The following is a 57,671-nucleotide window of genomic DNA, read 5'->3' as shown; positions in this document are numbered from 1 at the left end:
ACATTCCTTGCAAACGGTCCAATTAGTCGGCTTCTTTTCCAGACTTTCATCTTCTTCATTATATAACCTCATCTTAAAGGAACGTCATAAGAAATGAGAAATCCAGACGATAAGTCCTGGATATGATAAAGAAAGAGTATGTGTTTTTTGGCATAACTGGGTATGGAGTGCGAGCGCTTTTAAATTTTGCGCAAAGATAATCATGTGTCTTTAACCGATCGCCTTTTTTTTAGTGATTATCCGAAAACATGTGTGATAAAATTTAGAAAACACCAAGTAGTTAACGTTTTTCAGACCTCATTTCCTTTGCCAAAATTTGAGAAACAACCTGTTTGTATTTTATAGGATTGGTAGCTTTTTTTATGACTTTCAATGTTTCTCAAGGATTTGATGTGGATTGAGAAAAGTTTTCCCATAAACCTAACAATTTTAATTTCATAGAAGTTGGTCCAGATAAGTAAGCGTTGTATTACTGATATATGGTGTTATGAAATTCTGAGAAAGCAGACCAACTGTTTTTGGTATATTCTGTGGTGTTGTTTTGATCATATTAGGCAGAAAAACTGAGCCAACCTTAAATGCTAATCGTTACCTGTTAGATTTATAATTGCCTTAGTATTAATCATATATTGGGTTTTAATAAACTACCTTTGAATAGGTGTTATTTAACTGTAGCTATTAATTCTCTTGGCACTACTTCATCGAATTGTTAAGGCTTTCTTCGTTAAGCTCTTATGTTTCTTATCAAGAGACCATGACATAGCAAATTAGTAAAAAATAGATCCACCTTTTATCCTAAAGCACAACCAGAACATGATTACAGATATAAAAATAAACAAGCCAGAACCTATCGTTTCTATAAAAGATGTAGCGGTATTTGATGGTCATACAGATATTAGACTTGCCATTAAAACATTAGAAGCTGATAAAGCGGTGTTGATAACAGAATTTTACAGCGACGGTTTGTTACTGCTTAAGGAACTGAAAATGCATCTTAAAAGAAGGCTTCCCAATAAGACTTTTAAGGAGCAACGCAAGTATCGGTCGGTATATCAAAAACTGTCAAACCTTGTTTTAATAGAAGTTGTAGCGCATAGATTGATAGTTAAAAAAGCACCTGTAATTGGCTGGTTAAAAAAACTATATCCAGATACTTCCGATTTCTTTTTATCCTTTCCTCAAATACAAGGACTCAATAGTGCTTGGCAGTGGTATAAAAACGGGATTTCCGTTCCTGTATTGCGAAATAAAGTACATCCCTATTACGGCACTTATTTCCCAACACGCTTTGATCATTTAGAACTTTTTGAAAACTGGTTAAAACGTTATACCGGCCCTAAAAAAACAGCAATAGACGTTGGAGTGGGCAGCGGCATACTATCCTTCCAAATGGTCAAACATGGGTTTCAAAAAGTTTTTGCTACAGATATAAATCCGAATGTAATTTTGGGATTGACCGAGTTTATGGGTAACACTAAGTTGTCGCGAAAGATAGAACTAGACTTAGGAAACCTATTTGGGAGGTTTGATAAACCAACCGAACTCATTGTCTTCAATCCGCCGTGGTTGCCGGCATCCCATAACATAGCCAACATTGACCAAGCTATTTATTACAACAAAAGCCTATTCCCAGATTTTTTTGCCGCAGCAAAGGAACTGCTTTTACCAGAAGGAAAACTAGTGCTTCTTTTTTCCAATCTGGCACAAATAACAGATGTGACCAAAGAGCACCCCATAGAAAAGGAACTCGCCGAAGGTGGAAGGTTTCAATTGGAAAGATGTTTTAAGAAAACAGTAAAAGCGGCTTCCAATAAAACAAAGCGCGATCAACATTGGCGAGCCTTAGAAGAAATTGAGCTTTGGGTATTGACAAACTAGGGTTATTTTCTATTGTTTATTATTATTCTTTATTTAAAAAGAGCTTCCAGTTCTCATTTCCTTATCTAAAATTTGGGCAACCGCCTGTTTGTATTTCATAGGATTTGTAGCTTTTTTTATGGCTTTGTATGTTTTCTGGGGATTTGAGGTGGATTGGGAAAAGAACTCCCAAAAGCCTAACATTTTAAGTTTTATAGGGGTTGGTCCAGATAAGTAGGCATCGTATTGCTGGTATATGGTGTCGTGAAATTCTGAGAAGATAGCCCATCTGTTTTCGGGATATTCTGTCGTGTTATTTTTGATCATGCTGGGTAAAAAAGGATCAGCAATCAACCCACGCCCAATCATAAAATGATCCAGACTTGGAAAGCGGTTTTCTATGGCTTTAAAAGCAGAAACGCTGGTAATATCGCCGTTATAATACAACTTGTGTTTCGTACTGCCGATGCATTTTTCAAAAGCATCCAAATCTACAGGACCTTTGTAGAGTTGCTTTCCTATCCTGGCGTGAATGGCAATGTTTTTAACTGGATACTGATCTAAAATAGGAAAAACATCCAGAATTTCTTCAGCGTTGTCGTAGCCCATTCTCATCTTCATGGATACCAAAATATCCGTTTCGTTGTGTGCTCTATGTAAAATCTCATTAATTTTTGGCACATTGCAAATCAATCCAGAACCCATCCCCGATTTGGCAACCATGGGATACGGGCAGCCTAAATTCCAGTTCAATTCTTTATAGCCCAAACTTTGCACGTATTTGGCAACATAGATAAACTCGTCGGCATCGTTGGTAATGATTTGCGGAATCACCTCCAGGCTGGTGTTGTTCTCTGGCAGGATATCGTTTTCATAGGATTGCTTGATCTTCAGTTTTCCATTAAGCCTAATATATGGGGAATAGAAGGTATCAATCCCTCCGAAGTAATGATTAAAGGCATTGCGAAATCGGAAATCTGTAAAACCCTGTAATGGGGATGAAAGGAGAGTGAGAGCCATCTTTTTGTTTAGTGGGGCAAAGATAGAACAATTGGAGACAGTTTTTCCTGCTACGAACCTTCCTTTTCGGTCGGCAGGTGCACGAATTGTTTTTATAGTCAAGGTAATGATGAAAGACCTCACGGGTTTTTACTTGTCCGCCGAAGGAGGAAAACCTGTGAGGTCTGATGCTACTTTTGACTAAGTGTATTCATTTAACCCTGCTTTAATGCGTATTTTTGCATATTATTTTATTTATAAAGACCTATGCAACATTATAAAGACACAACAAAAGACAAGAATAAATCGCAGCCAAAAGTGACGATGGTTGAGGCTTTCAAAACGATCATTTGGCCACGGAGGAACTTAGTCTTCATCGGTTTAATCTTGATTGTTATCAGAAGTTTGTCTGGGTTGGTTTTACCTTGGCAGAGCAAGGTATTGCTTGACGATGTCGTTCCAAATAAAGACATGTCCCAACTCTATACCCTAATCGCCATAGTTATTGCGGCCATCACCGTACAGGCATTAACCTCATTTTTATTGACCAGAATATTAAGTGTGCAAGCGCAATATTTGATCAGTGAATTACGATCGAAAGTACAGAAAAAAGTCCTTTCCTTACCGATCAGTTTTTTTGACAATACCAAATCCGGAGCCTTGGTTTCAAGAATCATGACGGATGTTGAAGGTGTCAGAAACCTTATAGGTACAGGCTTGGTGCAACTGGTTGGTGGTTCGTTTACGGCCATAGTATCCTTAATCATATTAATAAAACTAAATGCCTGGATGACACTTTTTGTGTTTGTGCCACTGTCCATCTTTGGTTTTATAGCCTTAAAGGCCTTTAAATATATTCGTCCAATTTTTAGAACCCGCGGTAAAATTAATGCCGAAGTTACTGGTCGATTAACAGAAACACTTGCAGGCGTTCGGGTTATTAAAGCGTTTAATGCCGAAGCGCAAGAAAACATTGTTTTCGAAAAAGGGGTCGAACGACTCTATGAAAACGTTAAAAAGAGTTTAACCGCAACCGCATTAATGACCAGCTCTTCAACGTTTTTAATAGGAGTGGCCACCACGGGCATTATGGGAATGGGTGGTTATTATATGATGATTGGTGAAATGACTACTGGAGACTTTCTGTTCTTCACCCTCATCCTTGGATTTATGATCGCTCCCATTGTTCAAATGAGCAATATCGGGAGTCAATTGACCGAGGCTTTGGCTGGTTTGGATAGAACTGAGGAACTCATGAATATGACGGCTGAAGAAGACAACCAAAACAGAACCATTGAATTGGATACCCTAAAAGGCGATATCGAATTCACTGATGTGTCGTTCTCTTATGAAGAAGGCAAACAAATTTTACACAACATTAATTTTAAAGCGCCAGCGGGATCGGTCACTGCATTGGTGGGCAGTTCAGGATCTGGTAAATCGACTATTGCTGGACTATCCGCTACATTTTTAACCCCGCAATTAGGGAAGGTCACTATTGACAATCAAGATTTATCACAAGTAAAATTAAGCAGCTACCGCCAATATTTAGGGGTGGTCTTGCAAGATGAATTTTTATTTGAAGGGACTATTCGTGAAAACATCATGTTCCCAAGGCCAAATGCTACGGAAGCAGAATTACAAAACGCGGTAAAGGCCGCCTATGTCAACGAATTTACGGATCGGTTTGATAAAGGATTAGATACTTTAATTGGCGAACGGGGCGTCAAATTATCTGGTGGACAACGCCAACGTTTAGCGATTGCCCGTGCTATTTTAGCCAATCCAAAAGTCATCATTTTGGACGAAGCTACATCAAGTTTGGACACCCAAAGTGAGGCGTTAATTCAGAAAAGTTTGGCAGAATTGATTAAAGACAGAACAACCATTGTTATTGCCCACCGTTTAAGTACGATTAGAAAAGCAGACCAGATTTTAGTTATTGAAGCTGGGCATATTGTTGAACGCGGGACCCATGATCAATTGATTGCCAAAGAAGGCAGGTATTATGAATTGTATACCTATCAAGCGAAGATTTAAGTATAAATAACACGGAGAGAATAATTAAAGAAAATTAATCCATATGAAACCCATGATCCTTTGGTAGACCTAATTTATTGATAAAGGTATTCCAACGCGGATCGCCCCAAAGGTTTTTCATGGATGGATAATTAAGGATTTCCAAAAGGGAAGCATCTCTGTTGTCAAACGCCAACTCCAGCCATTTAAATGCCTCATCCTTTTCACCTCTAAAAGCAAAGAAAACTGCAATATTGGGCCATGCCACATCTCCCCAATCGGCAATCAATTTCTTTAAGAGCTTATCAGCCTCTTGTTTATTTCCAATGGCATAAACTGCTTTAGTTTTTCCATACAATTGCCAAAATGGTTCCGTAACTTTTTCAAAATACTCCAGTGCTTTTTCAGGATGTCCCAAACTTATTTGGACTTCTCCCATCATGTGATTGGCACTACGATCATTAGGATGTAAGAACACATAAGAATTCATACTTTCTTCCGCCCGATCAAATTACCCTTTCATCCAATAATAATATCCCATATACCAATTTATTTCGAACAAAGGATTAATATCTTTCATCTTCAAAGTCAATGCGATTGCCGAATCAACTTTTCCAATGGATAATGCTACATCAGATTGGGCATATATCACACTGATATTATTCGGCTCTAATTTTTTTGCCTTTTCTATTAATAGACTTGCACTTTTAGAATCCCATGATGCCATTTCAAATCTCGAAAGATTAAGATAACCTTCAACATAGTTGGGGTCGAGATCAATCGCTTTTTGTGCAGCTAATTTGCCATTTCTCATTGCTTCGTCCATTGACATAGTTACAAGATAGAATCCAGATGTATAAAACAGACTACTCAATTCAGCCCAACTAGGAGCGTACGTACTATCTATCGCAATAGATTCCTCGACCAATTTCATAGCGTTCTTATAACTTTCCGATGAGTTTTGGTCAGATAATTTTCTCGCTTTCAATAACAAATTGTAGGCTTCAGTATCCACTTTTTTAGAAGTCAGTGAGGTGCCTATAATAGATACTTTTAATTGCTCTGTCACTTTTGTAGCAATCTCGTCCTGTATCTTAAAAATGTCTTCCATTTGGCGGTCGTAGGTTTCTGACCAAATATGTGCTCCTGTAGTGACGTCAATTAATTGTGCCGTGATGCGAAAAGTATTACCAGATTTTCGGATGCTGCCCTCCAGCACATGATTTACATGGAGCTCCTCACCAATTTTTTTAATTTTCACATCCTTTCCTTTATAAGAAAAGGAGGAGGTGCGACTGATCACTTTTAAATTTGGAATTTTTACTAACAAATTTAGAATCTCTTCACTAATACCGTCACTAAAATACTCTTGGTCTTTCTCCGGGCTCATATCGGCGAATGCTAAAACCGCTATGGATTTGTCCACTTCAACTTCAATGGCTGCAGCTTTCGGTTCGTTTTCTGCACTCGCACTGGGCACCAAATTGCTTTTAATCAACAAGCCAATCACAATAACCAATCCTGCTATGATGACGTAATTTAGACGATTACTCGTTTGAGGTGCTATGGAAACTTCAGGGTCGACATCAACAGTTTTCTTTATGCCGTCTGGCGTAATTTCATAAACCCAAGAAAATATGAGCCATAAAGGGAAGCCTATCGACAACACAACTATTGCTGTTTTTAATAGTGCTGTATGCAAATCAAAGGCAGGAATAATTATGGCCATGACCTGCGTGATCAACCACGCAAAAACCAAATAAGCCAATGCTGATTTTATGACATTCCGACGCTGTAACTCTTGGATTAATTTCTTCAAGTTGATTGATTATTAGTGTTTTGTACTTATAAATTTAAGTATTATAATTGAAATTTCAATCAAGAAATGATATGTGAAATTTATAACTCACTTGTCATGATTCGAATTGCATGAATTTTAACGAAGTGGTGCAATTATACATCCACAAACTCACTTTCATGTCATTATTTTTAGAATCCTAAGTTTTTATACATAGACTATCACATTAATCCATATGAAATCCGTGATCCTTTGGTAGACCTAATTTATTGATAAAGGTATTCCAACGTGAATCACCCCAAAGGTTTTTCATGGATGGATAATTAAGGATTTCCAAAAGGGAAGCATCTCTGTTGTCAAACGCCAATTCCAGCCATTTAAAGGCCTCGTCCTTTTCACCTCTTAAGGCATAGACATCTGCAATATTAGGCCATGCGACATCCCCCCAATCCGCAATTAATTTTTTTAAGAGGGCATCAGCCTCCTGTGTGTTTCCCATGGCGTAAACTGCTTTGGATTTTTGATATAATTGCCAAAATGGTTCCGTAACTTTTTCAAAATACTCCAGTGCTTTTTCAGGATGTCCCAAACTTATTTGGACTTCTCCCATCATGTGATTGGCATTGATATCATTAGGATATAAGAACACATAAGGAATCATACTTTCTTCCGCCTGACCAAATTTTCCTTTCATCCAATAATATAATCCTATATCATAAGTTACATCTACCAAAGGATCAATATCTTTCATCTTCAAAGTCAATGCGATTGCCGAATCAACTTTCCCAATAGTCTTTGCGAAATCAGATTGGGCATAGATCACATAAATATTATTCGGCTCTAATTTTTTCGCCTTCTCTATTAATTGACTCGCACTTTTAAAATCCCATGATGCCAATTCACATTTCGAAAGACGAAGATAGCCTCCAACATAGTTGGGATCGAGATCAATCGCTTTTTGTGCAGCTAATTTACCTTCTCTCAACGCTTCGTCCATTGGCATTGTTATAAAATTGAATCCAGACATATAAAAAAGACTACTCAATTCAGCCCAACTAGGAGCGTACGTACTATCTATCGCAATAGATTCTTCGACCAATTTCATAGCATTCTTAACACTTATAGATGAATATTGGTTAGATAATTTTCTCGCTTTCAATAACAAATTGTAGGCTTCAGGATCCACTTTTTTAGAAGTCAGTGAGGTGCCTAAAATAGATACTTTTAATTGTTCTGTCACTTTTGTAGCAATCTCGTCCTGTATCTTAAAAATGTCTTCCATTTGGCGATCGTAGGTTTCTGACCAAATATGTGCTCCTGTATTGACATCAATTAATTGTGCCGTGATTCGAAAAGTATTACCAGATTTTCTAATGCTGCCCTCCAGCACATGATTTACATGGAGCTCTTCTCCTATTTTTTTTATTTTCGCGTCCTTTCCTTTATAAGAGAAGGAGGAAGTTCGACTGATCACTTTTAGATTTGGAATTTTTACCAATAGGTTCAAGATTTCCTCACTGATACCATCGCTAAAATACTCTTGGTCTTTCTCCGGGCTCATATCGGCGAATGCTAAAACCGCTATGGATTTGTCTGATTCAACTTCAATGGCTGCAGCTTTCGGTTCGTTTTCTGCACTCGCACTGGGCAACAAATTGCTTTTAATCAACAAGCCAATCACAATAACCAATCCTGCTATGATGACGTAATTTAGACGATTACTCGTTTGAGGTGCTATGGAAACTTCAGGGTCGACATCAACAGTTTTCTTTATGCCGTCTGGCGTAATTTCATAAACCCAAGAAAATATGAGCCATAATGGGAAGCCTATCGACAACACTACTATTGCTGTTTTTAATAATACTGTATGCAAATCAAAGGCAGGAATAATAATAGCCATGACCTGCGTAATCAACCACGCAAAAACCAAATAAGCCAATGCTGATTTTATGACATTCCGACGCTGTAACTCTTGGATTAATTTCTTCAAGTTGATTGATTATTAGTGTTTTGTACTTATCAATTTAAGTGTTATAATTGAAATTTCAATCAAGAAATGATACGTGAAATTTATAACTCACTTGTCATGATTCGAATTGCATGAATTTTAACGAAGTGGTGCAATTATACATCCACAAACTCACTTTCATGTCATTATTTTTAGAATCCTAAGTTTTTATACATAGACTATCACATTAATCCATATGAAATCCGTGATCCTTTGGTAGACCTAATTTATTGATAAAGGTATTCCAACGTGAATCACCCCAAAGGTTTTTCATGGATGGATAATTAAGGATTTCTAAAAGTGAAATATCTTTGTTATCAAACGCCAACTCTAGCCATTTAAAGGCCTCGTCCTTTTCACCTCTTAAAGCATAGACATCGGCAATATTGGGCCATGCCAAATTTCCCCAATCCGCAATTAACTTTTCCAAGAGAGCATCAGCCTCCTGTGTGTTTCCCATGGCGTAAACTGCTTTGGATTTTTTATATAATTGCCAAAATGGTTCCGTAACTTTTTCTAAATACTCCAGTGCTTTTTCAGGATGTCCCAAACTTAATTGAATATCTCCCATCAAGGTATTGGCACTATTATCATTAGGATGTAAGAACAAAGATTGGTTCATGCTTTCTTCGGCCTGACCGAATTGCCCTTTCACCCAATAATAATATCCCATGTACCAATGTGTTTCAAACAATGGGTCAATATCTTTGGCCTTCGCAAACAATGCGATTGCCAAATCAATCTTTCCAGTAGCTGCTGCAAAATCAGATTGGGCAAATATGACACTGCTATTATTTGGCTCTAATTTTTTCGCCTTTTCTATTAATAGACTAGCACTTTTAAAATCCCATGATGCCGTTTCAAATATCACAAGATTAAGATAACCTTCAACATAGTTGGGATCGAGCTCAATCGCCTTTCGCGCAGCTAATTTACCATCTCTAATCGCTTCGTCCATTGGCATCGATCCATAATTGAAAGCAGATCTATAAAAAAGATGACTCAAAATAGCCCATGCAGGGGCATACGTGCTGTCAATGGCAATTGATTCCTTAACTAGCTTTGTGGCATTATTATTACTTTCGGATGAGTTTTGGTTAGATAATTTTCTTGCTTTCAATAACAAATTGTAGGCTTCAGGATCCACTTTTACAGAAGTCAGTGAGGTGCCTAAAATGGATACTTTCAATTGTTCTGTCACTTTTGTAGCAATCTCGTCCTGTATCTTAAAAATGTCTTCCATTTGGCGATCGTAGGTTTCTGACCAAATATGTGCTCCTGTATTGACATCAATTAATTGTGCTGTGATGCGGAAAGTATTTCCAGATTTTCGGATGCTGCCCTCCAGTACATGGTTTACATGGAGCTCCTCACCTATTTTTTTTATTTTCACGTCCTTTCCTTTGTAAGAAAAGGAGGACGTGCGACTGATCACTTTCAAATTTGGAATTTTTACTAACAAATTTAAAATCTCTTCACTGATACCGTCACTAAAATACTCTTGGTCTTTCTCTGGGCTCATATCGGCAAATGCCAAAACCGCTATGGATTTGTCTGATTCAACTTCAACAGGTACAACTTTCGGTTCGTTTTCTGCACTCGCACTGGGAAACAAATTGCTTTTAATCAACAAACCAATCACAATAACCAGTCCTGCAATAATGACGTAATTTAGACGATTGCTCGTTTGAGGTGCTATGGAAACTTCAGGGTCGACATCAACAGTTTTTTTGATGCCGTCTGGCGTAATTTCATAAACCCAAGAAAATATGAGCCATAAAGGGAAGCCTATCGACAACACAACTATTGCTGTTTTTAATAGTGCTGTATGCAAATCAAAGGCAGGAATAATAATGGCCATGACCTGCGTAATCAACCACGCAAAAACCAAATAAGCCAGTGCTGATTTTATGACATTGCGACGCTGTAACTCTTGGATTATTTTCTTCAAGTTGATTGATTATTAGTATTTTGTACTTATAAATTTAATCTTTTATTTGCATTTATCAAAACAGGAAAGTATTAATAAGAGCTTTCGTAGTTTCTTAATATATATACGAATAGCGTCGTTGAACCAAAATATTTTCTACCGAAGCTTATTATCTTAATAATTAATTGAAAGGTAATCGGGGAAAGTTTGGCTGAATTGACTTAAGACCGAACGACTATTGTAATTGCCCACCGCTTAAGTACGATTAGAAAAGCAGACCAGATTTTAGTTATTGAAGCAGGACATATTGTTGAACGCGGCACCCACGAACAATTGATTGCCAAAGAAGGTAGGTATTATGAATTGTATACCTAACAGGCGAAGATTAAACGGGCATACGTTATAATCGTGAGATTAGGAAAGCATGAAAGACCTCACAGGTTTTCCTCCTTCGGCGGACAGGTTGAAATCTGTGAAGTCTGATGTCTTCAAAGCTTTTGAACTCAAGGGGAAATTGCCCGCTTCAGTGTTGTTTTGGTCGCACTATTTATAATGGAATACTTATAAGAAACACGAGCGCCAATGAAAGCGATAAATAAGTTAAATTTAAGAGAAAAGAACTCAAGTATCCTTTTTTATAAAAAATAATACCAACCAGAAATAGTGTTATGAAAGTGGCAGTTACTGGATTATCTCCTATTTCGAATGTTGCCGAAGCCCTTCCATTGGCGTTATGAACTAGACGCTGGTGGAAGGGTTTCTTTTTTAAAATAATTGATACACACGCACAAAACAGAAATTCAATTCTACAGAATTATAAGCAGCTTGACTTTTTTTAACATAAATATTATGAATTATATAAATAAAGATTATGTTTGTAAGACTTCCCCTAAGCACCTATGCATCAATTTTTTATGGAAGAGGTTTTCTGTATGGTTTATTCTATATATGGCCTCATTTGAATTGATTTGATCCTAATACAGAACAACTCAGAAGGGAGAATTCAAAACTTATACTACTGAAATACGGTTTATGTGATAGGATAGAAGTAGCGTTTTAATGGGTATAAGCAAGTTGCCAATAATACAAGAAAGGATATGCTAACAAAAGAAGAGGCAGATTATTTATTAGGATTAGACAAAACTCTGTCCAATCCAAATCAAATAATTGATTTGAGAAATAAAAAAAATAGGCTTGATTTAATTTCTCACGAGGATTCAGAATATAAATTTTGGTTGGAAATAACTACAAATCAAAAAATAATTCTTAAAACATCAATTCATCATTTGGAAAGCAATTCCTTCGTAGGTCTTTTAAGAATTGACTATAAAGGAGGACATCATAACCCAGTAACAATTAAAGAAACGTTACCAGAATACCTCAAACCTTATGCTGACAAATGGTTTAAGCCAACAGAACCTCATATGCACATATTCGTTGAAGATTATAAACCATTGGCTTGGGCAATTCCGTTATCTGATACAGATTTTCCAGTTAAGGATATTAAAAACCCTTCTGATTTAAATGAATTAATAATTAGCTTTGCTAATAAAATTAATTTAACTTCAATAATACAAATACAACAAGCAATACTTTGAATTGGATAAATACATATGTTGACGACTATTATAATTGGTTAAGAGAAAAAACTTATATCCAAAAGGGAACAAGTACGGACTGGTTTTTAATCAACACTCCCTTTGTTGGAGCTTTTAACGACACGATTGAAATTTATGCCCAAAAAATCGGAAATCAGATAATATTAAGTGATAATGGCGAGACTATGTCCAATTTGGAGCTTCAAGGTTTACACATACAAGGATCCAAAAAAAGACGAAATATATTAGATTCTATTTTATTAAATTATGGAGTAAGAAATGAAAGTGATGAACTAAAAATAGATATTAATGTAGAAAACTTTTCCCAAGCTAAACATAACTTTTTATCTGCCATAATTGAAATTAACGATTTATATGTTCTTTCCCAGCATAATGTCGCTTCCATTTTCAAGGACGACGTTAGGAGTTACTTGGAGTCAAAGGATATAATATTCACTCCTGACTTTATTTCAAAAGGGGCAACTGGTCTCGAATTTAATTTCGATTTTCAAATTGCAAAAAAACATAGCGAAATTGTTATAAAATCTTTTAACACAATAAATAAGTCAAATTTATCTACATTTTTATTCGCTTGGGATGATATAAAACCGGTGCGTGAAAAAACAACCAAAAAAGAAGTAAAGGCTATTGCAATTATAAACGACGTTGAAAAAGAAATTAGGTCTGAATTTTTAGAAGCTTTAAAATCTAAAAGTGCGGATTATATTCTCTGGTCGGAAAGAGAAAATAAACGAAGTTTAAATTTAGTGGCATAAAGTACTATTGGCAACAAAGATGTGCATAAGCAATGGCTTATTCTCGCCAACTTTGAAAACTCTGCAGATTTTCCAATAGTAAGTATATATTTACAATTGTCCGTGCCAAACCACGCCACTGCTCATACACTTACCGTTACCACCAAAAAAAAATGTACTATTTCTCAAAAAGGTTGACTAAGCACTAAACATTTAATTATAGACCATTGACGAGCAAAGGATTATCTGTTATTACGATACTTTAAATAATTATTTGGTTCTGTTGCTTCAGAACTAAACAATATTTATTATATTTGCATTATGAAAGATGAAGCAATACTGAAAGATAAGGTTGAAAAGTTGGGAGTATCCATAGAAAAGTATGGTAGAACGCCCATCGAAGGCAGGGTGTTTGCCTATTTGTTATTATCAGATCCCCCCTATCGTAGCTTCGCCGATATCGTAGAATTTTTAAATGCAGGTAAAAGCTCGGTTAGTAATGCCGTGAATATGTATTTGAAAGAAGGAACACTCACTTACCGAACTTTCAGTGGCGATAGGAAACGCTATTTTATGATAGATGTTGATGGTTGGAAAAAAGGATTTGAAAAAAGCATGAGCTCCTTTAATCTGCTTCTTGAAGATGTATTGGAATTTAGAGCGGAGTCCAAGAGCAAAGAGTTCAACGATGACTTGAGACAGTTGCATGAATTTCAAACCCATTTATCTGATGAAATTAGAAAAACTATAGATAAATGGAATAAATCTTAATTTTTTTATTCAGTTGGTTCTAAAAGTTCGAAACTAAATAATACTGATGGTATGCTGTAAGTAAAATTATCGACCGTAGAAAAACTTTACATTTAAAAATAAATAAATACAAATCATGAAAAAAGCAACTATTTTAATTACAGCGGTTTTTACACTATTCTCTCTGGTGTCCTGCAAAGATTTGAAGTCCGAGTCAAATACTTCAAAGACTTATGATATTTCCGAATTTACAAGTTTGAATTTAGAACTAATCGGAGAAGTCTTTTATGAACAATCCGATAGCGCTTATTTAAATGTTTCGGGTAGCTCCATTTTAATTGATGCCCTAAAAGTATCAGATGATGAAGGTGAACTTTCTATTGAAATGAGAAACAAACGAAAGTTTACCGGCAAAAAGAAACTTGTTGTACGAGTAGGTTCTCCTCACTTAGCGAAAGTAAACTTTGAAAGTATAGGCACTCTTCACATTAAGAATAAATTCATTAGTGATGAATTAAGTATTAGTAACAAAGGGGTTGGGGAAATTATAATAGACGATTGCCAAGTAGAAACATTCAGCTTAACTTCTAAGTCTATCGGCTCTATTAAAATAAAAGGAACCTCAAATTTAACCTCTATTAATTCGGTAGGATTAGGAGAAATAGATGCTTCAGAATTTAAATCTAAAAGGGTAAAAATAGTTAGCGAAGGAATGGAGAATATGTCTGTTTATGCTGAAGAAAGCATCGATATTACAATGAAAGGATTAGGCAACATAAATTATTATGGCAACCCCGCAGAAGTAAAAACGGATATATCTAAATTAGGGAATGTCAATAGAATCAAGTAGTCCTTTTAGAAATTTAAATAATTAGATAAAGGTCAGCGTATTACTTGACTTTTATGATTAATAAAAAATCATGATGAAAATATTAGAACCGATTACCATTGGTGGCCTTACGTTCAAGAACCGGCTATTGCTTCCTCCACTCACCACGGGCTATGAAGCTAAGGACGGAAGTATAAGTGCACAGAGTCGTGCTTTTTATACCCGACTTGCTAAGGGAGGTGTGGGCTATATCGTTCTGGGTGATGTAGCACCTATCCGAAGTTTTGCTCCAACGCCAAAGCTCTATGAAGATAGTCAAATCGAGAGCTTTAAATTGCTCGCAGACAACGTACATGCGTATGGTGCAAAAATCGGTGTACAGATTTTTCATCCAGAATATGACGTTGATGCCCTCAACTTAATGTTTGCCAATGGTGAACAGGACAAAGTACGTGCGCGGTTACACCATGATATGGACAATTTCGTTAACGAAGTGACGGAAGAAGCGTTGATGGAAATCCTTAAAAAGATGTGCGCCTGTGCTGTACGCGCTCAAAAAGCGGGGATTGATGCCATCCAGGTGCATGGTGACAGGCTTGTGGGCGCACTATGTAGTACGAAAATGAATTATCGAACTGACAAGTTTGGAGGCAGCCTAGAAAACAGAACCCGATTTGCATTAATGTTGGTAAAAGCGCTAAGAGAAGCTGTGCCTGATTTGATCATCGAATATAAATTACCTGTAGTAACCCCAGCGCTTGGAAAAGGCGGAATTGATGAGGCTGATGCTCCGCAATTTGCAAAGTTGCTTGAAGAAGCTGGTGTACATATGCTACATGTTGCTCAGGCGAACCATACAGGAAATTTGGCAGATACCATTCCACCGATGGGTGTACAACCTAATTGTTTCTTTGCAGATATCGCAGGCACAGTTAAGCAAGCGGTCACAATTCCTGTCAGCACCTCAGGGCGAATCATCGATCCTGAGATGGCAGAAGAATTACTTGAAGCTGGCAAGGTTGATATGGTAGGAATTGGGCGTGCACTCTTGGCAGATCCTGATTGGATAAACAAGGCTGCCGCCGGAAAGGCAAAAAGTATTATTCGCTGTATCTGTTGCAACGAGGGCTGCGTAGATGCGGTAATGACCGGCGGGTTCATCGCCTGTGTCGTAAATGCGGAAAACGGCTTTGAAGAAACGAGAATCATCACTCAGACAAACCTAAAGAAAAAGGTGGTGGTCATCGGAGGCGGTCCAGCTGGGCTTGAAGCCGCACGCGTTTCTGCAATTAAAGGACATCATGTGACGCTAATCGAAAAAGATACCAAGCTGGGCGGGCAATTGAACATCGCAGACAAGCCTCCACGGAAGAGTGAAATACGTCGTACAGTGGAAGATCTTGAGCACGCGATACACTCCAATGGCGTCATACTACGGTTGGGCGAAAAGGCCACCAGCGAGAGTATTCTGGCAATGGCACCCGAAGCTGTGATTGTAGCGGTAGGCGCAACAAATTTTATTCCCCCAATCCCAGGCGTGAATGGTTCTAACGTGTGTGATGCCTGGAAAGTGCTTGCAGGCGAGCAGAACGTATCTGGTCGTGTGGCAGTTATAGGAGGAGGTATGGTAGGCTGTGAGACTGCTGAATATCTTGCCGAGCAAGGCTGTAAAGTATCTATAGTGGAAATGCGCGACAAGATTGCAGGCGAGATCGGCCCCACCGTTTTACCTACAATGCTCGAACTATTTAACAAGCATGGGGTGGCGCAGTTTACAGAACACAAAGTGACTAACATTGCTGTGGGTGAATTAATCTGCGAAGAACCGAATGGTAAGGTTGTAAAAATTCCGTGCGACTATGTTGTGATGGCTAGTGGCTCGCATCCCGAGAAATTCGACACGAAAGCTCTGAGCGACCGCGGCATTTCGGTGGTTAAAGTAGGCGACTGTTCAAAGGTTTCTGATATTTCGCATGCTATCAAAGCTGGATACGATGCCGCCAATTCACTTTAAAATATTATTGATACTCGTATGGAGCTTGACGGAACTGATCTAATGGGACCGGTATAAATAAGAACGGAAATCTTCAATAAATACCAAAATAAAGACATTACGAAAGAAAAAATTACTGGTGGTCACAAAATATAAAAGTCATAGCCAGCATGGTTGTAATAGGAATATTGTAGCTTACATACGAATTTTGCAATAAATTAAAGATTTGAGATTCGCCATCGGCTACTAATCTTTTACAAACCGTTGTATATAATTTGAACAAACATTAGAAATGTCAGAAAAAACAGAGGAATTAGATAGTTATTTAGACAATCATTATATACACAGAAGTAATTGGTTGAGAGCCGCTGTCCTTGGAGCTAACGATGGAATTTTATCTACTGCGAGTATCGCGATTGGAGTTGCTGCTGCAAGTGATTTACGAGAGCCTGTTATTTTGGCAACATTGGCTGGACTAGTTGCTGGTGCTTTATCAATGGCTGCTGGAGAATATGTTTCGGTAAGTTCACAAACAGACGTAGAAAAGGCTGATATTGAGCGTGAAAAAATTGAATTGAAAGAAATGCCCAAACTGGAATTACAACGACTAGCAGAAATTTATGAAAAAAGAGGTCTAAAAAAAGATACGGCATTAACAGTAGCTAAAGAGTTAACGGAACACGATGCATTGGGTGCTCATATTAGAGACGAGTTAGGAATTAATGAAATTAGTCAGGCTAAACCTATACAAGCTGCATTTGCATCTGGTGCTGCATTTACAGTAGGAGGTTTACTTCCATTTTTAGTAACGCTCTTTCTTCCTTTTAAAAGTCTGGAATATTCTCTTTACGGTTTCGCACTGTTTTTTCTGATAATTTTAGGAGCTTTAGCAGCTAAAACTGGTGGTTCAAGTATCGCAAAAGCAATTATCAGAATTACATTTTGGGGAACTGTCGCCATGGGACTGACTGCTTTAGTGGGTTATTTGTTCAATGTGAATCTTGGATAAAAAAACCACATACAATAAAGTACGGTGCTGAAAAACAAGTAAAAATGTATTTAATTTCCACCAAAGTACTTCTATGCGCCTCATCATATACCAATCCCACTATTGCAATTGCAAAAGCTTGTTTTAAGAGCTTGTTGCCCCGCTCACGCGCCAATGTATCCCCTGGCACACTATTCTCTTCCTACGCTTGCGCAAATACCAATCGTTAACGTATGCGCTGTAACTATAAATTTCATCATCTTGAAGGTTTATAATTTGTAAACTTTGGGGTTGTGACATGGCTCGCTGTTTTATCGGAGCGGAGCTACGAGATGCAAACGCGTTCCAGCATTTTTAAGCTTCACCTTGCTATTACAAAACTCGCACATCCAATTTCAGTATTATCATCTAAAAAGCCTTTTAAAATGATTTAAAAGGCTTAATAAAGAAAGTTGGTTGGGTGCCTAACTTTTAAGTTGTTTTAAGCTGTTCAATTCCTTTTGAATCTGCTTCCAGATAAAAAACACCATGACGATTAAAATGACTATTGCCGAAACCACAATATACCTGTAAAACCCTTGTGACAGGTTTTGTTTAAATGAAGGCAATAGTAGGATAAACCCAGTGGCATAAAGCGCAAGAATTATGGGTGTTGCCACGTAATGTGTGGTTATCCTTTTTTTATAGTAGCTGATCATATCGGTTTTAAAAGTTACGGCGTCCTTTGTAAAATCTATGCGCTCAAGGGCTTTAATACTGAAAAACTCAATCATGATCCTCACTATTAACGAACCAATCATTAATAGCAGTCCTAAGCTTACCACAAGGCTTGAATAGGCATTAACATAAAAGAAAAAGCCAATCAAAACCATGGTCGTGGTCAAAAGGACCGCATTGGTAATCCGCTGTTTGTTTTGAATATCGTTTATTCTTTGCATGACGATTTTAGAACCATCATTAGGTATTTCGGGTTGCGATTGTTCTTCCCATTGCGATTTTAAATCTTCGAATGTTTTCATTTTTTAACACATTTAGTTAATTCGCTTTTTATTCTGTGGACTCTTACCCTAACGGCTTCATGGCTTAGTCCTATAATCTCGGCGATTTCCTTTTGAGGCAAGCCTTCCAATTCGAGTAAAATAATTGATTTATTGTCGGTATTCAATTTTCCGATGCACTGATACAACTGTTGCAACTGGAACTCTTTTGAAACAGAAATGGTGTCTTCGGATGCCTCCAAATGTTTCAAATGGTTGGCAATAGGGACTGTTTTTTTATTGCGCAATTCAAGAAGACAGGTGTTTACGGCAATTCTGTAGATCCAAGTGGATATATTCGATTGGTTTCGAAAGGAATCCCAATGTTGCCAACACTTTATAAAGACTTCCTGCGCCAAATCCTTTGACAAAGCTTCGTCGCCATTGGTGTACCCTTGGCAAAGACGGAACACTTTTGGGTAGTTGGTCTCGTAAATCTGTTCAAACGCTTTCTTTTGTGGTGTCATTGGTTACTGCAGTGCTTCCGAGATGTTTTTTAATAGCCAATCTGGTTGATCGTACATGATGAAATGTGCAGCATCAGGCGCATATTTAATGGTATACGTTTTAAGGTTTTTATATTGCTCCTCATAAATGGTCCTAACTGCTGCCTCTCCATAAGGTTGGGTGGCCGCCAAAATAGTTACTGGAACTGTAATTTTGGAGATAGTTTCTCTTAAATCTAATTTAAGCAAATCGGTGAACCCGTAAACATAGGTTTCACGATCGGTTTGTAAAATCCATGATCTAATTTGGTCATGCTTGTCCTTATTTAAAGCCATTCCGGAGGCCATTTGCGTTGCCATGATTTCAAAGTTGTCATCATCCATAGTCAGTAAACTTTGATTGAAAGGATTGTCATACACGATGGTTTCACTATCAAAATTAGGGATCATTAAAGCACCGGTGGAGGCTAACGCATCCACAACAATTATTTCTTTAAAATCAAAGCGACTATCAGAAGCTAGCCATAGGCCTAATGTACCGCCCAAACTATGCCCTACAATGGTAGCATTTTCCAATTGATTTTCCGAAATGTATTGTGAGATACCTTCTTTAATCTTAGGTAACCACGGTTTTTCAATGGCTGGCACCGTTCCGAATCCAGCAAACGTGAAGACATGACAGGTATGGTTTTTGGATAATTCCTTAACTACATCCTCCCACACCTCGCCAGGACATGTAAATCCTGGAAAGAACAAAATGGGATCGCCTGTTCCTACAATAGCAACTTCAAAAGTTTTGTTTTGGGCAGAAACTGAGAAACTGACCAGGCCGATAATTGCAAATACATAGTTTTTAATTGTTTTCATGATAGAGATTTTAAATGATTTTCCCTTTAGATACAAAATCATTAAAATGTTACATGGAAAGTTTTTTGGGGGGCGAAAAAAGGCTTTGTTGTAGGTTTTTGTTGTAGCTGGACTTGAGCTGATCGCTCAATTCTGTGGCGGTAATGGAACAAAAATAAAGCCTCACTTTGGAGGGTGAGGCTTTTCAATATGAGATTCCTGCCTTCGCAGGAATTTGTTATTTAGTTATTAAGCGCTTCCGCTCCACCAACAATCTCTAAGATTTCATTAGTAATGGCAGCTTGACGTGCTTTGTTATAGGTCAACTTAAGCTGATCTCTCAATTCTGTGGCGTTATCTGTTGCTTTATGCATTGCAGTCATACGCGCGCCATGTTCTGAAGCGAAAGAGTCTCTAAGGGCTTTATAAAGCTGTGTCTTCAAAGATTTAGGAATTAATTCTTTAACGATTTCTGCTTTTGAAGGTTCAAAGATATAATCGGTGTCAATTTCCTCATCACCTTCGATCGGAACAATTGGTAAAAACTGTTCGCTCATGATCTCTTGAGTTGCGGCGTTCTTAAACTTGTTATACACTAAAACAATTTTATCCGTTTTTTCAGTCAAGAAATGTTCCATCAACAAGTCTGCTATCTCTGCAACGTTGTCAAAGGTCAAATCGTCAAAAACATCGCTTTTATTGGCAATCACTCGATCACCTTTCTTAAAAGCATCGCTGGTTTTTTTTCCTATTGCAAAAACAGAAACATTTTTACCGGCATATTCTTCTTTTATCAAACGATTGGTTTCTTTGATAATATTTGAGTTAAATGCCCCTGCCAAACCTCTATTGGAAGTTACGGACACCAAAGTTACATTTTGGACATCACGCTGTTCTGCAAATTCACTTCCAGAATCTGCATCTAAAGTCGCGCTTAAGGTTTGTAATAGTTCCGTTAATTTATCAGAATACGGACGCATAGCAGTAATCGCATCTTGCGCTTTCTTCAACTTTGCAGCAGATACCATTTTCATGGCACTGGTAATCTGCATCGTGGAAGACACCGATGTAATTCTGTTACGTATTTCTTTTAAGTTTGCCATTTTTCAAGTTATGAGTTATCAGTGCAGAGTTATGAGTTTTTAATTATAGCTACTAAAATTCTAATTAACTCTTCACACTTATCCTTCAGGTCTTTTGGTACGTCTCTTCCTGTTGCTTCAAGAATTTCCAACCAATATTTGGTTTCGTCAGCCTCTTTAAGGGCTATTCCAAATTTATTTTTAAAATCCTTTGTACTTACACCTCTTTGAGCTTCTCTTGTATTGGCACCAATACTTGTTCCACTCTTTAATATTTGAGATGCTAACTCAAAGTCTTTGTTTTGTTTTAATTTATCAGTAAAAAGAACAATCTCGCATGCGAATTGGACTGCTATCTAATGACATCTTTTTTCAAGTTATGAGTGTGGAGTTATGAATTCTTTATTCGAGATTATTAACTCTGAACTCATAACTCTAAACTCATAACTTTTTATTTTCTATACTTCGCCGATAATTCCTTAGCCACTGCTGCCAATGTATCAGTTATCTCATCCGTAAGTTTTCCTGCCTTTAAGGCTGCAAGTGTATCACTGTGCTTACCTCTTAAGAATTCTAAGTAATCACGTTCAAATTCTTTTACTTTCTCTACAGGAACATCTCTCAATAAGTTTTTAGATCCGGCGTAAATGATGGCCACTTGATCTTCAACTTTAAAGGGATCGTTTTGAGCTTGTTTCAAGATCTCAACGTTACGTCTTCCTTTTTCAATAATGTTCAAGGTTACCGCATCAAGGTCAGAACCAAACTTAGCAAACGCTTCCAGTTCACGGAATTGTGCTTGGTCTAATTTTAAGGTTCCAGCTACTTTTTTCATGGATTTAATCTGTGCGTTACCACCAACACGAGATACTGAAATACCCACGTTAATTGCTGGACGAACCCCAGAGTTAAACAAGTCACCATCCAAGAAAATCTGTCCGTCAGTAATAGAAATTACGTTGGTAGGAATATATGCCGATACGTCACCTGCTTGTGTTTCAATAATAGGCAATGCCGTTAATGAGCCACCACCTTTTACGATTGGTTTCAACACATCTGGCAAATCGTTCATTTCTCTAGCAATAGCATCATTATTGATGATTTTTGCAGAACGCTCCAATAATCTTGAGTGAAGGTAGAAAACGTCACCTGGATACGCCTCACGTCCCGGTGGACGACGTAACAATAACGAAATTTCACGGTAGGCTACTGCTTGTTTTGATAAGTCATCAAAAACAATCAATGCAGGACGGCCAGTATCTCTAAAATACTCACCAATTGCAGCACCAGCAAATGGCGCATATACTTGCATTGCAGCAGGATCCGATGCATTGGCCGCAACAATTGTTGTGTAAGCCATTGCTCCTTTTTCTTCTAATGTTTTTGCAATTAAAGCAACTGTTGACGCTTTTTGTCCAACGGCTACATAGATGCAATATACAGGCTCACCTGCATCAAAAAATTCTTTTTGGTTGATAATGGTATCAATACAAACTGCTGTTTTACCAGTTTGACGGTCACCAATAACCAACTCACGTTGTCCTCTACCTACAGGAATCATGGCATCAATAGATTTGATACCTGTTTGTAATGGTTCAGTTACCGGTTCACGGTAAATAACCCCAGGAGCTTTACGTTCTAATGGCATTTCATAAAGCGTTCCACCAATAGGACCTTTTCCGTCAATTGGAGTTCCTAAAGTATCAACAACACGTCCTACGATTTCTTCACCAACTTTTAGGGAAGCAATACGTTCTGTACGTTTTACAATAGAGCCTTCGCTGACACCCACTGAAGGTCCCAACAATACGACACCTACGTTATCTTCTTCAAGATTCAGTACGATGCCTTCAAGACCATCTGCAAATTCAACCAATTCGCCATATTGAACGTTTGCTAAGCCGTAAACACGGGCAATACCATCTCCAACAGTCAAAACTGTTCCTACTTCGTCCAATGAAGCGCTAGCTTCAAATCCTGACAATTGTTGCTTTAAGATTGCTGAAATTTCAGCTGGTTTTACTTCTGCCATTTTCTATTAGATATTATTTCCATTGATTTTCTTGTACCACTTCGACTGCGCTCAGTGTGACAAATCAATAAAACTTTTAGTTTAATGTAAATTCTCTTTTTAACTTATTTAATTTGTTCGAAATACTTGCATCGTACTGAATATCTCCAACACGCAAAATGAAGCCACCCAAAATGGATTCGTCGACAATGTTTACAACTTCTGCTTCCTTCCCGGTGAGCTCTTTTACTTTCGCCAATACTTTAGCTTGAAGCGCTTCAGTTAATGGCACCGCCGAAGTAACTTTTGCTACTTGCTTGCCTTGACTTTCATTAAATAGCTCTGTATACTTTTGCGCTACTTCACCCAATATATTAATTCGTTTGTTGGTAATTAAAGTATCAATCAGACTTGAGCTTAATTTGTTAAGGTCCTTGAAAATTGCCAATAACGCCGATTTTTTTGTTGCAGCAGGTATTACAGCACTCAAAAGCATGTCTTTTAATTCTGTACTTGCTTCTACAGCATTAGCAATGGACTTCATATCAGCATTGACAAGCTCTGCCGACTTTTGGTCTTTAGCCAGCTCCAAAACTGCTTTTGCGTAACGTATTGCTGTTCTTCTTTGTGCCATATTACTCCCTGCGAAGGCAGGGATCTTATTTAATTATACTTAATCTCTTAATTCAATTTTGCATCACCTAACATAGCCTCGACCAATTCTAATTGTCTGCCTTTGTTGGATAATTCTTCACGTACTACTTTTTCAGCAATCTCAATAGATAAGCTTGCCACGTGATTTTTAAGTTCAGCCATAGCCGATCTCTTTTCGTTTTCAATAGCTTCTTGAGCTTGAGCGATCATTTTAGTGGCCTGTTCCTGTGCTTCTTCTTTGGCATCATTGACCATCTTGTTTTTGATATCACGCGCATCTTTTAACATAGCTTCACGCTCAGCACGTGCTTCGTTAAGGATACGTTCGTTATCAGCCTTAAGATTCTCCATTTCCTTGCGCGCTTTATCAGCCGCTTCCAAAGCATTCTTAATGCCGTTCTCACGTTCATCTACAGCTCCTAAAATTGGTTTCCATGCGAATTTTCTCAATACTACAAGTAGAATGAAAAAAGTAATGAGTGACCAAAAAACAAGTCCTAACCCTGGTGTAATTAAATCCATCTATAATAGGTTTTATTTTTTATAATTTAAATTTTTTCTTCGACCTTACAACTTCGAAGTGTAATAAAACACAGAAATAACCAACCGTTATTTCTGTGTTCTTCTTAATAGTTACCTAGCTAACGATGATCGCCGCAACAACACCAAAAAGTGCTACTGCCTCTACGAAAGCCGCTAAGATAAGCGCTGAAGTTTGAAGTTTTCCTTGGATTTCTGGTTGACGAGCCATAGCATTCATAGCTGCTTCACCAATTTTACCAATTCCAATAGCTGCTCCAATAACCGCCATACCAGCTCCTAATGCTGCAATTCCTGTAATAGTCATAATATAAAATTTAAATTAATTAATGATTGTCTTCTTCCGCAGTGGCCATACCTATATACAAGGCAGACAACACGGTAAATATATATGCTTGAATTGCAACAACTACAATTTCTATAATTAAAATGAACAATGAAAACCCAACCGATACCGGTGCAATAGCGATGCTTTGAAAGGTAAAGATTAGAGACATTAACGATAAGATAATAATATGTCCGGCCGTAATGTTAGCAAACAAACGAATGGTTAATGAAAATGGTTTTACAAACATCCCAATAAGCTCAATCGGTGCTAAGAATAGTTTCATCGGCACTGGAACGCCTGGCATCCAGAAAATATGCTTCCAGTAATTTTTATTACCACTGAACATGGTAATAAAGAAGGTGAACAAGGCCAGAGTCAAAGTAAATGCAATATTACCACTCACGTTGGCACCGTTTAAAATAGGAATCAATCCAAAAATATTATTGATCCAAATAAAGAAAAACACACTCAACAAGAACGGCATGAATTTTCTGTATTTCTTTTCACCAATCATAGGGATAGCTACCTCATCTCTAATGAAAATCACTAAAGGTTCAACAAAGGAAGCAATGCCTCTTGGTATGAAATTATTTGATTTTTTGTATTTACCTGCTGCAGAAATAAATATTAAGAACAATACAAGCACTGACACCCACATCATAAAGACGTTTTTGGTAATGGAGAAATCTAGTGGCAAAGTGGCATTTGTTGGGTGCTCTTCCTCATCAAAAGCCAAGGCATCAACGCCAGAGCCCAATTGATAGATTTTTTCATGATATTTCACAAAGCGCTCACCATTTTTTTCAACAATTTGCGATCCTGAATCATCGTGATGAAATTCGCTTGACATGAACGTAACCAAGCCGTTATCGGTGTAAAGAATGATTGGCAATGCAATAGTTATAGGTTCATTATTCCAATCTACAATATGAAATTCATGGGCATCTTTAACGTGATGCATAATCATCTCAGTGGCATTGAACCCTTCATCTTGATCTTCGTTATCTTGTGAAGCAAAACCAGAATTGGTGATTGCTACAGAAAAAACTAAAAATAATACGGCTCTTAAAGTGTTTAATGTCATTATAAATAGCTTAAAAATACCTTGCTCTAAATTCCGTGCAAATGTACGTACATTATGTTAAATGTCAAACACTTTTTTATCAATATTAAGCCTAGGGTCTTTATGGTGCTTTTTGGAGGAATTTTGTAATGGAGTAAACCTCAAAGCCCAGAAAGATAAAATAAGGAATAAAGAAGTTAAAAATGTCGGGTTGTTTCTTCTCAAAATCTGATAATATGATAGGTAACAAAAACAAAATAGCCAGAAACATTTTAATGAAGGTACAAATCATGAACAACATAAAAATATCCGTTTTACCAGTTGAAAACTTATAGTTTACCGCAGTGTACAACAAGGTGGTTACGACAAAATGAAAGACATAAATGTGCCACACGGGAAAAAACAATTTCAGTTCCGTTCCAAAATAGGTCAGCAAATAACTATGCATACCATAAAGTACTAAACTTAAAACAGTGATGAGAAGTAAGAAATTAACTTGTCTTTTTATAAAGGTTGGATTCATTAAATAAGGAAAATTTATTGGATGTTATGATTATTCCGCACGGTGTTTCAAAAAACGCATGCATCTGCCTGTTGGTAGATAGCACTTATATTACAACACGGAATTTAAGTCCTACCAAAAAACGGGACAAGCACTTCCCTTCATTTCGACAAGCGCAATGTACAAGGGAATAAAACCATAGATTATTTGTTATGGGCTTTAATTATCGTCTTTTGAATTTGCAATAATACGTCTTATTACAAAAACCACCGCCACAATAGTGGCCGTTAAGGACAATATAATGGTCCAAAGACTGCCTTCATTGCCGTAATGGTCGTCAAGCTTGACGCCTATAAAGCTGCCAATTCCGATAATAGCAAACATTTGGATGCCTATACCAGAATATTTTGCATAGCTATTAAGCGGGTTGCCCTTTTTCGGTTGCTCTGGCATTGGTTTCTGGTGCTTTTGAAGTATTTGTATTGCTATGGTCTTTGAGAGTGCCTTTCATTAGACAGGTAGCATTGAACGCAGCGCCTGGCTCTACGGCCAATTTGCCCACTTCTACTTCGCCTTCAACAAAAGCTGAGGATTTTAATGATAAGGTATCTGAAAGAATAAGTTTTCCTGAAAACTTCCCTTCAATATCTGCATTGGCGCCCTTAAGTGTGCCGTTAATAATTCCTGTTTTTCCAAGAACCACTTTACCGGGCGTTTTAACGTTGCCCAATATGGTTCCTTCAACTCTAAAATCGCCATCGCTAATGATATCACCCGTAATGGTGGTACCTTTTGCTATAGTGTTTTGTTGATTAACTGATTCTGAGGTTGTTTTTCCTTTTTTTGGTTTTTCTGTAAACATAATTCTGGTGGTTTATTGATTTTCTAGGTAGTCTTTGAGGTTTTTATGTCTTTGCACAATTTCATAGTTAGGTGATGAAATGGCAATATAAGGTCGTGTAATATTGGCTTTTCGTTCTCTTAGCAAATCGGCAAATCCGCTTGCTCCGTAAATACTCTTTAGGCCATGTACCACTATAAAAGTAGTGTTAATATCATAAACATCTTTGGAAACGCTCAAATCGAAATATCGGATTTGGGTGACCTCATCATTCAATGTCTTTAAAAAGGCATCTAAATCTTCATTGCTGGTATTTTCAAACTTGTACAGAACATTGAATTTGGAGCCAATGGAATCTGTTTTAAATTCCCTGTCTGATAATGCAGGAATAACGTTTTTCATGATTTCCTGAGCGCGTTTGCCCTCTTCAGAATTTGGAAAGTTTAAAGCGATATAATTCACACCCTCTTTATAAGCTTCAAATCCGTACAGACGGCCTTTTGCCGAGGCTTTTAAAATTTCAAACTTAGGCACAATGGCCTCGCCTTCAAATTCAAGAATGTACTTATCGCTCTGATCGATGACCTCTTGAAAATTTTGTGCTTCATAACTGGCATAGGTACGCTCATAAATACTTTCAGGACTGTTCTCGTCCTTAGACATTTCCGATTTTGGATTTAAAAGAATGGCAGCGTATCTCGATTCTGGATTATTTGTAATGATATCCTGCTTCATCTGCTCTGCAGCATTGGTTTCGTCCAATCGACCATATAATTTGTACAAGTTGTATTTGGATGGCAATACGAGGCGCTCTTCTGGATTGTTCTGCATCAAGGTGGTGAGCTTTTCTTTTGAAAGTTCGTATTCCTGAAACTTTTCCTTATAGATGACTCCCAATTGATAATAGGCGTAATTTCTGTCTTTATTGATGCTGTCAATAACTTTTTGATCGGAAGGAATTTTTGAAACATAAAACTCCGGATCGTAACGTTCCTCTTCTGAAGCGTCAATTGCCAAATTATTACTTTGGACGGTGAGCTCATTACTTCGCGTACTTGAAAGTCGCCAATTATCTTGAAGTGAACGGTCTCCCCAAATTTTCAAAAACTCATTTTTTCCGTAGGCTACGGTATTCGAATTATAAAAATAGAATGTTGATTTTGCACCACCCGGTGGTTTTGAGCCGCTGCTTGCAATGTTCCCCAGATTTCTGTTATCGCCGATATTATCAGCGGATACAATACCTGAATTGGCCTTCCTCAAGGCAATTTCTTCTTGCTCTTTTAACTCTTGGGCTTCTGCCTTTAATTTATCGATGTAAGTTTCAAAAACGGCGATTCTATCGGCGTCAGATAAACTCACCAAATTCAAGATGCTATCGTTTACTTGCGCTACACCTTCATAATAAATGACATCGTCCAAGTTTTCCCTTTTGCGTTTGATCGTTCGGAAAGGTTTGGAGTCGACCACCATATTGGTTAACGTACTGTCATAATAAGCACCTGCTGTTCTATATTCCGATTTGTCAAAACTCATATCGCCCAGCGTCACGTAGTCGAGAGCTCGTAAGTGTCTATCGCCTGAAGATGACCTTAGGGATTTGTTATAATATACAACCGCTAAAGAATCGCGATCGGCCTCTTTATGGAATTCTGCAATCCGGTAATAGATTTTGTCCAAAAATGGTCGGTTCTCTCTGTCCTCTTCAAGGTCAGTGAGATATTCATGGAATGCTAAAACATCGCCAGTATCCAACATAAAGTTGGCGGCTTTTGCCAAATGTGCGTTGATATAATAAGCTCGAGGTACTTTTCTGTGCAAATTAATCACCTTATCAAAGGCAATATTGGCACTGTCCTTATAGCCAAACTCATTGTAAAGTTGGCCCCTGATATAATTGTAACGTGCTTTTTCGTTGTTTTTCTTAGTATGTGCGGCTGCAATTGCCAATTGGGTCAAAGCGCTGTCCTTTGCCTCAATGTTGATGTAGGCTTCCGCCAAAGTAGCGGTAGCGTCGGCTAAATCCTGATCGCTCAATTTTTCCTGTCGCATCAATCGCTTTAAATTCTTGATGGCAAGCTCATTGTTTTCAAGTCGCATGTTCGTTTTCTCACGCCAAATCTTTGCTTCATTGATTTTGTCGCTAGCCGCGTATTTGTAAAGAATATAATTAAAGGCTTCCACTGCTGGAATAAAACGTTGGTCAAAATAACGTGCTTTTCCAAGCAATAAATAAGCTTCATCAATTTGAGGGTTGTATTCCCTGCCTTTGATATTCATGCCATGGGTTTGAACTGCTTTAATTGCTTTTTCTTCAGCACGTTCAAAATCGGAATTTTTAGATTGTCCCGGAAGCATAAAATCATCGGTAGTTTCCATACGTTCTACAGAAAGCAACTCCCAGAAATTATCCGTAAACGCATCGTCCACGGCGGCTCTTCCATTTTCCAGCGCAATATTTCCATTATAGAGAATATTATACTTTGTGCCCATTGCATGGAAATTTCTGTTGATGAAGGTATCCTTCTTGCGCGAGCAACTTGTGACTATAAGTGCCGTCAAAACCAGAAATAATATGGATTTATAAAAGCTGTGCAACGTGGGTCGTATTAGGTTCATAAGATAACTGAAAACAGCTGCAAATATTATGCAATGCTGTAAAAATAAGCATCTTTTTGAATTATAGGGGAAAAATCAGTGGACTTTTCGATGCCTGTTACTTGGGTGTTTCTCAGGTATCTCTCGTATAGGTGCGGAGATGTAAAACTTAAAAATCCCAAAACAAAAGTACCAAATTGCAATTTTACGTTTGTTTCAAAAATCCTTCGAGTATCAGTTAGAATCAACAACACTTACCTGAACTATCAGATGGAAAGGCGTTTCATTTCATGTACAGAAGATGTGACAAGACCTCACAGGTTTTCCTCCTTAGGCGGACAAGTAAAAATCTGTGAGGTGTTGTTTCGCTACGATATCCAGTTATTCCCCTGCGAAATGTGCTTCCAATTCTTTCAACGTGGCTGCACTTGTGGCCAAGTCTTTTATAACTTCTCCTTTTTCCAAAACTACAATCCGATCACTCACTTCCGTAACATGCATCAGGTCATGACTTGATACCAGTACCGTAACGCCTTGTTGCCCTGCAAGATTTTTGATGATCTGTTTCAAACGGATTTGGGTGGTTGGATCAAGATTTGCAAAAGGTTCATCAAGAATGATGACTTCGGGATTCCCGATGAGTGCGGCGATAATGCCTACCTTTTTCTGGTTGCCCTTGCTCAAATCTCTTAGATACTTTTTTTGGTTTAATATTTCGCCATGGAAAAAGTCTTCAAATTGCTTTAATAAAGCATCCACATCGGCTTTATTTTGACCGCGTAATTCCCCAATAAAATAGAAGTATTCTTCTGGAGTCAAATAGCCAATTAAAAATGTTTCATCAATATAAGCCGAAGTAAAAGGTTTCCAGTCTTCACTTTCATTGACTTGGATGTCCTTACTTTTAATGAATCCTGTGGTGGGCTGGATCAAATCGAGCAAAAGACTGAAAAACGTGGTTTTTCCTGCACCATTATTGCCCACCAAGCCAAAGCTCTGACCTTTTGGAATGTCGAGGTTTTCAATGTTTAAAACCGGGCCCGCATTATATGATTTTGATAGATTGGATACTGTTATCATAATTAGTTGTTTTGTTTGTAAGCTGCTAATGTTTTATATTTTTCTGATTTATAGACTTTTTCTATAATATCGAATACTTTATTCTTGAATAAAAATCCGGTCAATCCTGCAATTGCAACCAAAGCAAAACCAAAAACTTCACCTAGTGTAAAATGTCCAACGGCATAAATGACCATTGGCAATAACAATTTTGGAATGGTCAATAACAAGGTCTTCGCATTAAACGCCTGTTTGTCTCCAAAAGCTTTTTTACTTGTGGTCAGGTCAATTGGCGTTTTTATATACGCACCTCCCCAAAGTACCAAATGACTGTTTACGCCAATGTTGTAAATGGCGCCAACTACAACCGCAGCATATGCCTGCCATCCCCAATACAGGTAAAAAACAGAAATGATGGTTGAAATTATAGTGGCAATGACCATTAAATACCATTTTGAAGCGATATACTCTTTATAACGAATATTTTGGCTCATCATTAATGGATAATACGCACTGTCCCAGCTTGGCACAAATTGTCCGAAGGTGAATAAAAATCCGCCAGAAATAAATATACCGGCAAAGATTCTCCAGAAAGGTCCATCGTAGGCTTCAACTGACCCGGTAAAAAACAGCAATCCGTAGAATATAAACAACACGCTCATCAACAAAGTCGTTTTTGAACGTTTATTGCGTCTCAACAATTTAATGTCGTTCTTAAGGAAGGTGGACATGCTTCCAAATCGGTTCAACCAGGTATAATCTTGAGTTTCTGCTATGTCATGTTTTACGGAAAGACCAGCGTCCAAATACAAGTTCTTTTTGAAATAGGTAAACGCTATCTTATAAAACACCCCTGCCAATACTACAGGAATAAATGCCAAATAGGGCACTGCGTAAAATGAGTTAAAAATAGGATAGGTAAATTGTGTGATGTCAAAAATACCGTAATACTGAAGCCCAATCATCACGACAATAAAACCAATGACCGCAAAGAATACCACATCTTTATTGTTGACGAAGATATTGAGGAAATTATTACAATAGATCCATCCTAAAATAGCAAGATTCCAAGCCAACACCTGTAAAACAGGGAAACCTTTCATGATAAGTACTATCGAAAAAGGAATAAAGAAAAACGCATGCAGAACATTGAAAAACGAAATCATGGTTTTACCAATTGCAAAATTGACAATTTCTTTTCTTTTAATGGGCAAATACATTAAAGGTTTGATGTTCATAACGGGCATTTTTTGAAGAAAATACCGAAACACCAAGTCAAAGACCATATAATAAATTAAGACTTGATTGACCACTTGAAAAGGTTCCATTTTCAGGACATCCTCAATCATAAAATAAACCCCAAACCCTAATATTGAAAATGAGGCTATCATCCATAGCGCGCCAAAAATCATCATTATTTTTAGGAAGAGATTGGTTTTAAAAGAAGCTGATCTTATAAAGGATTTCCACTCGAGACTAATAAAATATTTAAACATACTGTTTGGGTTGTGATTTAAACATTGGTAATATTAATACACTTATTGTTACAAACAAATTTCAATCAAAGGAAGTTTAAGAAGCCTTTCACCTTAAAAACAGCCGTTCTTCTCTTATAATTTTGTTAGAGAGGTGGCATTTATTATAAGCTTTCGTTACTTTTGGGGAAAAATTATAACATGTCACATTTTCACACCCTAACCATAAAAAATATTGAGAGAGTAACTTCCAAATCGGTTACCCTCAACTTTGAAGTCCCTCAACATCTCAAAGAAGCCTTTCAATTCAAAGCAGGCCAATATATCACCATAAAATCTAACCTTAATGGTACAGAAATAAGACGTGATTACTCCTTATGTTCTTCGCCAAAAAGCGGCGATTTAAGAGTGGCTGTAAAAGAAGTAAAAGATGGTACTTTTTCTGCCTATGTCAACAAACAGTTGAAGGTTGGAGACCAATTGGAAATCGCGCCACCAAGAGGCCATTTTATTTTTGAACCGAATGATTCCAAAACCAAACATATTGCTGCCTTTGCAGCAGGAAGTGGAATTACACCTATTTTAAGCATCATTAAATGCGCTCTGGAAGAAGAGGTCATGAGTAATGTAGTTTTGGTATATGGTAATAAAACCCCAGACGATACAATGTTCATGAGCGAATTACTTGATCTTTATCGTCAACATAGCGATCGTTTGGCCATTCAGTTTGTATTTAGTCAAGCGCAAGAAGATGATTCTATTTTTGGACGGATTGAAAAAAGCACGGTCAACCTGATTTTAAAGCACAAGCACAAAGACTTGAGTATTGATGCCTTCTACTTATGTGGTCCGGAAGCTATGATCCACACGGTTAAAGATGTACTTGTAGAACATGAAATCCCTAAAGACCGCGTGTTTTTTGAGTTGTTCAAGGCTGCAAAACCTACAGAAAGGGATACGGCGACCATTCCTGATGGACAAACAAAAATTACCGTTGTTTTGGATGATGACACGACAACTTTTGAAATGTCACAAAAACAGACCATTCTTGAGGCCGCTCTTGATAACGATTTAGATGCACCTTATTCTTGCCAAGGTGGTATTTGTAGTAGTTGTTTGGCGAGAGTGATTGAAGGTGAAGCTAAAATGCGTCAAAACAATATTTTGACCGATGGCGAAGTTGCTGAAGGCTTGATCTTAACCTGTCAGGCACACCCATTAACACCAAATATTAAAATTGATTATGATGATATTTGATGCCTCATAAAAATTGAGGATAAGTACATTTAATCCATGAAATCCTTTATTTCATCGAAAATACTGAAGTAATTCTCTTAAAATTATGTTAAGAAAAATGAAATCTCTATTTTTATAACTGATTTAATTGTTACTATTATAAGGACTATCTATTAACATAAGATTAAATCTAACCCTGCTTTTTAGCGGGGTTTTTTTATGATGTTTTCGATCTTTTCAATAATGTCTTTTGGACTGATAGTTGCCATACACGTCTCATAGCCTTCTGGGAATTTATTGCCATAAATAGAAGTGGGAATTCTAGGAAATTTTTCTCGATCAGCTAAAAGTGCATTATTTTCATTCTGATGAAATGGGAAAAAACCAGCATAAGGATGGGTCACTCCCCAAAGCGTCACTACTTTTACACCCAACATAGCTGCCATATGTGCGTTGCCAGAATCCATAGAAAGCATCACATCCAAATTTGAAATAAGGTCCAATTCCTCATCAAGACTTAATTTTCCGGCGATACTGATGATCTGATCATTTTCAAGAGAACTCAAATACTCTGCTTCAGCTTCGCCGCCAAACAATAGGATCTTGTAGTTTTTTGATAGCTCATTAATCACTTCTTCCATTAATTCCAAAGGATACATTTTGCTTTTGTAAGCTGCAAATGGCGCAATTCCTATCCAGTTTTTGGTACCCTTTCCTACCAATTCAAGGGTTTTGGAATTCAATTCGGCACGTTCCGGAAAAATGGGATCGGAATCTTTAATAGGAAACCCTAACTTTTCAAAAACATCTCTATAACGTTGGTGCGTGGTTTTTAGCTGTTCGAAAACTTTACCATTGACTAGCGCTTTCTTTTCAGTTCTTCCTTTGTCTACTTGAATGATTTTAAGATCCAAAAGAAAGATTTTTAATATTTTACTTCGGAGAACGTTGTGCAAATCGGCTACGGCATCAATTCCCAAAATCCTTAATTCTTTTGAAAGCTCCAATAGTCCAAAAAAACCTTCATGTTTTCCTTTTAAATCTGGTGCATACACAGATACATTTTTTAAATCACGAAAAAAAGGGGTGAAGAACTCTCTGGTCAAAACAGTTAACTTGACCTCTGGATATTGCTCCGTGAACGCCCTTAAAACAGGAATGGTCATGGCAACATCTCCCATGGCAGAAAGACGGATGACGAGGATGTGTTTGGGTAGTTTGGACATCTATTAAATGATCTTGACTGAGGTTCCTGGCTGCGCAGGAATTAGGTTATTTTTGTCCGCGCAACACAGGGTTCAACTCATCGTCGTTGTACATTTTCATTTGCTTGTACACTTTCATGTATTTATCGCCATTCTCAATGTCCACAAGTAAGTCGTCAATAGCTTGGCTCAAATCTTTCCGCTGTTCCAAGAGCACATTAAGTTTAGTGGTACAATTGAGTTTATGCGACGAAGAGGCATCAGGACGCTCAACCTCTTCATTCATATGATATATTTTTAAAGCTAGAATGGATAATCTGTCAATGGCCCAAGCAGGACTTTCCGTATTGATCGTGGCATTGGGTTTAGGTTCAACATCATTATAAAGACTTAAAAAATAACCGTCTATATATTCTACCATATCCGTTCTATCCTGGTTGGAAGCATCAATTTGACGCTTCAATTTTAAGGCCTCTACAGGGTCAATATTTGGGTCTCTGATGATGTCTTCATAATGCCATTGCACGGTATCTATCCAACATTTTCTATATAAAAGATGTTCAATCAAGTGGTCGTCTTCGTCGTAAATGTTCTTAAAAACTTGGTCAACGGTATTTTTTATGTGATACGTATCGATGACTTTTTGAAAAATTTCATTGGCTTTTGCTGTAAACATAATCTGATGAATTTAAGTCGTAAATATACTTCTAATTAATTAACTTTACCATTCAAAACAGAGTTTAAGCCTTATGCACATTCACAATTTAACAGAAAAAAATTCCATTTTAAACACGTTCATTTCAGAAATGAGAGATGTGAATATCCAACAAGACCGCATGCGATTTCGAAGAAATATTGAGCGTATTGGAGAGATTTTAGGTTATGAAATAAGTAAGGTGTTAAATTATAAACCCGCAATTATTAAAACACCTTTGGGAACTTGCGAGATGAACATTATGAACAATGATATTGTGCTCTGTTCCATCTTAAGGGCAGGTGTACCTTTGCACAATGGGTTATTGAACTATTTTGACAATGCGGATAACGCTTTTATTTCGGCGTATAGACAGCATCATAAAAATCCGGATAGTTTTGAGATTGTTGTAGAATATTCGGCATGCCCAAGTTTGGAGAATAAAACCCTTATTTTGGCAGACCCTATGTTAGCCACAGGACAATCTCTTGTGGCCACGTACGAAGCACTAAAACCTTTTGGAAAACCTAAGGAAGTGCATTTGGCGTGCGTTATAGGCGCGCAAGATGGTATTGATTATATCCGCAAACATTTTAGTAAAGACACGCATTTATGGATTGCAACCGTAGATCCAGATCTAAACGAAAAAGGCTATATCATTCCTGGGCTTGGAGATGCTGGAGATTTGGCATTTGGCGAAAAATTACAGCAGTAAGTTCAATAGAGAAGCTAATATCAAAACAAGGATCAAACCTTCCTTAAACCATTTTTCTGTTATAATTTCTAAATAATTAGACATGATAATAGCCAAGGGTGCGAATAAAAATATGAATTCGCTGCCATCTTTATAAGGCGAAACCACAATAATCGTCAAGGCAATTAACGACGACACAATAACGATGACAAATGACGGTCTATAGCTCTTTAATTGTTGTTTTATACTTCTCATAAAATAAAAAGAAGCCCATACTCCATAAGACAGTAATAAGGTAACAGCTATAATAATACGCTTTGAGTTTAAGGAGGTGAAATCAAAACTCACGTCAAAAAAGCCATTGAGATAGGTTTCAAAATCCATCCCTGTTACAATCATATAAGACGCTGCTATTATGGCAACGCACAGTATTCCGATTAGGGGAATGATCCAATTTTTAATGTCTTCAATGGAATGCAGAAACAAGGCGAGAAAAATCAAAATATAAAATAATGATGCCCAAAAAAATAAGAGCGTTGCCAAGCTGATCCAAAAGGCCGCATCAAAAAGCTTTTTCTTAATTTCTTTTCTGGATCTTAAACTTATGATACGCCTCAAGGCCAATAAAATAAATAAATTGGCAATAAGTAATTTAGAATTGCCCAAACTTTCCGGTAAAACGGCCACAAACAGACCGAACATCAAGATTTTATAACTATTCCTTTTGGTAAGATTGTTTTTGCTGACGAAGAAATCAAGCACAAAAAGCGATGCTAAACACACGCCAAAAAGAAAGGACTGCTTTAAGAGAAGTTCTACTGAAAACGGCTCTGTAAGCGTCGTTAGTTTAGTCACAACAAAAACAATAAGAAGCATTGCGCTTACCACCAGAAGATGTATGGGTTTTGCTTTACTAAAAAAACTTGAAATCATTTAGAGCTGTGTTCTGGGGTTTCTTACTGAGTCTTTACTTCCATGGAAACAAAATTCGTTGTCACTTTATGGAACATTTCAAATAAAAATAACGTAATTTTGTCTTGTAAATATAATATTTATTATCATGACTGATTTTTGGAATGGCTTCGCAGCTTTTTTTGAGTATTTATTATTGCCTTTTGATGCTTTAAGAGAATTGGAACTCAGCAATTGGTGGCTTGCCAATTTTGTCTCTTGGATACTTATCATCATTACTTTTGTGGCATTTGTGTATTGGATGCTTCAATTAAAAGAACATGATGATAATAATGAAGACGATAAGAGCATCTCATCCCATTCGTATTTATAAATCGAAACCAATATCCTTACGGTAATACATCTTATCAAAATGTAGTTTTTCTATATTCTGATAAGATTTTTTTATGGCCTCTTGATACGTATTTCCAATTGAGGTAATCGCCATCACACGCCCTCCAGAGGTCACGACTTTACCGTCTTTCAATATGGCGCCTGCGTGGAAAGGGATAACGTCGGTTAGATTTTGCAATCCGGTGATTTCCTTGCCTTTTTCATAACTTTCAGGATAACCACCAGATACCAACATAACTGTTGTAGCGGCACGTGGATCGATTTCAATTTCAATTTTGTCCAGTGTTTGACTGGCAATGGCCTGAAAAATCTCTACCAAGTCATTTTTGAGCCTTGGCAAGACCACTTCTGATTCGGGATCTCCCATCCGTACATTGTATTCAATAACCTTTGGATCATCCCCTACTTTGATCAACCCAATAAAAATGAAGCCTTTATAATGTAAACCATCCTTTTGAAGTCCAGAAACTGTAGGTTTGACAACACGTTCTTCAATCTTCTTCAAAAATGATTCCGTGGCAAAAGGTACCGGAGAAACTGCACCCATTCCACCTGTATTTAATCCGGTATCACCGTCGCCAATACGTTTATAATCCTTAGCCGTTGGTAAAATTTTATAGTTTTTCCCATCGGTAAGAACAAAACAACTGAGTTCAATACCGTCCAAAAATTCTTCAATAACCACTTTGTTGCTGGCCGTTCCAAATTTGGCATCTACCAACATGCTCTTTAGTTCTGCTTTGGCTTCATCAAGATCATTTAAAATCAAAACCCCTTTGCCTGCTGCCAAACCATCCGCTTTTAAAACATAAGGTGGTTTCAAAGTGTCCAAAAACTGATATCCTGCTTCCAACGTATTGGCATCAAAACTCTGATAAGCCGCAGTTGGAATATGATGACGGAACAAGAATTCTTTAGCAAATTCCTTACTGCCCTCCAATTGTGCTGCGTCCTTTTGGGGACCAATAACTGCCACGTTTTTTAGCGCTTCGTCTTCCAGGAAGAAATCGTGGATTCCTTGCACCAAAGGATCTTCCGGACCCACAACAACCATATCAATTTGCTTTTCCAGGACCAATTTTTTTATCGCTTGAAAATCGGTGACATTCAGATCGACATTTTCTGCTATTTCAGCAGTTCCTGAGTTTCCTGGAGCAACAAATAATTTTTGACATAATGGGCTTTGAACTATTTTCCAAGCAAAAGTATGTTCCCTTCCACCGGAACCGAGAATTAAAATGGTCATGTTAGTGATGTTTGGTGCAAAAATATAGTTTATGCCATCAAAACAATAATATTTTTGACGATTAAATCGAATATGGAAGATAAAAGAATCAAGACCGTTGCGCTTATAGAATCATGAATCAAGATTTAATTAGTAATGATTTACCATTCGTCCAAATTAGCATGTTATGTGATGTTACCAAAATTGAGACCGCTGCTTGCTATCATCCGATTGTGGATTTTATTCTGATGATGCATTGTCCACAGACAAAATCTTTAAAAACCACAAAGGTTCAATCGGAAAAGGACGGAATTAAATCTGGAATCTTCAAGATTGATTTTAGATAAGAGTTTAATATATTTCTTTACTTTACATTCTCAAAAACAGGGTATCAATTGAATTTATTTGATCTTTCTTTAAAATTGAACGGATTTCCAATTAAGGAAGCTCGACGGGTATTGGTCTCTATTCAAAACCTTAACGAGGAAGGGTTCCGTGACTATATTGAAAAGCAAAAAGTACAAATTGTCAATTATCACCTAAAACACAATCCCTTTTACCAATCTGTTTTTAAAGAGACTAGATTCACAAATTGGGACGCTGTACCTATCATGACGAAAAGAGATTTACAGCAGCCTTTAATCAATCGGCTGTCGGAAGGTTTTTCACCAAAAAACGTCTATGTCAACAAAACCTCAGGTTCTTCTGGAGACCCGTTTGTTTTTGCGAAGGACAAATTTTGCCACGCACTCACTTGGACCATCATTCAGGACCGATTTGGTTGGTTCAATCTCAATTTCAACAGTTCTAAACAGGCGCGATTCTACGGAATTCCCTTAGATAAAAAAGGTTATTACCAAGAACGTTTTAAAGATGTGTTAAGCGGTCGGTTTCGCTTTTCTGTTTATGACTTTAGTGACGTCGCGCTTGAAGGCTTTTTAAAAAAGTTCAGAACCACCAGCTTTGATTATATCAACGGGTATACAAGTGCTATTGTTCAATTTGCAAAATTCTTGGAGAAAAGAGAGGTAATATTAACCAGTGTCTGCCCTACTCTAAAAGCTTGTGTCGTAACTTCAGAAATGTTGTTTGAAAATGATAAGTTACTCATGGAAAAACAATTCGGTATTCCAGTAGTCAATGAATATGGAGCCTCTGAGTTGGATTTAATCGCTTTTCAAAATCCGAAAGACGAATGGATTGTCAACAGCGAGACTCTTTTTGTGGAAATTGTCGACGATAACAATCAAGTTTTACCTTACGGTGAGGAAGGCCGTGTGGTCATCACCTCACTATACAATAAGGCCCATCCTTTTATTCGCTATGATATTGGCGATGTTGGCATCCTCTCTAAAGAAAGTACACTTCAAAAACCTCAGCTTCAAAAATTAATTGGACGCACCAATGATCTTGCCATCTTGCCAAGTGGAAAGAAAGCAGCCGGACTTACGTTTTACTATATTACCAAAAGTATTGTTGAAGATGATGGCAATGTCAAGGAATTTATGATTGAGCAATTGGATCTTCAAACCTTCAAAATCATCTATGTCAGCAATGAGAAGTTATCCGATAGCCAAACTAAAATTATAATTAAAGAAATAGAAAACTATCTTGAAAAGGGACTAACTATTATCTTTGAGCGTCAAACACGTTTAAAACGTTCTAAATCAGGAAAATTAAAACAGTTTACATCATTATTAAATAAGATATGACCATAACCATTATAGCCGGAGCACGCCCAAACTTCATGAAAATAGCACCTATTATTGAGGCCATCAAGCAAAAACAGTCAGAAGGTGTTGCTCTTAATTATCAATTGATCCATACCGGTCAACATTATGATAAAAACTTAAGTGATACCTTTTTTGAAGAACTAAACATTCCGTTTCCAGATATCAATTTGGATGTAAAAAGTGGCACACAGGCAGAACAAACTGGAGCTATTATGATAGGATTCGAAAAGGTATTGGCTGGAAACCCAACAGATTTGGTCATGGTGGTTGGGGATGTCACCTCAACCATGGCCTGCACCATAGTGGCAAAAAAAGCAGGGATAAAAGTGGCCCACGTAGAAGCAGGTATTCGTTCAGGCGATCTCAATATGCCAGAAGAAATAAACAGAATTGTTACCGATAGCTTAACCGACTATTTTTTCACCACCACACCTTTAGCTTCACAAACCCTTGAGGATCTTGGCGTGCCTAAAAATCAGATTTATTTTGTTGGTAATGTGATGATTGATACGCTCCTTAAAAATGAAGACAGACTCCAACAACCTGAACTTTATAAGACACTTCAATTGCAGGAAAAAAAATATATGGTCATGACCTTACACAGGCCAAGTAATGTAGATGAAGAACAGCAACTCAAAGCTTTAATCACACAACTTGCCCAATTAGGAAAAGACTATCCCATTATTTTTCCTGTTCATCCAAGAACCAAAAAACTTTTGGAAGGGTTGAACTTAAACTTTGACAACTTACATTATGTGGCGCCTTTGGGGTATTTGGAGTTCAATTATCTCGTTAAAAACGCCTTTGCCGTACTTACGGATTCTGGAGGAATTACAGAAGAAACTACGGTCATGCACGTGCCGTGCATCACTTTAAGAGATAGTACAGAACGGCCGGAAACTTGCACTATTGGTACCAATGTTTTGGTAGGTAATGATCCAGAAAAAATTGCGGATGCTTTTGAAAAATTATTTTCTGGCGATTGGAAAAAGGGTGAAATCCCCGAATTATGGGACGGTCATGCCGCAAAACGCATCATCAATCATCTCGTGGACATCTACAAATCGTGATGAAAGAGATCCTAATCATTACAAGTTATTTTCCTCCTGAAATTGGCGCTGCATCCAACAGAATTTTTCATTTGGCGGAAGGCTTAAAAGAGCGAAACTTTAAGGTTTCCGTCATCACACCATTGCCCAACTATCCGACAGGTAGAATTTTTAAACCCTATCGTGGCAAATTTAGACATACTTCCAATGAAAAAGGGATGACTCTCCATCGTTTATGGATTTACGCTACCGTTTCAAAAAACAAAGTCATCCGTTTGCTAGCGATGGTCTCCTACAGTTTTAGTCTCATCTGGTATTTCATATTTCATAAAATTCCAACAACGGTTATTGTACAATCGCCCCCACTTTTGGTAGCTTTTACGTGTTGTACTTTTCTACGATCAAAAAAACGCAAGCTTATTCTCAATGTCAGCGACTTATGGCCTCTTGCAGGACTGGAGCTGGGCGCTTTAAAAAAGAACTTTAGTTATCGCCTTTTAGAACGTATTGAACGTTCAAATTACAAGAAGGCAAACCTGATTCTGGGTCAAAGCGACGAAATCCTGACCCATATTAAAACACTGTTCCCATATAAGGAAACCTTCTTATACAGAAACTACCCCGATTTTGACGTTCCAGAAATCGCTGCTCCGATTGAAACAGGTCCTGGTAAAATTAAAATGGTCTATGCCGGATTGCTGGGAATTGCCCAAGGAATTTTAAGACTTTGCCAAGAACTCGATTATGAACATATTGAGCTCGACATTTATGGTTCTGGGGCAGAACAGTCAAACATAGAAAGCTATATTAAGACACATCCAGAGTTGCCCATCAGCTATCATGGTGAAGTTTCACGGGATGTGTTGCATCAAGAGCTTTTAAAATTCGATTTAGGCATCATTCCGCTACTCAATAGGATTTATGGCTCAGTACCCTCAAAAATATTTGAATACGCTAAACTAGGGCTTCCTATGCTTTATTTTGGAGGTGGTGAAGGTGAAGCTGTCATTACAAAATATCAACTCGGGTGGGTTGCAAAATCTGGAGATTATGACGATTTAAATGGTATTCTTTCAACTCTCAAAAAATCCAGTCTCAATGAAGACTTCAAGGAGCACATCAAAGCATCTGCAACACTCCACTTTGATTTTAACAAACAGTTGGATAAACTAGTCCAACAACTTTAATAAGCCTTTTCATCGCCTTTTATAGCGTTAAGAAAGGTTCTTACAATGATTCTTAGATCGAGTAATAACGACCAGTTTTCAATGTAAAAAATATCATATTTGACACGGCCAATAATATCCTTATCCGTTTCGATTTCGCCCCTGAAGCCGCTTATTTGAGCTAAGCCCGTAATGCCAGGTTTGACAAAATGCCTTACCATAAACTTGTCTATTCGCTTTGCGTAAATACTGGTATGGCTCACCATGTGTGGCCTTGGGCCTACAACAGACATGTCTCCAAAAAGAACATTGAAAAACTGTGGCAATTCGTCAATACTCGTTTTTCTTAACAGCTTGCCTACTTTCGTCACGCGTTGATCGTCTTTGGTGGCTTGAAAAAGGTGGGCATCGTTGTTTGGTGTCATCGATCTGAACTTATAACAGTCAAACTCTTTATAGTTAAACCCATTTCTGGACTGCTTGAAAAACACAGGCCCTCTGGATTCTAACTTGATCAAAATAGCGATCAACGGCGTGAGCCATGATAAAACTAAAACAATGACCAAGCTTGAAAAAACAATATCAAAACTCCTTTTTATCACTTGATTTACAGAGTCTTCAAGTGGAATGTTTCTTAGTGAGAGTATTGGGATATAATTGTAATACTCATATTTCAGTTTTTTGGAATAAATTTCTTTGTTGTCTGGTAGAAATTTTAAGATTTTGAGATTATTATCTGCAAAATCGGTAATTTCCATGATCTGCGTATTTGAAAGTTCTGAAATGGAGCAATAGATTTCATCAACTGCATTCTCTTTAATATACTCGAAGCAGACGTTAAGATCAACATCTTTTTTATCACGAAAACTAAAGGTCTTTTTGTGGATGTACCCATATTCTGGATTTTTATTGAAAAAATTCTCTAAGGCCAACGTTTTCTTATTAACCCCTAAAATGACCGTATTCCTGTAATTTCCACCAAATGATACTCGATATTTCTGAAGCAAATAATATACGGCAAATTTGAAGACGGTAATAAACGTAAAGACCAACAGCACATATTTTATAACCGTTTTAGGTGCGATATTGAATTGTTGATGATAGCCTGAAAAAGCAAAAATAATTAGGGTAAATAGAATCATCTGTCGCAAAACCAAAGAAAAGATGGTCACCTCTCTGGTATATCGATACACTTCATAGAATTTTGAAGCTATCGATAGAATCACCCAAGCACTGGACACTACCAATACAAAAAGGATGGGATCAATATCTTTGAAAAAATAAAAAATCGCAAGACCGTTGATTACAGTTAAATCAATTACATATGAAATGGGCCTTAAATACCCAGAATATCGACCTTGCTTAAAAGTATTCACATTATTTTTTTATATGGTTTGTAAAATCTTTATGTGCACTTTTATAGAGTTCTTCTTCTGAAAGACTTTTGAAATAATTATAGGTAATGGCCATGCCTTCTGCTCTCCCAACTTTTGGTTCCCAGTCCAATAGCTTTTTAGCCAAACTAATATCTGGTTGTCTTTGCATTGGATCATCAACCGGGAGGTCTCTATAGACCACTTTTTGATTGGTATTGGTGAGTTTTATAATTTCTTCAGCAAAATCCTTAATCGAAATTTCGTGAGGATTACCAATATTTACAGGATAGGCATAATCACTGAATAACAATCTATAAATACCTTCTATCTGATCATCAACATAACAAAAAGAGCGTGTTTGTGAGCCATCGCCAAAAACGGTTAAATCTTCGCCTCTTAGCGCTTGTCCCATAAATGCCGGAATAACGCGCCCATCATTGAGTCTCATTCGCGGGCCATAGGTGTTAAAAATCCTGACGATACGGGTCTCGAGACCATGAAATCTGTGGTAGGCCATGGTTATCGATTCTTGAAAGCGTTTGGCTTCATCATATACGCCACGCGGGCCAATGGTATTGACATTGCCATAATAGTCCTCCGTTTGTGGATGTACCAACGGATCACCATAAACCTCAGAAGTGGACGCAATGAGCAATCTGGCTTTTTTTGCTTTGGCCAAACCCAACAAATTGTGCGTACCCAAAGACCCCACTTTTAAAGTTTGAATGGGGATTTTTAAATAATCGATAGGGCTTGCGGGCGATGCAAAGTGGAGGATATAATGTAGGTCTTCCTCAATGGTAATATGTTTGGTAACATCATGCTCAATTAACTTGAACAGCGGATGATCTTCTAAGTGCTTAATATTATTAAAGTCACCGGTAATGAAATTATCCATTCCAATAACATTAAAACCTTCTTTTATAAAGCGATCACAGAGATGGGATCCAAGAAATCCTGCGGCTCCTGTAATGAGGATGTTTTTAGACATTAAATTCGAATTCATTTGAGCACATTTTATAATGAAATATGCAATTATCTCATTGATTACACTACAATGATTTGAATTTTCAAATATAATGTGTTATTTCAATTTCGAGTTCAACAAGTTAATAATTATATCTGGTATTGAACAAATAAAAAAGAAGTCAATAGTGCTCTTATAAAACAAACATCTTTGAACGGCAGAGGCATCCATTCCATCTTGAAAGTCGAAAATCACTAAGAATTAAGGATTATGTTATGGACAATCTTTCTTTTAGAACAAGAAAAATAAACTTTGTGTTACCCACAAGATAGCGCTTCCACATGCGTTTTGGTTCTTGAATAAAACGGTAAAACCATTCCATTCCAGAGTTTTGCATCCATAAGGGTGCGCGTTTTACTTTACCGGAAACCACATCAAAGCTACCTCCGACACCCATAATAAAGTTGACATTACTGAGAAGCTCCTTGTTCTCGTATAAAAAGTTTTCTTTTGTGGGAGAGCTGATCGCTACAAAAAGAATACTGGCACCACTTTTAGATATTTCTTTCGCTATTTCCTGCTCTTCTTCTTTTTTAAAATAGCCATTTCTATAACCAGCGATAATGTTTGGCGAATAGGCCTTGGAATATTTATTTACGACTTCTTTGACAACTTCCTCCTTGGCTCCAAAAAAGAATATTTTGGTGTTGTTTTTATGTGCACAGGCCACCAAATTTATCATTAAATCAATGCCTGCAACGCGTTCTTTTAAAGGCTTTCTTAAAATCCGAGATGCCCAAACCACAGCTTGACCATCGGCATTTATCAAATCACTTTCATTAACACTTTTACGCAATTGTAAATCCGATTGCATGGCAACAATTTTGCCTGCATTTACAACCGTGTGATGTATTTGCTTTTTATTCTTAATGGCATTTTCAACAATCGCCAGTGTCTCTTCTGTGGAATAGTTATCTATAACCGTATTAAGAATTTTAATCCTGTTCATTGCTCTTCTGATTCAACAAAATAATAACTAAACGCATAAAACATCCAAGATTGTGCCCATCTTATATAAGGAATTCCTGATGTAACATGCTTCTTTTTTTGATAGTAAAAATAACCTTTTGGAGATTGCATGTTAATGATGGTCCAATTAAGAACGCGATCTACCAGTGCTTTCTGAGACGTAAAATTACCACATTTTGCCAAGGTAACAATTAATTGTGCGGGGGCATGAATGTCAATTGGAAATATGCTGTTGTTGTAATATTTGGAAATTCCCTCGTCAGTGAAAAACGTAGTTAAATAATAAGACATTCCTTTATCAAAGTATTCATCATAGGAAGTATCTCCAGAGACCGTACGATAGACATGGATACATTCAAGATTATATCCCGTATGAAAATTATCTATCCATTGGTGGAAAGGCAAGGTGCCATAGCTCCATGATCCATCTTGATACTGCCTTTTACACACATAGGAGACCACTTTTTTGGCTTCGTCCAACAAATGGCTTTCTTGGGTATATTTATAAACCAAACTCAATAATTTTGCACCTAGCAAACCCGCATTATAAACTTGCGTATGATCTAAAGGTGAATATGAAAAGGTAAAATCGCCGTCATTGTCATAGGATTTGTTCAAATCGTTCAATACAAATTTTGAGGCACTTATAGCCGTATCCAAATACAGCTTGTTTTGGGTAATGTCATAGGCTTCTAAAAGCGCTTCAGAGATGAAGGTAGTGGCCACTACTGTGGGTGTGAATTTTGGCTGAAAAAAGGCTCGCGCTTGCCAGTCAAAATTATAGCCCCAACACGCTCCAGAGTAACCTTTGGTTTGAAGACTGATAATTTGATGGGCCAAAGTGTTTATTTTCTCTAAATGGACCGGATTTTTTTCAATCTTATAAAGATTGCAATATCCCGTCAAAAAAAGTCCCAATCCCTTAGGATTGTAATCCTTTTCCACCCCAAATAAAGGTCGTAAATTAATCGGGCTTCTTTTGAAAAGTTGGATCCAAGCTAATCTGAAGAATCTGGATTTTCCTAAAACGGTCTTCTGAATGAACCAACTGTTTAAACCGTCATAGGGATCCCATCCTTTAAAGTTTTCTTTTTCACAATATGCCTTGAGTTTTTCAAAGCTCTCACTCATTTGATGGTATTCCAATTTTTTCTGATAGTTTAAATATTAAACCAAATAACACAATCCAAAAGATTGATGACGAATGCGGAAGCTCTAAAATGACATTAAAAGCAGAAAAGACCACCATTCCAACCAAACTTAATGACAAAAATAAAATTTCATTATCCATTCTGAAGCTTTTATAGGTGAAAAACGCTTTAATGGGATAAAACAAAAACACGATTGAAAGGATACCGATGTGGATGGCCATAGATAGAAAAGAATTATGTGGAGCCGTCAGGTATTTTTCATCGCCAGAAATCCTAGGACTCTTTGGCAAATCGGGGTAAAGTGAATTTAAATTTTTTATAGTCTCTTCTGTGCCATATTGGATTCCAAACCCATCACCAAAAATAAAATAGTTGTTAGCAATGCGCAACAAGGAATCTTTCCAAAACAATAATCGCCACTTGACATTAACGTCTGTAAATGAAGGGATAAAGTAAAAAACCAATACCATCCCAATTAAAAGAGACATCGATACTATAATTCTATAATTTCTTGAGCTCATCACAAACAGATAAGCAATATAAATCACGGCTAAACTCAAATATGTCGAATCATGTCCGGTAGAAAGCGACACTATAAAAACGACTGCAAACAGTATATTTTTCAGCAATTTACCCTTCACATTAATCAAAATATAACTGGCTAAAATAAAAATGCCCATCATTATTATGGGCGAAAAATACCATCTTTCAAAAAAAGGATTTTTGCCCACGTAAAGGAATATATAGGGAATATATAGAATTTGTACTGTTACACACGCCAATCCAAAATACATCACGTATTGCGCGAAATTCTTGCTTATGGTCTTGTTTGTAAAAACCGAATTCATAATGACATAGAGACAAATGCCATAACCAAAGATCATGAATTGTCTTAAAATAATTTCTACATTTTCAATGCCTCGGTTAAAGAAAGAATATATTAAGTAGAAAACGGCAATTAAAAACAGTAACTCTATACTTCTGATGCGTTGAGCGAATTTAAAATAGGGAATGCAAAAAAGCATCATCATCAACAACATCACATCATGGGCATAGAAAAAAGGAGGAAATAAAGTGAGCGTCGTATATGATTTTCCAAAAGCTATTAGAAATACCAAATCCAACGCTAAAAGAAAACTAATACCTATGATTATCCTTAATTTCATGTTCTTTTAGGGCGCATTAGAAGTAGTGCATAAAAGAAGCTGAAAAACACGATTCCTTGTTGTCTTTCTAAAACATCTTCTGTCATAAAAAACGTCAAGGTCATAATTAAAAACCAAAAATACAGGTTATTGATCTCAATGCCTTTTAAGTAAGGCCAAAATAGGATTATAAAAAACAGCACAAATCCAAAAACACCAAAAGCCGCAAGTATTTGGAGGTATTGATTATGAGGTCCAAATCTGCGCTCTGCAGCAAAATCATAACCTTTATCAATATACTCGCCAACGAGATCTTGTTTCAAATCGCCTGGACCAACACCTAAAACCGGATTTTCTAAAAACAAATTGAATGTGGAGCTCCACTTAACCAATCTGATAGAAAGTACATTCCTCGTGTCCTGATTATCTGTTATTTCCACATTTGTTCTTTTAAACTGCTGAATCTTATCAATCCTAAAGGGGTTGAAAATATAAAAAGCAATCGCTAGGATAATAACAAGAAACACCGCGCCAAACTTATAAGGTTTCCTTTTAATCAAAGAGAACAAGAACAACACCGTTACACCCAATAAGCATATAATACCAATTAAAGACTTAAGCAAAAAAATGTTTATAATGATAAAAATCGATAAAAATATCGATAAGAATTTCTTGGGTTTAAAAAGATACTTTACCGTTAAAACCAAACTAAACATCAAAAATAGCGATACAACAGTAGGATGCCAATCAGAAAAAACTCTTGTTAAACCATAAGATAAAAATTTATAGTAATCACCTTTAGCTACCCTAACGATATAACGCTCCGTTTGAATAATGTCAACAACGGCATAAACATCAGCGATAAAGACAAATAAAACTGTCGAAAACAGAAAAACCAGCAGTATATTTCTTTTTATTCTATCATCAATCACGTTGCTGATAAAAGCCAGTGGAATGAGCAGATAAGACAGGTGCATAGTGATTTGGCCAAAGCCACTTGGCAAATCGTTTGTATAAAACAAACTCAAAGGGTATAACAAAAAAAAGAAAGGAAGTAAAAACGGAAGAATTGTAGTTTGACTTTTTATTTCTTTGTATTGCTTGGTAACCAACCACAACAAGAACAGTAATGCGATAACAACACCTTCAAAATTGTAAATTCCTGAGGGTATCATAAAAGCCAACACATACATTACATAGATATATAGGCTTTTCAAGTTTGCTTGTGACAACATATTTAGCTAATAGTTTGTGGCAGACCAATATTTAAACTATCAATTATTTTAAATGTAGTTTCAGTGGTAAGCCTTATGGATTCAAAGCTTATTGGACTGACAGTGCCTTCTTTTATCGAAGTCAAAAATGCTTCTACTTCTTGTTTATGCCCTTTTGAAATGGACTTTATTTTTGTGATTTTATTTCCTTCATGCAGTTCTCCCGACCTAAAATCGTGGATTCTACCGGTTTTTCCGCCTCCAAAAACTTCAATCATTTCTTTTGGCAAAGATTTGTCGCCATTGGCCAAATAATTAAGACTTCCTACAGAACCATTTTTAAACTTTACTATTATAGAAATATTATCATCAGCTTTCAGTTTCTCATTGGTGGTATTGATACAATCCGCATAAACTTTAATAGGTTCAGAATCCGTGAAATACTGCATCAAATCTATAAAATGGCACATTTCGCCAATAATTCTTCCGCCACCAATTTCAGGGTTTTGTGTCCAATGCTCTTTGGGAATAAATCCTGCATTTACCCTTATATTTACAAATACAGGCTCCGTTAAATTCTCGAAAGCTTTTTTAATGGCCTTAGAAACATCTGCAAAACGTCTGTTAAACCCAACCATAAGCGTGACGCCTGCCTCTTTATAGTCCTCCTCAACGTCTTTTAGCTCTTCTGGAGTCATGGCCAAAGGCTTTTCTATAAAAACGTGCTTATTCGCCTTTAAAGCACCAATCGCGTATTGTGCGTGTGAGTTATGAGGTGTTGCAATAAAAACCGTATTGATTTGAGGGTTTTCCATAACATCGTCAGCATTTGAAGAGGTATGGTTAAATCCGAATTTTTCAGCGACATTTTTAGATGTAATTCCCTTGGTGGTTACCACAGTGTCCAAAGAGGCACCCGCAGCTTTAACATTGGGAATCAAATAACTTTGGGCAAAACTTCCCGCGCCTATAAATCCGATATTGATGTTTTTAACAGCATTTGTATTGACTTTAAACTTTGATACGTTTTTTAGTGAATTACTGTCATCATATTTTAATAAAATCCCTAGGGAAAACTCTTCAACTTTACCTAAAACAATGTCATAAGCTTTCTCAGCCTCCACAATATCAAAGACATGAGTGGTCAGCGGTTTTAAATTCACACTGCCATTTGAAATCAATTTCAAAAAAGCTTCCATATTTCGCTGTTCTGTCCAACGCACATAAGCATAAGGATAATCTTGACCGTTTTCTTCGTAATTCACATCGTATCGACCAGGGCCATAGGAACATGACATCCGTAAATCCAATTCTTTTCTAAAAAAATGAGGATCTCTTGGGATGTCCATTTTGACAGCGCCAACCACAACTATTTTTCCTTTTTTTCGTGCGATCTCAGCGGATAGCTCAATTGGATCATTGGATGGTGTGGCAGCAGTAATAATGACACTATCAAAACCATGTCCATTTGTAAAGTCGTCTATTGTAGCCAAAAGATTGGAGTCACTTCTTAACATTGCGTTATCTGCGACCGTTTCATTGGCAAGAGCTACCAATCGGGAAGATAAATCAATGCCAAACACATTGCAGCCATTTGCTTTTAGAAGTTGACATGTGATCTGGCCTAATAACCCCAAACCGATGACACAAACATTATCACCAAGAGTTGGTTCACTTTGTCTAACACCTTGCAGGGCAATTGCCCCTAATGTTGTATAACTGGCATCTTCAAAGGAGACATTGTCCGGTATTTTTGCGATTAAATTTTGTGGTATGGCTACAATTTCAGAATGAGATGCATAATCTTGTCCAGCACACGCCACTCTATCGCCAACTTGAAACATGTTGTTAGTGTCCATGGATGCACTAACCACACCAGAGGTGCTATATCCTAAAGCTTTTAAACTGTCTAATTTTGTTTTTACCTTGTCTAATGTTGCCTTTAAACCTTCTTTTTTAATATTTTGAATTACTTGCGCAACTAAATCTGGCCGTTGTTTTGCTTTTCCAAGTAAGCTGGCCTTACCAACTTTAACTGTGCCTCGCTCCGTCCCGGCGCTTATTAATGAAAATTTGTTTTCAACCAAAACCATGCCTTCTGAAATTGAGGGCAAGGGCACATCATCAACATATAACTCTCCCGATTTGAAATTTTGTATGACTTGTTTCATGAATTTGAATTATTTTACCAACTGCTTTTAGTTGATGGCATATTGTTTTATTGAAAGCAGTGGTTACTTCTGAATATATTCCCTGTACTGATTATCATACATATATGTGATATTATCATACATTTTTTCTAGATCATAAATAACTTGCCACGTCCTACCTTCATTATTAAATTGGCCAACGCCTACCTCAACAATCTTCTTTTCTGATGGCACCTCTTTTCTAATTACTGTAAAATTTTCATACTTTGATCCAAGCCTCTGATCTATCTGAGCATCTCTTCCATTAAAATCCAATACCATGTTTTCCTCAGTATTTTCAAATTTGACATGCAAGTAAAACCTGGTATCTACATCTACATCAATGTTTGTTGGTTTAATAAAGTAAACCATATTCCCATTAACCAATACATCGTAACCTTCCGGATACATCATAAAGTAACCTTGAGCTAATGCCGTTTCAAATTCTTTTAAATATCTAGTTGATTTAATATTTTTGGCATATTCATTTCTGTAGTTGTGGATATCTTGACCTAACATCCCTGATTGAATCGTTGTTGTCCAAACCCTTCCCACATTATCATATTGACCTACTATAATTTCATAATCACCTTCTACCTTAGGTAAAACAAACTTGTGCACCGCAACATTATTATAATTTTCACTCAAACTGTCGTTGAAGTTTACTTCGGAAGGCGGCAAGTTAAAATTTTGCAAGCTTCCGTTTTTTGGAATAACATCCACAAAGAAGGTGGTGTTTTCATCCTTTTCTGAAGGATTGGCTTTGAGCATATAAAGTGTATTATTCTTTAACGCGATATCATAGCCAGAGGAATGTTTTACAAAATAACCATCAAAAAGTGCCTCTTCAATTTCGCGATCCTCAAAAGCTGTTTTTGACGTTTCTGTTTCTGAAGTTTCGTCAGCTTTACTTTGTTTGGAATCGTCCTTACAGGATGCCACAATCATTACTAAGGTCAGAATAACAACTAATTTTTTGAGCATTTTATTTAATGTTAATTTTAAGATTCTTTAGACTTTAATTTTATTTAACATAGACATGATCGTGTCTTTTATGGTGAAGGTTCTAATGTCGTTTTTAAACATTTCAGATAAATGATACGTCGTTAAGGCGGTTTTTATCAAGTCTTGGACGCCATAGTTAAAACCAACTTTATCATGGTACAAATCTACAACATATTTATACATTTCATCATGCCCTTTAATGCGTTTAATGCGATTTCTATTGTGCTTCTTACCATTTTTTGTTATGAAATACATTCTTTGGTAATCGTCAATATGGTAGGTTTCAAGCTCTGTGCGTATCTCTATTTTTTCCTGGACCCCTCTCAAAGAGTTACCTTTATCAGATACCGTTATGTTAGCAAGTGATCCATTACTATATAAAATTGATACGGCAAATGTCTCGTCCTTAGAAGCGCTTTTTAGCATGTTCAGTTCTATCGGAATCTCGTCTTCAAGCCAAAAATTACAGATGTCAATCCAATGTGTTAAATTTCCTGTGATGCGTGTGCCTTGATTTTCCCAAAAATACCAATGATTGTCATTTATGAGTATTTCCTTTATAGAGATATTGATAACCGCTCTTTGACCACTCAAACGTTTCTTGATTTCTTGATTAATGGGGATATATCTTCTATTATATCCTATTTCAATTTTAGCTCCATTGAGGTAAAGTTGGACTAACTTTGAAATATCATCTAAAGTGACACAAGGCGGTTTTTCTATAAAGAAAATTGTATTTGGATTGATATTGAAAATCTCCCCAACAATCCGTGTATGATCGGAATGATAGGTGGCTATAATGGCCAATGGCTTTTTTACCAAACTTAGTTGATCATAACTCTCTTGAGGTACCAAACCACTAAATTCATAATTATAGGATGTTTTGTAGTAATCAGCATAGGTTGAGACATAATCAATACAATAAATCTGCTTTAAACTCTTCAGATTAGGTGCAATATAAACACGTGAATAATCACCTAAACCATATAAAAACACGCCCTCATCATAGGTTGGAGAAATGACATTTAAGGGGTTTTCCTTTTTTTCAGAAATGGCAATGGGTTTAATTTTGTCCTGATCAGAATAGTCCTTTCCAACAAATTGGTTGAAGTTCAAGCTGCTGTTTTCAAAAGAATAATTGAAACTTTCATCACTCTCAAAAAAGGCATTCCTGATCACAAAATCCTGAAGTTCCCTTGAAGTTTGAAGGCTAAAATTTAAGTAAGTTTTATTTTGATACTTAACCTTTATGATGGTTTTGTATTTATGTAGATCCAATAATCTATTCCTTTTGGATCTTATTTTGGCGAAAGTCCTCTTAAAACCTTCAGCAAAAAGGAAAAACCAAACCTTTCGAAGTTTATGTTCAGCTTCTGGCCTATCCTTGATCTCTCCGTGTTCAATTTGTTCTACAGAAATCAATTCATCATACTCCAGAGCATCTAATCTATTAATCTCAAACATATGCTTCTTCTAATATAGCTTCAAAAATAACATTAAGATTCCTGTCAAAACGATCTAGTGAATAATATTCGCTAAACTGAGTGCGACAGTTGGCGCTCATTTTAATCAATTTAGGCGTATTGTCAAGCATCTTTACAATTTCATCAGCTAACATCTTAGGCTGGTTTTTGGGCAAAAGAACTCCTGTATTTTGATCAATAATTTCCGGGATAGCCCCCTCAAAGGTAGAAATTACCGGAAGTCCGTATTGTAAGGCCTCTAAAATGACTAATGGAAACGCGTCATTAAGCGTTGGGTGTACAAATATTTTTGACGATTCAAAAAAGGCATTCTTCTGAGAACCAGTTTTTGAACCATGGATAATGACATTTTTCTTTAATCCGGACGACTCTATCTTATCATTTACCTTTTGCAAAATATCTGCATTTACAGTGTCACCAACAATATTCACTTTTATTAATGGCCGTTTTTTAACGACCAATTGTAATGCTTCTAAAAGAACAAATATACCTTTAGAAGGGAATAAATTGGATAAAAACAGAATATCATCCTCTTTTTCCTCTAATTTAAAAGACGAAGAACCTTCTACTTTTTTAATTCCATTTTGAAGTGTATAGGTTTTGGTGTTGGTTAAATTCAGCGGGGTTATTTCACTAGCCAACAGTCCATCTGAGAGATGGATTATAGTGGCATTATTAAATACCCATCTGTAAATTTTCAATAAAAACCCATGTTTAGTAATGTTATCAGCAATTCCTTTACCATGTAAATGGTAAATTGGATGTACTCGCATTACTTTAATAATGAGCACATACAGTAAATCTCTATAAAAGGTATTGTTGGCTGGGGAAATTGTAAAATAAATAAAGTTTGGTCTAAACGTGATGCATTTCTTAATTAAACTATAGGCAATTTTAAAAGTTCGAAATATCTTTTCAAAACTTAATTGGGAAAGTGTTTCAAGGTTATTTGAGAATTTGAGCTCAACTTCATCCTTTCTAAAAGGGCCATTAAAAATATCTAAATTGTAGATATGTTCATTTATAACAGAGACGCCATGAATTGGAGGTGGTAGTTGTATTAGAAATAAGATCTTATTCTTTTGACGTTCTTTTTTCATAAAAAATGTATGTAAAGTAAATGAGCCAAAAGTATATGGCAGAATGAGGCAACTCTAAAATAACATTAAAAAACACCCATATTATTAATCCCCATAATGTGAAAAACAAGAATAAACGATCCTTGTCCATCGATCTACTTTCGATAAATATTTGACTGAATAATCCTTTTATTGGCAGAAATAAAAGTAACAGAGGCACCACGCCAATATGATGAATAATAGTTAGAAATGAATTGTGCGGCGGAGTTACCCATCTTTCATATTTATAATTAACCCCAGTTTCCATAAATGAAGAATTAATTTGTCTGGTAAATACTTTAGCATCTTCCAAAGACATGTAAGGCCTTCCGAAACCATCACCAAAAATCATAAAATTATCAATAACGGCCCTATGTACTACTTGCGACCAATAGATGATTCTCCAAGTAGCATTATTATCATTAAACTGAGGTAATTGAAACAAAAGTACCAATATCACCAATAACACACCAGCAGTAATAAATCTAACCTTTGGGGTAAATGAAATATAGAAATGGATCAAAAGCATTACAAACAAGGCGAAGAAAGAAGATGCGTGACCTAAAAGCCCAGAAATTATTAAGGCCATTAAAAACACCAAAGCTCTTTTGGAACCATTAAAAAACACCAAAGCATAGGCACCATAAGTCAATACACCCATCACAACAACAGACGAATAATATGAAAACGTTGTTAACGGTGAGTAATTTGGAACAGTAGCATATAGGTATGCAAAGTAAATTAACTGAAATACAATAGACCAAAAAGCAATTTTTTTGATAATAGCAATTGCCTTATCAATGTTTTCAGGTGTTTCGAACACTTTATTAGCTATTATATAGCAGCATATAAGATAGAAAAATAGAAAAAACTGCCGGAATAAATAAATTAAATAATCCCCGCCTAAGTCAAAGAAAAATATTGATTTTACTAAATAAATTATTGAAATAAGACATAATAAGAAAATCGACGGAAATTTAAAAGTTAACTTTGTTCTTACCAAGGCAACCATTGTAGCCAAAATGAGTAGAAAGTCGTGCACATATAAAGGTCCTTTAAGCGGTAGTTTGGAGAACCCTCTATCAAAGAGAAATAACGCAAGAACGATAATCATAAATATCGAAGCTGCTGGTTGAATTTTTATTCTTGATCGTTCCGCACTCATCTATTAATTTCTATATTCCAACTAATTTTCAATATTGACCTTCTTACCAATTTTATTTTTCAAAATTAGTAATATATAAACGGATACTATGGCCACAAATGATATCAATGAGATTAATTTAGAGTTTAACATCATTAATAGAAAATTCAGTGTCACCAATACAACAGCACTTGGGATGAAATATAAGGCTCTATCTTTAAAAAACTTGAACTTGCCCAAACCCCAACCATGGATTAAAATAGCGCACAATTCGCCTATGGAAATAGCTAAATAAATATAGGATTCGTTTGTGTTGTCTACAAAACTGAAAATAAAAACTAATACCAATACTACAACAGCACCAAAAATAAATCCGAGAGCATAAATTTTGTCTTTATTCTTTAAAATTAATTCTAGTGATCCAGCAAAGGATATCGATGTGAAAAAGATGGCTGGTAGCAAGTATATCATACTATCCAATGATTTCTGATAATCCTTAGTGAAAAATTTAATTGAAAACTCAGGGTAATAATAAAAGACTATGATCACAGCTATGGAAACAAAAACTCCAATTTGATCAACATATTTCACCAAATCTCCATCGGTAAGTTCTTTAAACAGAATTTGCACGAGCAATCTTTTGATACCAATATAAAAAACATAAATTTTTAATAAGAGATACGCATTTGCAATGGCGTGTTCGGTAAAAAAGAAACTTGCAAAAGAAACAATACCCAAACCAAAAAAAACAAGTGCGAAAGAAGCAATACCCACATTGAATGAGGCATAATAAGACTTATAAAAATCTTTTTTAGGCATCAAAAAATAAGTTTGCTTATTAAAATAGGAAGAGAGCAATCCTACTAACAAATAAGTTAACAGTACTGTTATGATATAGGTGATCTTGACGTATTCATTATCGAACACGACACTTAAAATAATAAATATGGATAGAATAAAAACTCTTAAAAAAGACAGAAAAGCACCTTTTACGGGCTCTCCCTTACCATAAAATGAATAATCTGAATTTAAAGCTATTAAGGGGATCACTACATAGAATAAAAGATGGTCCAGTTTGATTTCTTTAAAAAACAAATCAAAACAGATGATACTTACAAAAATGAGCAACGAAAAAGTAAAGCGATCTCTCTGACTATTTATTAAGATTTTTTGCCATTTATCAGCTAATGCTATATCTCTTACGGTAACCAATTGAAGGCCTAATGCTATAATTGCAGTAAAAATAACAACAAGAGATTCAAAATTTCCAATGTCATAAACAAGTGATTGATCCAGCGATTTTAAAAAACCAACAGAGACCAATGATATGATTTGAGAAAATCCTGTTAATAGTGCAACAATAAATATTCTTTTAATCATATAGCAAATTTATAGATCTTAATTTTCACTCAAAAACCAGCATTTATCTAGCTAGTCTCGTTAACAAGAAATTAATTATCTATTTTTTTAAAACAAAATAAACGGATTGAGGAAAAAGCCTTCGAAACTTGTTTTCAGTGTGATATTTAACATTAT

At 36.6% G+C, this 57,671-nt stretch carries 53 protein-coding genes (2 of these 53 cut by a window edge); 14 read left to right on the top strand and 39 right to left on the bottom strand.

The window, feature by feature from the left end; translation table 11 throughout:
* A protein-coding gene (locus ESZ48_RS01990; RefSeq protein WP_129015626.1) for an FAD-dependent oxidoreductase crosses the window boundary here: on the bottom strand, nucleotides 1-72 show its 5' portion. Its footprint begins 1,407 nt before the window's first position; the window shows 72 of its 1,479 coding nt (coding positions 1-72); the start codon lies at nucleotides 70-72; the stop codon falls past the left edge of the window.
* Nucleotides 73-813: 741 nt separating this feature from the next.
* On the opposite strand from ESZ48_RS01990, the gene ESZ48_RS01985 reads away from it, so the two are divergent.
* Nucleotides 814-1,878: a methyltransferase gene (locus ESZ48_RS01985; protein WP_129015625.1), complete on the top strand. Its 1,065-nt coding sequence runs from the start codon at nucleotides 814-816 to the stop codon at nucleotides 1,876-1,878.
* A 33-nt stretch (nucleotides 1,879-1,911) separates the two neighbouring features.
* On the opposite strand, the gene ESZ48_RS01980 is transcribed toward ESZ48_RS01985, so the two are convergent.
* On the bottom strand, nucleotides 1,912-2,877 hold the full coding sequence (locus ESZ48_RS01980; protein ID WP_129015624.1) for a tRNA dihydrouridine synthase: 966 nt from the start codon (nucleotides 2,875-2,877) through the stop codon (nucleotides 1,912-1,914).
* 246 nt (nucleotides 2,878-3,123) lie between these two features.
* On the opposite strand from ESZ48_RS01980, the gene ESZ48_RS01975 reads away from it, so the two are divergent.
* Entirely contained in the window at nucleotides 3,124-4,896 is a 1,773-nt protein-coding gene (locus ESZ48_RS01975; RefSeq protein WP_129015623.1) for an ABC transporter ATP-binding protein, read from the top strand.
* A 34-nt stretch (nucleotides 4,897-4,930) separates the two neighbouring features.
* Here ESZ48_RS01975 and ESZ48_RS01970 read toward each other — a convergent pair whose 3' ends face one another.
* The 4 genes from ESZ48_RS01970 to ESZ48_RS01955 all read right to left on the bottom strand — a co-directional run bounded on the left by ESZ48_RS01970 (nucleotide 4,931) and on the right by ESZ48_RS01955 (nucleotide 10,632).
* Nucleotides 4,931-5,365 carry a TPR end-of-group domain-containing protein gene (locus ESZ48_RS01970; protein ID WP_129015622.1) on the bottom strand — a complete coding sequence of 145 codons (435 nt, stop codon included), beginning with the start codon at nucleotides 5,363-5,365 and terminating at the stop codon, nucleotides 4,931-4,933.
* 21 nt (nucleotides 5,366-5,386) lie between these two features.
* On the bottom strand, nucleotides 5,387-6,694 hold the full coding sequence (locus ESZ48_RS01965) for a tetratricopeptide repeat protein (RefSeq protein WP_129015621.1): 1,308 nt from the start codon (nucleotides 6,692-6,694) through the stop codon (nucleotides 5,387-5,389).
* A gap of 205 nt (nucleotides 6,695-6,899) precedes the next feature.
* Complete coding sequence (locus tag ESZ48_RS01960) at nucleotides 6,900-8,663, bottom strand: hypothetical protein (protein ID WP_129015620.1); 1,764 nt, start codon at nucleotides 8,661-8,663, stop codon at nucleotides 6,900-6,902.
* 205 nt (nucleotides 8,664-8,868) lie between these two features.
* The gene (locus ESZ48_RS01955; protein WP_129015619.1) at nucleotides 8,869-10,632 is read right to left on the bottom strand and encodes a tetratricopeptide repeat protein; all 1,764 of its coding nucleotides are present in this window, start codon (nucleotides 10,630-10,632) and stop codon (nucleotides 8,869-8,871) included.
* A 1,076-nt stretch (nucleotides 10,633-11,708) separates the two neighbouring features.
* Here ESZ48_RS01955 and ESZ48_RS01945 point away from each other — a divergent pair.
* The 6 genes from ESZ48_RS01945 (at nucleotide 11,709) to ESZ48_RS01920 (ending at nucleotide 17,545) form a co-directional block, all read left to right on the top strand.
* Nucleotides 11,709-12,209: a DUF6978 family protein gene (locus ESZ48_RS01945; RefSeq protein WP_129015618.1), complete on the top strand. Its 501-nt coding sequence runs from the start codon at nucleotides 11,709-11,711 to the stop codon at nucleotides 12,207-12,209.
* Nucleotides 12,206-12,985, top strand: a complete 780-nt coding sequence (locus tag ESZ48_RS01940; protein WP_129015617.1) for a DUF1828 domain-containing protein — start codon at nucleotides 12,206-12,208, stop codon at nucleotides 12,983-12,985. The genes ESZ48_RS01945 and ESZ48_RS01940 overlap by 4 nt, the downstream gene beginning before the upstream one ends.
* Before the next feature lie 300 nt (nucleotides 12,986-13,285).
* On the top strand, nucleotides 13,286-13,735 hold the full coding sequence (locus tag ESZ48_RS01935) for a GbsR/MarR family transcriptional regulator (protein ID WP_129015616.1): 450 nt from the start codon (nucleotides 13,286-13,288) through the stop codon (nucleotides 13,733-13,735).
* A 115-nt stretch (nucleotides 13,736-13,850) separates the two neighbouring features.
* Complete coding sequence (locus tag ESZ48_RS01930; protein ID WP_129015615.1) at nucleotides 13,851-14,564, top strand: head GIN domain-containing protein; 714 nt, start codon at nucleotides 13,851-13,853, stop codon at nucleotides 14,562-14,564.
* 70 nt (nucleotides 14,565-14,634) lie between these two features.
* Entirely contained in the window at nucleotides 14,635-16,557 is a 1,923-nt protein-coding gene (bilR, locus tag ESZ48_RS01925) for a bilirubin reductase, long form (protein ID WP_223266328.1), read from the top strand.
* Nucleotides 16,558-16,828: 271 nt separating this feature from the next.
* Nucleotides 16,829-17,545, top strand: a complete 717-nt coding sequence (locus ESZ48_RS01920; RefSeq protein ID WP_129015614.1) for a VIT1/CCC1 transporter family protein — start codon at nucleotides 16,829-16,831, stop codon at nucleotides 17,543-17,545.
* A 443-nt stretch (nucleotides 17,546-17,988) separates the two neighbouring features.
* Here ESZ48_RS01920 and ESZ48_RS01915 read toward each other — a convergent pair whose 3' ends face one another.
* From ESZ48_RS01915 to ESZ48_RS01840, 16 genes are all read right to left on the bottom strand, one after another.
* Nucleotides 17,989-18,543 carry a hypothetical protein gene (locus ESZ48_RS01915; RefSeq protein WP_129015613.1) on the bottom strand — a complete coding sequence of 185 codons (555 nt, stop codon included), beginning with the start codon at nucleotides 18,541-18,543 and terminating at the stop codon, nucleotides 17,989-17,991.
* The gene (locus ESZ48_RS01910) at nucleotides 18,540-19,028 is read right to left on the bottom strand and encodes an RNA polymerase sigma factor (protein WP_129015612.1); all 489 of its coding nucleotides are present in this window, start codon (nucleotides 19,026-19,028) and stop codon (nucleotides 18,540-18,542) included. The genes ESZ48_RS01915 and ESZ48_RS01910 overlap by 4 nt, the downstream gene beginning before the upstream one ends.
* Before the next feature lie 3 nt (nucleotides 19,029-19,031).
* Nucleotides 19,032-19,874 carry an alpha/beta fold hydrolase gene (locus tag ESZ48_RS01905; protein ID WP_129015611.1) on the bottom strand — a complete coding sequence of 281 codons (843 nt, stop codon included), beginning with the start codon at nucleotides 19,872-19,874 and terminating at the stop codon, nucleotides 19,032-19,034.
* Nucleotides 19,875-20,095: 221 nt separating this feature from the next.
* Complete coding sequence (gene atpG / locus ESZ48_RS01900) at nucleotides 20,096-20,956, bottom strand: ATP synthase F1 subunit gamma (protein WP_129015610.1); 861 nt, start codon at nucleotides 20,954-20,956, stop codon at nucleotides 20,096-20,098.
* Nucleotides 20,957-20,985: 29 nt separating this feature from the next.
* On the bottom strand, nucleotides 20,986-21,291 hold the full coding sequence (locus tag ESZ48_RS01895; RefSeq protein WP_129016044.1) for a four helix bundle protein: 306 nt from the start codon (nucleotides 21,289-21,291) through the stop codon (nucleotides 20,986-20,988).
* Nucleotides 21,292-21,386: 95 nt separating this feature from the next.
* The gene (gene atpA, locus ESZ48_RS01890) at nucleotides 21,387-22,967 is read right to left on the bottom strand and encodes a F0F1 ATP synthase subunit alpha (protein ID WP_129015609.1); all 1,581 of its coding nucleotides are present in this window, start codon (nucleotides 22,965-22,967) and stop codon (nucleotides 21,387-21,389) included.
* A gap of 76 nt (nucleotides 22,968-23,043) precedes the next feature.
* On the bottom strand, nucleotides 23,044-23,580 hold the full coding sequence (atpH, locus tag ESZ48_RS01885; protein ID WP_129015608.1) for an ATP synthase F1 subunit delta: 537 nt from the start codon (nucleotides 23,578-23,580) through the stop codon (nucleotides 23,044-23,046).
* A gap of 47 nt (nucleotides 23,581-23,627) precedes the next feature.
* Complete coding sequence (locus tag ESZ48_RS01880) at nucleotides 23,628-24,122, bottom strand: F0F1 ATP synthase subunit B (protein ID WP_129015607.1); 495 nt, start codon at nucleotides 24,120-24,122, stop codon at nucleotides 23,628-23,630.
* A gap of 115 nt (nucleotides 24,123-24,237) precedes the next feature.
* On the bottom strand, nucleotides 24,238-24,447 hold the full coding sequence (gene atpE / locus ESZ48_RS01875; RefSeq protein ID WP_129015606.1) for an ATP synthase F0 subunit C: 210 nt from the start codon (nucleotides 24,445-24,447) through the stop codon (nucleotides 24,238-24,240).
* A gap of 19 nt (nucleotides 24,448-24,466) precedes the next feature.
* Complete coding sequence (atpB, locus tag ESZ48_RS01870) at nucleotides 24,467-25,552, bottom strand: F0F1 ATP synthase subunit A (RefSeq protein WP_129015605.1); 1,086 nt, start codon at nucleotides 25,550-25,552, stop codon at nucleotides 24,467-24,469.
* A gap of 100 nt (nucleotides 25,553-25,652) precedes the next feature.
* Nucleotides 25,653-26,054: a hypothetical protein gene (locus tag ESZ48_RS01865; RefSeq protein WP_129015604.1), complete on the bottom strand. Its 402-nt coding sequence runs from the start codon at nucleotides 26,052-26,054 to the stop codon at nucleotides 25,653-25,655.
* Nucleotides 26,055-26,252: 198 nt separating this feature from the next.
* Nucleotides 26,253-26,486: an AtpZ/AtpI family protein gene (locus ESZ48_RS01860; RefSeq protein ID WP_129015603.1), complete on the bottom strand. Its 234-nt coding sequence runs from the start codon at nucleotides 26,484-26,486 to the stop codon at nucleotides 26,253-26,255.
* Nucleotides 26,452-26,895 (bottom strand): bactofilin family protein, encoded by a 444-nt coding sequence (locus ESZ48_RS01855; RefSeq protein WP_129015602.1) that lies wholly within the window; start codon nucleotides 26,893-26,895, stop codon nucleotides 26,452-26,454. Before ESZ48_RS01855 ends, ESZ48_RS01860 begins: the two co-directional genes overlap by 35 nt.
* A 12-nt stretch (nucleotides 26,896-26,907) precedes the next feature.
* The gene (gene porW / locus ESZ48_RS01850; protein WP_449404158.1) at nucleotides 26,908-29,493 is read right to left on the bottom strand and encodes a type IX secretion system periplasmic lipoprotein PorW/SprE; all 2,586 of its coding nucleotides are present in this window, start codon (nucleotides 29,491-29,493) and stop codon (nucleotides 26,908-26,910) included.
* A 360-nt stretch (nucleotides 29,494-29,853) separates the two neighbouring features.
* Nucleotides 29,854-30,552, bottom strand: a complete 699-nt coding sequence (locus ESZ48_RS01845; RefSeq protein WP_129015601.1) for an ABC transporter ATP-binding protein — start codon at nucleotides 30,550-30,552, stop codon at nucleotides 29,854-29,856.
* Nucleotides 30,553-30,554: 2 nt separating this feature from the next.
* A complete protein-coding gene (locus ESZ48_RS01840) occupies nucleotides 30,555-32,027 on the bottom strand; it encodes a DUF5687 family protein (RefSeq protein ID WP_129015600.1) in 1,473 nt (490 codons plus the stop codon).
* 180 nt (nucleotides 32,028-32,207) lie between these two features.
* On the opposite strand from ESZ48_RS01840, the gene ESZ48_RS01835 reads away from it, so the two are divergent.
* On the top strand, nucleotides 32,208-33,263 hold the full coding sequence (locus tag ESZ48_RS01835; RefSeq protein WP_129015599.1) for a ferredoxin--NADP reductase: 1,056 nt from the start codon (nucleotides 32,208-32,210) through the stop codon (nucleotides 33,261-33,263).
* Between the two features lie 182 nt (nucleotides 33,264-33,445).
* Here the strand turns inward: ESZ48_RS01835 and ESZ48_RS01830 are convergent, their stop codons facing one another.
* Both ESZ48_RS01830 and ESZ48_RS01825 read right to left on the bottom strand, forming a co-directional pair.
* Complete coding sequence (locus tag ESZ48_RS01830) at nucleotides 33,446-34,468, bottom strand: glycosyltransferase family 9 protein (RefSeq protein ID WP_129015598.1); 1,023 nt, start codon at nucleotides 34,466-34,468, stop codon at nucleotides 33,446-33,448.
* A 46-nt stretch (nucleotides 34,469-34,514) separates the two neighbouring features.
* Complete coding sequence (locus ESZ48_RS01825; RefSeq protein WP_129015597.1) at nucleotides 34,515-35,123, bottom strand: DUF4254 domain-containing protein; 609 nt, start codon at nucleotides 35,121-35,123, stop codon at nucleotides 34,515-34,517.
* A gap of 73 nt (nucleotides 35,124-35,196) precedes the next feature.
* Here ESZ48_RS01825 and upp point away from each other — a divergent pair, with 73 nt between their 5' ends.
* Nucleotides 35,197-35,856 carry a uracil phosphoribosyltransferase gene (gene upp, locus ESZ48_RS01820; protein ID WP_129015596.1) on the top strand — a complete coding sequence of 220 codons (660 nt, stop codon included), beginning with the start codon at nucleotides 35,197-35,199 and terminating at the stop codon, nucleotides 35,854-35,856.
* Here upp and ESZ48_RS01815 read toward each other — a convergent pair.
* Nucleotides 35,845-36,768 (bottom strand): DUF6427 family protein, encoded by a 924-nt coding sequence (locus ESZ48_RS01815; RefSeq protein WP_129015595.1) that lies wholly within the window; start codon nucleotides 36,766-36,768, stop codon nucleotides 35,845-35,847. The two genes, upp and ESZ48_RS01815, sit on opposite strands and share 12 nt — an antisense overlap.
* Before the next feature lie 127 nt (nucleotides 36,769-36,895).
* On the opposite strand from ESZ48_RS01815, the gene ESZ48_RS01810 reads away from it, so the two are divergent.
* On the top strand, nucleotides 36,896-37,120 hold the full coding sequence (locus ESZ48_RS01810) for a DUF6341 family protein (RefSeq protein WP_129015594.1): 225 nt from the start codon (nucleotides 36,896-36,898) through the stop codon (nucleotides 37,118-37,120).
* Here the strand turns inward: ESZ48_RS01810 and purD are convergent.
* Nucleotides 37,115-38,386 carry a phosphoribosylamine--glycine ligase gene (gene purD, locus ESZ48_RS01805; protein ID WP_129015593.1) on the bottom strand — a complete coding sequence of 424 codons (1,272 nt, stop codon included), beginning with the start codon at nucleotides 38,384-38,386 and terminating at the stop codon, nucleotides 37,115-37,117. The two genes, ESZ48_RS01810 and purD, sit on opposite strands and share 6 nt — an antisense overlap.
* A gap of 374 nt (nucleotides 38,387-38,760) precedes the next feature.
* Here purD and ESZ48_RS01800 point away from each other — a divergent pair, with 374 nt between their 5' ends.
* From ESZ48_RS01800 to ESZ48_RS01790, 3 genes are read left to right on the top strand one after another with little or no spacing between them, the layout of a single operon-like run.
* Complete coding sequence (locus tag ESZ48_RS01800) at nucleotides 38,761-40,077, top strand: phenylacetate--CoA ligase family protein (RefSeq protein ID WP_129015592.1); 1,317 nt, start codon at nucleotides 38,761-38,763, stop codon at nucleotides 40,075-40,077.
* The gene (gene wecB, locus ESZ48_RS01795; RefSeq protein ID WP_129015591.1) at nucleotides 40,074-41,168 is read left to right on the top strand and encodes a non-hydrolyzing UDP-N-acetylglucosamine 2-epimerase; all 1,095 of its coding nucleotides are present in this window, start codon (nucleotides 40,074-40,076) and stop codon (nucleotides 41,166-41,168) included. The genes ESZ48_RS01800 and wecB overlap by 4 nt, the downstream gene beginning before the upstream one ends.
* The gene (locus tag ESZ48_RS01790; RefSeq protein WP_129015590.1) at nucleotides 41,168-42,334 is read left to right on the top strand and encodes a glycosyltransferase family 4 protein; all 1,167 of its coding nucleotides are present in this window, start codon (nucleotides 41,168-41,170) and stop codon (nucleotides 42,332-42,334) included. The genes wecB and ESZ48_RS01790 overlap by 1 nt, the downstream gene beginning before the upstream one ends.
* On the opposite strand, the gene ESZ48_RS01785 is transcribed toward ESZ48_RS01790, so the two are convergent.
* The 13 genes from ESZ48_RS01785 to ESZ48_RS01725 form a co-directional block, all read right to left on the bottom strand.
* Nucleotides 42,331-43,689, bottom strand: a complete 1,359-nt coding sequence (locus ESZ48_RS01785; protein WP_129015589.1) for an undecaprenyl-phosphate glucose phosphotransferase — start codon at nucleotides 43,687-43,689, stop codon at nucleotides 42,331-42,333. The genes ESZ48_RS01790 and ESZ48_RS01785 overlap by 4 nt on opposite strands.
* 1 nt (nucleotide 43,690) lies before the next feature.
* Nucleotides 43,691-44,680: a UDP-glucuronic acid decarboxylase family protein gene (locus tag ESZ48_RS01780; RefSeq protein WP_129016042.1), complete on the bottom strand. Its 990-nt coding sequence runs from the start codon at nucleotides 44,678-44,680 to the stop codon at nucleotides 43,691-43,693.
* 244 nt (nucleotides 44,681-44,924) lie between these two features.
* On the bottom strand, nucleotides 44,925-45,665 hold the full coding sequence (locus tag ESZ48_RS01775) for a WecB/TagA/CpsF family glycosyltransferase (RefSeq protein ID WP_129015588.1): 741 nt from the start codon (nucleotides 45,663-45,665) through the stop codon (nucleotides 44,925-44,927).
* Nucleotides 45,662-46,816: a delta-aminolevulinic acid dehydratase gene (locus ESZ48_RS01770; RefSeq protein WP_129015587.1), complete on the bottom strand. Its 1,155-nt coding sequence runs from the start codon at nucleotides 46,814-46,816 to the stop codon at nucleotides 45,662-45,664. Before ESZ48_RS01770 ends, ESZ48_RS01775 begins: the two co-directional genes overlap by 4 nt.
* Nucleotides 46,809-48,002: an O-antigen ligase family protein gene (locus tag ESZ48_RS01765; protein ID WP_129015586.1), complete on the bottom strand. Its 1,194-nt coding sequence runs from the start codon at nucleotides 48,000-48,002 to the stop codon at nucleotides 46,809-46,811. Before ESZ48_RS01765 ends, ESZ48_RS01770 begins: the two co-directional genes overlap by 8 nt.
* Nucleotides 47,999-49,216: an O-antigen ligase family protein gene (locus ESZ48_RS01760; RefSeq protein WP_129015585.1), complete on the bottom strand. Its 1,218-nt coding sequence runs from the start codon at nucleotides 49,214-49,216 to the stop codon at nucleotides 47,999-48,001. The genes ESZ48_RS01765 and ESZ48_RS01760 overlap by 4 nt, the downstream gene beginning before the upstream one ends.
* Before the next feature lie 2 nt (nucleotides 49,217-49,218).
* A complete protein-coding gene (locus ESZ48_RS01755; RefSeq protein WP_129015584.1) occupies nucleotides 49,219-51,366 on the bottom strand; it encodes a bi-domain-containing oxidoreductase in 2,148 nt (715 codons plus the stop codon).
* Between the two features lie 63 nt (nucleotides 51,367-51,429).
* Complete coding sequence (locus ESZ48_RS01750) at nucleotides 51,430-52,368, bottom strand: hypothetical protein (protein WP_129015583.1); 939 nt, start codon at nucleotides 52,366-52,368, stop codon at nucleotides 51,430-51,432.
* Between the two features lie 27 nt (nucleotides 52,369-52,395).
* Nucleotides 52,396-53,853 carry a Gfo/Idh/MocA family oxidoreductase gene (locus tag ESZ48_RS01745; protein WP_129015582.1) on the bottom strand — a complete coding sequence of 486 codons (1,458 nt, stop codon included), beginning with the start codon at nucleotides 53,851-53,853 and terminating at the stop codon, nucleotides 52,396-52,398.
* Nucleotides 53,846-54,973 carry a glycosyltransferase family 4 protein gene (locus tag ESZ48_RS01740; protein WP_129015581.1) on the bottom strand — a complete coding sequence of 376 codons (1,128 nt, stop codon included), beginning with the start codon at nucleotides 54,971-54,973 and terminating at the stop codon, nucleotides 53,846-53,848. Before ESZ48_RS01740 ends, ESZ48_RS01745 begins: the two co-directional genes overlap by 8 nt.
* The gene (locus tag ESZ48_RS01735; RefSeq protein WP_129015580.1) at nucleotides 54,948-55,814 is read right to left on the bottom strand and encodes a hypothetical protein; all 867 of its coding nucleotides are present in this window, start codon (nucleotides 55,812-55,814) and stop codon (nucleotides 54,948-54,950) included. Before ESZ48_RS01735 ends, ESZ48_RS01740 begins: the two co-directional genes overlap by 26 nt.
* Before the next feature lie 363 nt (nucleotides 55,815-56,177).
* On the bottom strand, nucleotides 56,178-57,515 hold the full coding sequence (locus ESZ48_RS01730) for a hypothetical protein (RefSeq protein ID WP_129015579.1): 1,338 nt from the start codon (nucleotides 57,513-57,515) through the stop codon (nucleotides 56,178-56,180).
* A 79-nt stretch (nucleotides 57,516-57,594) separates the two neighbouring features.
* On the bottom strand, nucleotides 57,595-57,671 hold the final stretch of the coding sequence (locus tag ESZ48_RS01725; protein ID WP_129015578.1) for a class I SAM-dependent methyltransferase. 736 nt of this gene lie beyond the right edge of the window; only the last 77 of its 813 coding nucleotides appear in the window; the start codon falls outside the window, past its right edge; its stop codon occupies nucleotides 57,595-57,597.

The organism is Gelidibacter gilvus (assembly GCF_004115975.1).
In the GTDB taxonomy this organism is placed as follows: domain Bacteria; phylum Bacteroidota; class Bacteroidia; order Flavobacteriales; family Flavobacteriaceae; genus Gelidibacter; species Gelidibacter gilvus.
Note: the sequence above shows the minus strand (reverse complement) of the source record. Positions and strands in the feature narration are given on the sequence as shown.

Bases quoted from the DNA above. Each gene is read 5' to 3' on its own strand.
- ESZ48_RS01935 (WP_129015616.1), top strand. From the start codon at position 13,286: ATGAAAGATGAAGCAATACTGAAAGATAAGGTTGAAAAGTTGGGAGTA.
- atpH (WP_129015608.1), bottom strand. From the start codon at position 23,580: ATGGCACAAAGAAGAACAGCAATACGTTACGCAAAAGCAGTTTTGGAG.
- ESZ48_RS01780 (WP_129016042.1), bottom strand. From the start codon at position 44,680: ATGTCTAAAAACATCCTCATTACAGGAGCCGCAGGATTTCTTGGATCC.
- ESZ48_RS01905 (WP_129015611.1), bottom strand. From the start codon at position 19,874: ATGAAAACAATTAAAAACTATGTATTTGCAATTATCGGCCTGGTCAGT.
- ESZ48_RS01770 (WP_129015587.1), bottom strand. From the start codon at position 46,816: ATGAGTGAGAGCTTTGAAAAACTCAAGGCATATTGTGAAAAAGAAAAC.
- ESZ48_RS01860 (WP_129015603.1), bottom strand. From the start codon at position 26,486: ATGCCAGAGCAACCGAAAAAGGGCAACCCGCTTAATAGCTATGCAAAA.
- ESZ48_RS01740 (WP_129015581.1), bottom strand. From the start codon at position 54,973: ATGAAAAAAGAACGTCAAAAGAATAAGATCTTATTTCTAATACAACTA.
- bilR (WP_223266328.1), top strand. From the start codon at position 14,635: ATGATGAAAATATTAGAACCGATTACCATTGGTGGCCTTACGTTCAAG.
- ESZ48_RS01915 (WP_129015613.1), bottom strand. From the start codon at position 18,543: ATGAAAACATTCGAAGATTTAAAATCGCAATGGGAAGAACAATCGCAA.
- atpB (WP_129015605.1), bottom strand. From the start codon at position 25,552: ATGACATTAAACACTTTAAGAGCCGTATTATTTTTAGTTTTTTCTGTA.
- ESZ48_RS01775 (WP_129015588.1), bottom strand. From the start codon at position 45,665: ATGAACAGGATTAAAATTCTTAATACGGTTATAGATAACTATTCCACA.
- ESZ48_RS01945 (WP_129015618.1), top strand. From the start codon at position 11,709: ATGCTAACAAAAGAAGAGGCAGATTATTTATTAGGATTAGACAAAACT.
- ESZ48_RS01825 (WP_129015597.1), bottom strand. From the start codon at position 35,123: ATGTTTACAGCAAAAGCCAATGAAATTTTTCAAAAAGTCATCGATACG.
- ESZ48_RS01970 (WP_129015622.1), bottom strand. From the start codon at position 5,365: ATGAATTCTTATGTGTTCTTACATCCTAATGATCGTAGTGCCAATCAC.
- ESZ48_RS01980 (WP_129015624.1), bottom strand. From the start codon at position 2,877: ATGGCTCTCACTCTCCTTTCATCCCCATTACAGGGTTTTACAGATTTC.
- ESZ48_RS01790 (WP_129015590.1), top strand. From the start codon at position 41,168: ATGAAAGAGATCCTAATCATTACAAGTTATTTTCCTCCTGAAATTGGC.
- ESZ48_RS01840 (WP_129015600.1), bottom strand. From the start codon at position 32,027: ATGTTTAAATATTTTATTAGTCTCGAGTGGAAATCCTTTATAAGATCA.
- ESZ48_RS01985 (WP_129015625.1), top strand. From the start codon at position 814: ATGATTACAGATATAAAAATAAACAAGCCAGAACCTATCGTTTCTATA.
- ESZ48_RS01910 (WP_129015612.1), bottom strand. From the start codon at position 19,028: ATGACACCACAAAAGAAAGCGTTTGAACAGATTTACGAGACCAACTAC.
- ESZ48_RS01765 (WP_129015586.1), bottom strand. From the start codon at position 48,002: ATGAAATTAAGGATAATCATAGGTATTAGTTTTCTTTTAGCGTTGGAT.
- ESZ48_RS01815 (WP_129015595.1), bottom strand. From the start codon at position 36,768: ATGATTTCAAGTTTTTTTAGTAAAGCAAAACCCATACATCTTCTGGTG.
- ESZ48_RS01920 (WP_129015614.1), top strand. From the start codon at position 16,829: ATGTCAGAAAAAACAGAGGAATTAGATAGTTATTTAGACAATCATTAT.
- ESZ48_RS01760 (WP_129015585.1), bottom strand. From the start codon at position 49,216: ATGTTGTCACAAGCAAACTTGAAAAGCCTATATATCTATGTAATGTAT.
- atpA (WP_129015609.1), bottom strand. From the start codon at position 22,967: ATGGCAGAAGTAAAACCAGCTGAAATTTCAGCAATCTTAAAGCAACAA.
- ESZ48_RS01755 (WP_129015584.1), bottom strand. From the start codon at position 51,366: ATGAAACAAGTCATACAAAATTTCAAATCGGGAGAGTTATATGTTGAT.
- ESZ48_RS01730 (WP_129015579.1), bottom strand. From the start codon at position 57,515: ATGATTAAAAGAATATTTATTGTTGCACTATTAACAGGATTTTCTCAA.
- atpG (WP_129015610.1), bottom strand. From the start codon at position 20,956: ATGGCAAACTTAAAAGAAATACGTAACAGAATTACATCGGTGTCTTCC.
- atpE (WP_129015606.1), bottom strand. From the start codon at position 24,447: ATGACTATTACAGGAATTGCAGCATTAGGAGCTGGTATGGCGGTTATT.
- purD (WP_129015593.1), bottom strand. From the start codon at position 38,386: ATGACCATTTTAATTCTCGGTTCCGGTGGAAGGGAACATACTTTTGCT.
- ESZ48_RS01855 (WP_129015602.1), bottom strand. From the start codon at position 26,895: ATGTTTACAGAAAAACCAAAAAAAGGAAAAACAACCTCAGAATCAGTT.
- ESZ48_RS01830 (WP_129015598.1), bottom strand. From the start codon at position 34,468: ATGTCCAAACTACCCAAACACATCCTCGTCATCCGTCTTTCTGCCATG.
- ESZ48_RS01745 (WP_129015582.1), bottom strand. From the start codon at position 53,853: ATGTTTGAGATTAATAGATTAGATGCTCTGGAGTATGATGAATTGATT.
- upp (WP_129015596.1), top strand. From the start codon at position 35,197: ATGCACATTCACAATTTAACAGAAAAAAATTCCATTTTAAACACGTTC.
- ESZ48_RS01810 (WP_129015594.1), top strand. From the start codon at position 36,896: ATGACTGATTTTTGGAATGGCTTCGCAGCTTTTTTTGAGTATTTATTA.
- wecB (WP_129015591.1), top strand. From the start codon at position 40,074: ATGACCATAACCATTATAGCCGGAGCACGCCCAAACTTCATGAAAATA.
- porW (WP_449404158.1), bottom strand. From the start codon at position 29,493: ATGAACCTAATACGACCCACGTTGCACAGCTTTTATAAATCCATATTA.
- ESZ48_RS01845 (WP_129015601.1), bottom strand. From the start codon at position 30,552: ATGATAACAGTATCCAATCTATCAAAATCATATAATGCGGGCCCGGTT.
- ESZ48_RS01835 (WP_129015599.1), top strand. From the start codon at position 32,208: ATGTCACATTTTCACACCCTAACCATAAAAAATATTGAGAGAGTAACT.
- ESZ48_RS01930 (WP_129015615.1), top strand. From the start codon at position 13,851: ATGAAAAAAGCAACTATTTTAATTACAGCGGTTTTTACACTATTCTCT.
- ESZ48_RS01750 (WP_129015583.1), bottom strand. From the start codon at position 52,368: ATGCTCAAAAAATTAGTTGTTATTCTGACCTTAGTAATGATTGTGGCA.
- ESZ48_RS01975 (WP_129015623.1), top strand. From the start codon at position 3,124: ATGCAACATTATAAAGACACAACAAAAGACAAGAATAAATCGCAGCCA.
- ESZ48_RS01880 (WP_129015607.1), bottom strand. From the start codon at position 24,122: ATGGATTTAATTACACCAGGGTTAGGACTTGTTTTTTGGTCACTCATT.
- ESZ48_RS01865 (WP_129015604.1), bottom strand. From the start codon at position 26,054: ATGAATCCAACCTTTATAAAAAGACAAGTTAATTTCTTACTTCTCATC.